General features: G+C 73.1%; 46 protein-coding genes. 21 read left to right on the top strand and 25 right to left on the bottom strand.

Going from position 1 to position 48231, the window contains the following annotated elements:
- The first annotated feature begins 250 nt into the window (after window positions 1-250).
- Window positions 251-1471, top strand: coding sequence for an SLC13 family permease (locus BKI49_RS34135; protein WP_257005066.1), 1221 nt, complete (start codon window positions 251-253; stop codon window positions 1469-1471).
- A gap of 5 nt (window positions 1472-1476) precedes the next feature.
- Window positions 1477-1965, top strand: coding sequence for a universal stress protein (locus BKI49_RS34130; RefSeq protein WP_095938190.1), 489 nt, complete (start codon window positions 1477-1479; stop codon window positions 1963-1965).
- Here BKI49_RS34130 and BKI49_RS34125 read toward each other — a convergent pair.
- Window positions 1934-3091: an AraC family transcriptional regulator gene (locus BKI49_RS34125; RefSeq protein ID WP_095938186.1), complete on the bottom strand. Its 1158-nt coding sequence runs from the start codon at window positions 3089-3091 to the stop codon at window positions 1934-1936. The two genes, BKI49_RS34130 and BKI49_RS34125, sit on opposite strands and share 32 nt — an antisense overlap.
- 64 nt (window positions 3092-3155) lie before the next feature.
- On the opposite strand from BKI49_RS34125, the gene BKI49_RS34120 reads away from it, so the two are divergent.
- Window positions 3156-3998: a phytanoyl-CoA dioxygenase family protein gene (locus BKI49_RS34120; RefSeq protein WP_095938185.1), complete on the top strand. Its 843-nt coding sequence runs from the start codon at window positions 3156-3158 to the stop codon at window positions 3996-3998.
- A gap of 4 nt (window positions 3999-4002) precedes the next feature.
- On the opposite strand, the gene BKI49_RS34115 is transcribed toward BKI49_RS34120, so the two are convergent.
- The 3 genes from BKI49_RS34115 to BKI49_RS34105 are packed head-to-tail and all read right to left on the bottom strand — an operon-like array spanning window position 4003 to window position 8348.
- Window positions 4003-6759: a helix-turn-helix transcriptional regulator gene (locus BKI49_RS34115; RefSeq protein ID WP_257005065.1), complete on the bottom strand. Its 2757-nt coding sequence runs from the start codon at window positions 6757-6759 to the stop codon at window positions 4003-4005.
- A 23-nt stretch (window positions 6760-6782) separates the two neighbouring features.
- Window positions 6783-7697 carry an alpha/beta fold hydrolase gene (locus BKI49_RS34110; RefSeq protein ID WP_095938183.1) on the bottom strand — a complete coding sequence of 305 codons (915 nt, stop codon included), beginning with the start codon at window positions 7695-7697 and terminating at the stop codon, window positions 6783-6785.
- Window positions 7698-7718: 21 nt separating this feature from the next.
- A complete protein-coding gene (locus tag BKI49_RS34105; protein ID WP_095938182.1) occupies window positions 7719-8348 on the bottom strand; it encodes an NADPH-dependent F420 reductase in 630 nt (209 codons plus the stop codon).
- Window positions 8349-8643: 295 nt separating this feature from the next.
- On the opposite strand from BKI49_RS34105, the gene BKI49_RS34100 reads away from it, so the two are divergent.
- Window positions 8644-9495 carry an endo alpha-1,4 polygalactosaminidase gene (locus BKI49_RS34100; RefSeq protein WP_095938181.1) on the top strand — a complete coding sequence of 284 codons (852 nt, stop codon included), beginning with the start codon at window positions 8644-8646 and terminating at the stop codon, window positions 9493-9495.
- Window positions 9496-9715: 220 nt separating this feature from the next.
- Window positions 9716-11536, top strand: a complete 1821-nt coding sequence (locus BKI49_RS34095) for an ArnT family glycosyltransferase (protein WP_095938180.1) — start codon at window positions 9716-9718, stop codon at window positions 11534-11536.
- Here the strand turns inward: BKI49_RS34095 and BKI49_RS34090 are convergent.
- Window positions 11521-12075 carry a flavoprotein gene (locus BKI49_RS34090; protein ID WP_095938179.1) on the bottom strand — a complete coding sequence of 185 codons (555 nt, stop codon included), beginning with the start codon at window positions 12073-12075 and terminating at the stop codon, window positions 11521-11523. The two genes, BKI49_RS34095 and BKI49_RS34090, sit on opposite strands and share 16 nt — an antisense overlap.
- 10 nt (window positions 12076-12085) lie before the next feature.
- Window positions 12086-12544 (bottom strand): nuclear transport factor 2 family protein, encoded by a 459-nt coding sequence (locus tag BKI49_RS34085; protein ID WP_179332674.1) that lies wholly within the window; start codon window positions 12542-12544, stop codon window positions 12086-12088.
- Between the two features lie 103 nt (window positions 12545-12647).
- Between BKI49_RS34085 and BKI49_RS34080 the strand changes: the two genes are divergently transcribed.
- On the top strand, window positions 12648-13265 hold the full coding sequence (locus BKI49_RS34080) for a TetR/AcrR family transcriptional regulator (RefSeq protein ID WP_095938178.1): 618 nt from the start codon (window positions 12648-12650) through the stop codon (window positions 13263-13265).
- A 122-nt stretch (window positions 13266-13387) separates the two neighbouring features.
- On the opposite strand, the gene BKI49_RS36400 is transcribed toward BKI49_RS34080, so the two are convergent.
- Window positions 13388-13573: a hypothetical protein gene (locus tag BKI49_RS36400; protein WP_179332673.1), complete on the bottom strand. Its 186-nt coding sequence runs from the start codon at window positions 13571-13573 to the stop codon at window positions 13388-13390.
- Here BKI49_RS36400 and BKI49_RS34075 point away from each other — a divergent pair.
- Window positions 13565-14068 carry a sigma-70 family RNA polymerase sigma factor family protein gene (locus BKI49_RS34075; RefSeq protein ID WP_179332672.1) on the top strand — a complete coding sequence of 168 codons (504 nt, stop codon included), beginning with the start codon at window positions 13565-13567 and terminating at the stop codon, window positions 14066-14068. The genes BKI49_RS36400 and BKI49_RS34075 overlap by 9 nt on opposite strands.
- 18 nt (window positions 14069-14086) lie before the next feature.
- Here the strand turns inward: BKI49_RS34075 and BKI49_RS34070 are convergent, their stop codons facing one another.
- Complete coding sequence (locus tag BKI49_RS34070) at window positions 14087-14281, bottom strand: ferredoxin (protein ID WP_028798621.1); 195 nt, start codon at window positions 14279-14281, stop codon at window positions 14087-14089.
- A 19-nt stretch (window positions 14282-14300) separates the two neighbouring features.
- Window positions 14301-15503, bottom strand: coding sequence for a cytochrome P450 (locus tag BKI49_RS34065; protein ID WP_095938177.1), 1203 nt, complete (start codon window positions 15501-15503; stop codon window positions 14301-14303).
- Between the two features lie 358 nt (window positions 15504-15861).
- Here BKI49_RS34065 and BKI49_RS34060 point away from each other — a divergent pair, with 358 nt between their 5' ends.
- Together BKI49_RS34060 and BKI49_RS34055 are read left to right on the top strand one after the other, a co-directional pair.
- Window positions 15862-16494: a LysE/ArgO family amino acid transporter gene (locus tag BKI49_RS34060; RefSeq protein ID WP_179332671.1), complete on the top strand. Its 633-nt coding sequence runs from the start codon at window positions 15862-15864 to the stop codon at window positions 16492-16494.
- 127 nt (window positions 16495-16621) lie between these two features.
- On the top strand, window positions 16622-17065 hold the full coding sequence (locus BKI49_RS34055; RefSeq protein ID WP_095938176.1) for a nitroreductase family deazaflavin-dependent oxidoreductase: 444 nt from the start codon (window positions 16622-16624) through the stop codon (window positions 17063-17065).
- A 100-nt stretch (window positions 17066-17165) separates the two neighbouring features.
- Here the strand turns inward: BKI49_RS34055 and BKI49_RS34050 are convergent, their stop codons facing one another.
- Complete coding sequence (locus tag BKI49_RS34050; protein WP_095938175.1) at window positions 17166-18104, bottom strand: cation diffusion facilitator family transporter; 939 nt, start codon at window positions 18102-18104, stop codon at window positions 17166-17168.
- 358 nt (window positions 18105-18462) lie between these two features.
- On the opposite strand from BKI49_RS34050, the gene BKI49_RS34045 reads away from it, so the two are divergent.
- A complete protein-coding gene (locus BKI49_RS34045) occupies window positions 18463-19479 on the top strand; it encodes a glutathione S-transferase family protein (protein ID WP_095938174.1) in 1017 nt (338 codons plus the stop codon).
- A gap of 25 nt (window positions 19480-19504) precedes the next feature.
- Window positions 19505-19810, top strand: a complete 306-nt coding sequence (locus tag BKI49_RS34040; protein ID WP_028798627.1) for a DUF4235 domain-containing protein — start codon at window positions 19505-19507, stop codon at window positions 19808-19810.
- Window positions 19811-19903: 93 nt separating this feature from the next.
- Here BKI49_RS34040 and BKI49_RS34035 read toward each other — a convergent pair whose 3' ends face one another.
- The 3 genes from BKI49_RS34035 to BKI49_RS34025 form a co-directional block, all read right to left on the bottom strand.
- A complete protein-coding gene (locus BKI49_RS34035; RefSeq protein ID WP_095938173.1) occupies window positions 19904-20296 on the bottom strand; it encodes a VOC family protein in 393 nt (130 codons plus the stop codon).
- 75 nt (window positions 20297-20371) lie between these two features.
- Window positions 20372-20833: a pyridoxamine 5'-phosphate oxidase family protein gene (locus BKI49_RS34030; protein WP_028798629.1), complete on the bottom strand. Its 462-nt coding sequence runs from the start codon at window positions 20831-20833 to the stop codon at window positions 20372-20374.
- Between the two features lie 114 nt (window positions 20834-20947).
- Complete coding sequence (locus BKI49_RS34025) at window positions 20948-21667, bottom strand: TetR/AcrR family transcriptional regulator (RefSeq protein ID WP_095938172.1); 720 nt, start codon at window positions 21665-21667, stop codon at window positions 20948-20950.
- Between the two features lie 118 nt (window positions 21668-21785).
- Here BKI49_RS34025 and BKI49_RS34020 point away from each other — a divergent pair, with 118 nt between their 5' ends.
- From BKI49_RS34020 to BKI49_RS34010, 3 genes are all read left to right on the top strand, one after another.
- Window positions 21786-23300, top strand: a complete 1515-nt coding sequence (locus BKI49_RS34020; RefSeq protein WP_095938171.1) for an APC family permease — start codon at window positions 21786-21788, stop codon at window positions 23298-23300.
- A complete protein-coding gene (locus BKI49_RS34015) occupies window positions 23290-24921 on the top strand; it encodes an amidohydrolase (RefSeq protein ID WP_095938170.1) in 1632 nt (543 codons plus the stop codon). The genes BKI49_RS34020 and BKI49_RS34015 overlap by 11 nt, the downstream gene beginning before the upstream one ends.
- A gap of 336 nt (window positions 24922-25257) precedes the next feature.
- The gene (locus BKI49_RS34010) at window positions 25258-26289 is read left to right on the top strand and encodes a 7-epi-alpha-eudesmol synthase (RefSeq protein WP_095938169.1); all 1032 of its coding nucleotides are present in this window, start codon (window positions 25258-25260) and stop codon (window positions 26287-26289) included.
- Between the two features lie 51 nt (window positions 26290-26340).
- Here the strand turns inward: BKI49_RS34010 and BKI49_RS34005 are convergent, their stop codons facing one another.
- From BKI49_RS34005 to BKI49_RS33985, 5 genes are read right to left on the bottom strand one after another with little or no spacing between them, the layout of a single operon-like run.
- Window positions 26341-27609, bottom strand: a complete 1269-nt coding sequence (locus tag BKI49_RS34005) for a cytochrome P450 (RefSeq protein ID WP_095938168.1) — start codon at window positions 27607-27609, stop codon at window positions 26341-26343.
- Complete coding sequence (locus BKI49_RS34000) at window positions 27606-28211, bottom strand: GTP-binding protein (RefSeq protein ID WP_095938167.1); 606 nt, start codon at window positions 28209-28211, stop codon at window positions 27606-27608. Before BKI49_RS34000 ends, BKI49_RS34005 begins: the two co-directional genes overlap by 4 nt.
- Window positions 28192-28563: a DUF742 domain-containing protein gene (locus BKI49_RS33995; RefSeq protein ID WP_028798636.1), complete on the bottom strand. Its 372-nt coding sequence runs from the start codon at window positions 28561-28563 to the stop codon at window positions 28192-28194. The genes BKI49_RS34000 and BKI49_RS33995 overlap by 20 nt, the downstream gene beginning before the upstream one ends.
- On the bottom strand, window positions 28560-28970 hold the full coding sequence (locus BKI49_RS33990; RefSeq protein WP_028798637.1) for a roadblock/LC7 domain-containing protein: 411 nt from the start codon (window positions 28968-28970) through the stop codon (window positions 28560-28562). The genes BKI49_RS33995 and BKI49_RS33990 overlap by 4 nt, the downstream gene beginning before the upstream one ends.
- 4 nt (window positions 28971-28974) lie before the next feature.
- The gene (locus BKI49_RS33985) at window positions 28975-30708 is read right to left on the bottom strand and encodes a sensor histidine kinase (protein ID WP_095938166.1); all 1734 of its coding nucleotides are present in this window, start codon (window positions 30706-30708) and stop codon (window positions 28975-28977) included.
- A gap of 167 nt (window positions 30709-30875) precedes the next feature.
- Here BKI49_RS33985 and BKI49_RS33980 point away from each other — a divergent pair, with 167 nt between their 5' ends.
- Window positions 30876-31199 carry a cytochrome P450 gene (locus BKI49_RS33980; protein ID WP_257005063.1) on the top strand — a complete coding sequence of 108 codons (324 nt, stop codon included), beginning with the start codon at window positions 30876-30878 and terminating at the stop codon, window positions 31197-31199.
- Here BKI49_RS33980 and BKI49_RS33975 read toward each other — a convergent pair.
- Together BKI49_RS33975 and BKI49_RS33970 are read right to left on the bottom strand one after the other, a co-directional pair.
- A complete protein-coding gene (locus BKI49_RS33975) occupies window positions 31188-34046 on the bottom strand; it encodes a type I polyketide synthase (RefSeq protein WP_095938164.1) in 2859 nt (952 codons plus the stop codon). The two genes, BKI49_RS33980 and BKI49_RS33975, sit on opposite strands and share 12 nt — an antisense overlap.
- The gene (locus BKI49_RS33970; protein WP_095938163.1) at window positions 34043-35767 is read right to left on the bottom strand and encodes a fatty acyl-AMP ligase; all 1725 of its coding nucleotides are present in this window, start codon (window positions 35765-35767) and stop codon (window positions 34043-34045) included. Before BKI49_RS33970 ends, BKI49_RS33975 begins: the two co-directional genes overlap by 4 nt.
- Window positions 35768-36027: 260 nt before the next feature.
- Between BKI49_RS33970 and BKI49_RS33965 the strand changes: the two genes are divergently transcribed.
- Complete coding sequence (locus BKI49_RS33965; RefSeq protein WP_095938162.1) at window positions 36028-37227, top strand: PucR family transcriptional regulator; 1200 nt, start codon at window positions 36028-36030, stop codon at window positions 37225-37227.
- A gap of 144 nt (window positions 37228-37371) precedes the next feature.
- On the opposite strand, the gene BKI49_RS33960 is transcribed toward BKI49_RS33965, so the two are convergent.
- Window positions 37372-38784: a hypothetical protein gene (locus BKI49_RS33960; RefSeq protein WP_143658546.1), complete on the bottom strand. Its 1413-nt coding sequence runs from the start codon at window positions 38782-38784 to the stop codon at window positions 37372-37374.
- A gap of 342 nt (window positions 38785-39126) precedes the next feature.
- Here BKI49_RS33960 and BKI49_RS33955 point away from each other — a divergent pair, with 342 nt between their 5' ends.
- Both BKI49_RS33955 and BKI49_RS33950 read left to right on the top strand, forming a co-directional pair.
- Window positions 39127-39489, top strand: a complete 363-nt coding sequence (locus BKI49_RS33955) for a DUF1304 domain-containing protein (protein ID WP_095938160.1) — start codon at window positions 39127-39129, stop codon at window positions 39487-39489.
- A complete protein-coding gene (locus BKI49_RS33950) occupies window positions 39486-40040 on the top strand; it encodes a TetR/AcrR family transcriptional regulator (RefSeq protein ID WP_095938159.1) in 555 nt (184 codons plus the stop codon). Before BKI49_RS33955 ends, BKI49_RS33950 begins: the two co-directional genes overlap by 4 nt.
- 4 nt (window positions 40041-40044) lie before the next feature.
- On the opposite strand, the gene BKI49_RS33945 is transcribed toward BKI49_RS33950, so the two are convergent.
- Entirely contained in the window at window positions 40045-40911 is an 867-nt protein-coding gene (locus tag BKI49_RS33945) for a hypothetical protein (protein ID WP_095938158.1), read from the bottom strand.
- 75 nt (window positions 40912-40986) lie between these two features.
- Window positions 40987-42054, bottom strand: coding sequence for a GlxA family transcriptional regulator (locus BKI49_RS33940; RefSeq protein WP_095938157.1), 1068 nt, complete (start codon window positions 42052-42054; stop codon window positions 40987-40989).
- 71 nt (window positions 42055-42125) lie between these two features.
- Here BKI49_RS33940 and BKI49_RS33935 point away from each other — a divergent pair, with 71 nt between their 5' ends.
- The gene (locus BKI49_RS33935) at window positions 42126-43076 is read left to right on the top strand and encodes an NADP-dependent oxidoreductase (protein WP_179332670.1); all 951 of its coding nucleotides are present in this window, start codon (window positions 42126-42128) and stop codon (window positions 43074-43076) included.
- A gap of 357 nt (window positions 43077-43433) precedes the next feature.
- Window positions 43434-43814, top strand: a complete 381-nt coding sequence (locus tag BKI49_RS33930; RefSeq protein WP_095938155.1) for an anti-sigma factor antagonist — start codon at window positions 43434-43436, stop codon at window positions 43812-43814.
- Here the strand turns inward: BKI49_RS33930 and tuf are convergent.
- On the bottom strand, window positions 43795-44988 hold the full coding sequence (gene tuf / locus BKI49_RS33925) for an elongation factor Tu (RefSeq protein WP_095938154.1): 1194 nt from the start codon (window positions 44986-44988) through the stop codon (window positions 43795-43797). The genes BKI49_RS33930 and tuf overlap by 20 nt on opposite strands.
- Window positions 44989-45102: 114 nt before the next feature.
- The gene (locus BKI49_RS33920; protein WP_095938153.1) at window positions 45103-46056 is read right to left on the bottom strand and encodes a ribose-phosphate diphosphokinase; all 954 of its coding nucleotides are present in this window, start codon (window positions 46054-46056) and stop codon (window positions 45103-45105) included.
- A 252-nt stretch (window positions 46057-46308) separates the two neighbouring features.
- Between BKI49_RS33920 and otr(A) the strand changes: the two genes are divergently transcribed.
- Window positions 46309-48183, top strand: coding sequence for a tetracycline resistance ribosomal protection protein Otr(A) (otr(A), locus tag BKI49_RS33915; protein WP_095938152.1), 1875 nt, complete (start codon window positions 46309-46311; stop codon window positions 48181-48183).
- Window positions 48184-48231: the final 48 nt, after the last annotated feature.

Below are 48231 nucleotides of genomic sequence, written 5' to 3'. Positions count from 1 at the left end.
GGGGCAGTCGGCACACGCCGGAGGGCAAGACCATCTGGGCGGAGCTGACGCTGCTCGGCGAGGAGTGACGGCGCAGCGGGGCGGGTCACCGGGCGTTTGATGTGATGGTGGGGCGCCACGACCATCCTCGGAGGACCGAACTCTGAACAGCCCGCTCGGCCCGGGCGGCCCCGCCGCCGTCGGCACCCCGCTCGCCCAGGCCCTCTCCGCCCCCCTCGGCAGCCCGTTCGCCGAGGCCCTCTCCGTCGCCCTGCTCGTCGTCGTCCTCGTCTGCGCGGTGGTCCGGCCGTTCGGCTGGCCCGAGGCGGTGGTGGCGGTGCCGGCCGCGGCACTGGTGGTCGTCACGGGCGCGATCCCCCTGGACCACGTCCGCGCCGAGGCCGCGCATCTCGGGCCGGTGATCGGCTTCCTGGCGGCGGTCCTCGTGCTGGCCCGGTTCTGCGACGACGAGGGGCTCTTCCGGGCCTGCGGCGCCTGGATGGCGCGCTGGGCGAAGGCCCGTCCGGGGCGGTTGCTGACCGCCGTCTTCGCGCTCGCCTCCGCCATCACGGCCGTGCTCAGTCTCGACGCGACCATCGTGCTGCTCACCCCGGTCGTGTTCGCGACGGCGGCCCGGATGGGAGCCCGCCCCAAGCCGCACGTGTACGCCTGCACCCACCTGTCGAACACGGCCTCGCTGCTCCTGCCGGTCTCCAACCTCACCAATCTGCTCGCGTTCACCACCAGCGGCCTCAGCTTCACCCGGTTCGCCGCGCTGATGGTCCTGCCCTGGCTGGTCGCGATCGGCGCCGAGTACGTGGTCTTCCGGCGCTTCTTCGCCCACGACCTGGGCGCGGCGGCACCCGAGCCGAGTGCCGAGGAGCCGCCGGAGGTCCCCGTGTTCGCCCTGGTCACCGTGGGCTGCACCCTGGCGGGCTTCGTCGCCGCCTCCGCGCTCGGCATCGACCCGGCCTGGTCCGCGGCGGCGGGCGCGCTGGTGCTGGCCGGGCGCGCGCTCGCGCGGCGCCGGGCCACCCCGCTGACCGTCGTGAAGGCCGCGGCGCCGTCGTTCCTCGCCTTCGTCCTCGCCCTGGGCGTCGTCGTCCGGGCCGTCGTCGACAACGGGCTGGCCGACGCGCTGGGGCGGCTCCTGCCGGACGGCAGCGACCTGCCCGCCCTGCTCGGCATCGCCGCGCTCGCCGCCGTGCTGGCCAACCTGATCAACAATCTGCCCGCGGTCCTCGTCCTGCTGCCGCTGACCGCGGCGTCCGGCCCCGGCGCCGTGCTGGCCGTCCTCCTCGGCGTCAACATCGGGCCGAACCTGACCTACGCGGGTTCCCTCGCGACGCTGTTGTGGCGGCGTATCGTGCACCAGCACGAACACGGAGTCGATCTCAAGGAGTTCACCCGGCTGGGGCTGATCGCCGTGCCCGCGGCGCTGGTCCCCGCCGTACTGGCACTGTGGTTGTCTCTCCAGGTCGTCGGAGGCTGATGAGCATGCGGGTGGTCGTCTGGCTGGTCGAGGGGACGTGGCCGGCGTGCGTGGACGCCGTGCGCGGGCATGTGCCCGGCGCCGCCGAGGTGGTCCTGCTGCACGTCTCGGAACCCGACGTGCCCGGTCTGGCGCACGGCGCGTTCGCCGGACTGCTCGGCCGCGCGCGCTCCGAGCCCGACCCGGGCGACCGGATGGAGACGCTGGGCACCACCTCGGCCGCGCGGCTCCTCGACGCGGCGGCGCGGCGGCTGGACCGCCCGGCCACGAGGCTGGAACGCGCCGGGCGCGCCGAACGGGAGGTCGTGGCCGTCGCCGAGGGCGCCGACCTGCTGGTGCTGGCCCGTGACGGCGACCGGGCGCACCTCGGCCCGCGCAGTCTGGGACCGGCCGGACGGTTCGTCGTCGACCACGCGCCCTGCCCGGTGCTGCTGGTGTGGCCCGAATCGCCGCCGGACGTCGCTACGTTGCCGCCGCCTCCCCCGCACCCGTGACCGCCGCGTTCCGGTAGGCGCCCGGCGGCATGCCGTAGCGCTGCCGGAAGACACGGTTGAAGTGGAAGGCGCTGGTGAAGCCGGAGGTCGCGGCCACGCGTCCCACGGGCAGTTCGGTGACTTCGAGGAGCCGGGCCGCGTGCAGCAGCCGCGCGTCGCGCAGCGCCCGCATCGGAGACCGGCCGAGTTGCTCCGTGAACAGGTGCGCGAAGCGGGACGGTGAGAGGGAGACCGCCGCGGCCAGCGACCGTACGGTGTGCGGCACGCTCGGGTCGGCCGCGATCAGGGACTCGGCGTGCCGGATCCGCGCGTCGACGCCGGGGCCGCGGTGCTCGGCCCGCGCCGTGGCGAGCAGCACGATCTCCTCCAGCGAACAGAGCGTCAGCTCCCGTGCGGCGGTGCCGTGCGCCACCGCGACCGCGCCGGCGTCCGGCCACGCGGGACCGGGCGGCGGGCCGGCCCCCGTCCAGCGGGCGTCGGAGAACATCCGCCGGAAAGCAGCCTCGATACGGCTCCGACGCGGACCGGCGCCTGTCGCGTCCGGCCCGCCGGGTCCCGTGCCACCGGTGACCGGGCCACCGGTTTGCGCGCCACCCGCGTCCGGCCCGCCGAATTCCGTGCCGTCGGCGACCGACCCATACGTGTCCGGGCCACCGGGTCCCGTGCCACCGCTTTGCGTGCCGCCCGCGTGCGGCCCACCGGAATCCGTACCGCCTGGTCCCGTGCCGCCTGCGACCGGCCCGCCGGGACGCGTCTCGTCCGTCTCCGGTCCGACCGCGTACAGCCCGTCGGTGAGCGCGTACGGCCGCAGCCGGGCCACCCAGGCGGGGCGGGCCTGGCAGTGCGCCCACCAGAACGCCCAGTGCCCGGCGCCCGGTTCGACGGCGTAGCGGTGCGCGGTGCCGGGTCCGAGAACCACCAGTTCCCCCGCACCGGCCACGGTCCGGGCCGCGCCCTGTTCGAGCAGACCGTGTCCGCCGGTGGTCCAGGTGAACAGCCAGCTGTCCGAGCCGCGCGGGCGGTCGACGCGGTAGCCGGGGCGCTGGTCGAAGAGGCCGATCGTCACCAGGCCGGGCGGCGGCGACGGAGCGGCAGCCCCGGACAACTCGTCAGCACGCACAGGCATCCTCCGGTGGAGCGCACCGACCTAGCGTGGAACACCTGGTACACCGGGCGGAAGGGGCGGTCGCATGACAGTCGGGGACAACAGCGGGGTACGGGGTTCCGCGAAGGCTTCCGGGCCGCGGCGGTGGGGGGCCGAGTTCGCGGAGCGGGGTTTCGTGGTGGAGCGCGGCCTGTTCACCACCACCGAGATCGACGAACTGTGCGCCGAGTTCACCGCGCTGCACGCCGAGGGACCCGTCCCGGGGCATTTCGAACCCCGCGCCGCCGAGAGCGACGGCCCGCCCGACCCGCTGCACACCCATCCCCGCGTCATGCACCCGCACCGCATCAGCGCCCTGGCGCTGCGCCTCCTGCTCGACCCCCGGCTGCGCGAGGTACTGGAGTCCCTGCTGGGCGAGGAGGTCCTGGCCGCGCAGAGCATGTTCTACTTCAAGCCGCCCGGCGCCCGCGGCCAGGCGCTGCATCAGGACAACTTCTATCTGCGGGTCGAACCGGGCACCTGTGTGGCGGCCTGGATCGCCTGTGACGCGATCGACCGCGAGAACGGCGGTCTGGAGGTCGTGCCGGGCACGCACCGCATGGACCTGTTCTGTCCCGAGGAGGCGGACCCCGAGGTCTCCTTCGCGCGCGAGTACGTCGCGCCGCCGCCCGGCCTCGCTCCCGTACCCGTCGACATGGCCCCCGGCGACGTGCTGTTCTTCAACGGCAGCCTCGTGCACGGTTCCGGCCCCAACCGCAGCGCCGACCGGTTCCGCCGCTCCTTCATCGGCCACTACGCGGGCCGCTCCGCGCAACGCATCGGCCGCTTCTACCGGACGCTGACAATGAGCGGGGCCCCCGTCGCCCTGCCGGAGAGCGAGGGCGCGGGGCCCTGCGGCACCGAGTTCGCGCCGCCCGGCCCGCACTGACCGGTCAGGACGGCTCCTCGGGCAGCGCGTCCCGCAGCTGCGCCCGTGCGGTGATGCCGAGCTTCGGGAAGATCCGGTAGAGATGGAAGCCGACCGTGCGAGGCGACAGGAAGATGCGTTCTCCGATCTCGCGGTTGGTCAGGCCCGCGGCCGCGAGGCGGGCGATCTGGATCTGCTGCGAACTCAGTTCGGCGAGCACGTCGTGGGACGTGGCCGACGGGGTGCCGGGGGTGACGCCCGCGGCACGCAGCTCCGCGCGGGCCCGCTCGGCCCACGGGCGGGTGCCGAGCCGTTCGAAGACCTCCAGGGCGGCCGTGTACAGCGGGCGGGCCGCCGACGCGCGGCGCCGCCGGCGCAGCCACTCCGCGTAGTCGAGGCGGACCTGGGCCCGTTCGAAGGGCCACCGGTCGCCCGCCGGATCCGCCAGCGCCGCGACGAAGTGCCGTTCGGCATCGTCCGGTTCGGCGAGCAGGGCGCGGGCCCGGTGCACGATCGCGTCCAGGCGCGGGGACACCTCGCCCTCGGCGAGCCGCGTCAGCGTCGCGTCGAGGACGAGCCGCGCGTCCTCGGTGCGCCCCGTGCGTACGGCGGCGGCCGCGAGGTCGCCGAGGTAGTAGTCGGAGGCGTGGAAGTGCAGGGGCGCGGGCTCCGGGTCCTGGGTGTAGACGGCCCGGAAGCGGTCGTAGGCCGCCGCGTGGTCGCCCTCGGCGAGCGCGGCGGCGCCCAGCGCGTAGTGCGCGCGCACCTGGAGGCTGCGGCAGTGCGGCAGGTCGATGCCGTGCACGGCGCGCTGCACGGTGGCGCGGGCGGCCTCGGTGTCGCCGCTCAGCGCGAGCAGCGTGGCGCGCAGCAGCGGCGCTCCGACGGCCACGTTCTCCAGTCCGGCCTCCGCCGCCGTGCGGTACCCCTCGTCGAGCGCCGCGCGGCACTCCGACCAGGCCCCGCTCTCGTGCAGGGCCAGCGCGAGCGCCTGGGCGACGGTCGCGTTGGTCCCGGAGGTCGGGGAGCGGCGCAGGTGTTCCAGGGCTCCGCCGAGCAGGCGCACCGCCTCGGCGGTCTCGTCGAGCACCCAGGCGGCGCCGCCCGCGACGACCATGCGAGTCAGCGGGACGTCGACCTCGGCGCCCGCCTCGGGTTCGGGCAGGGGTTCGCTCCAGCCGGCGGCGAGCAGCGCGAGGGCCCGCCGCCGGTTGCGTACGGGGTCGCAGCCCGCGAGGACCCAGAGGCGGGCCGTCTCGTCCTGCTGGGCCGGCACCCGTTCCAGGGTGCGCAGGATCCGCTCACGGTGTTCGGGGGCGCCCGAGTTGTACGCGGGCGTGGTGGCGGTGCCGAGGGCGTCGAGGGCGAGGCCGGGATGAGTGTCGGCGGCCGCTTCGGCGACCGGCAGCAGGAAGCCCAGCGCGCCCGCGAACTGGGTGGTCACGGCGAGCGCCCAGCCCGCGCGGAGCGAGGCCTCGGCGAGCAGCTCGGGGTCGTCGGTGAGGGTGGCGACGCGGGCGCTGATCTCCCCCACCCAGCGGGGGTGTCCTGCGTACATCGCCATGGTGGCGGCCCGTACCAGGCGGCGGGCGCGGACGGCGGAGTCGGGGCTGAGCCTGGCCGCGCGCTCCAGGGCAGTGGCGGCGGCCGCGTAACCGCCCCGGCGCTGCGCCCGCGCCGCGCTGGCCTCCAGTTCCCGGGCGGCGTCCTCGTCCACTCCGGACACGGCGGCCGCGTGGTGCCAGGCGCGGCGGTCCGGGTCGCCCGCGAGTGCGTCGGCGAGCCTGCGGTGGGCGGTGTGGCGTTCGGCGTAGGTCGCGGCCTGGTAGACGGCGGAGCGGATCAGCGGGTGCCGGAAGCGTATGCGGCCGTCGTCGATACGGACGAGTCCGGCGCGTTCGGCGGGCAGCCAGTCGTCCGGGGTGGCGGACTCCCCGGCGGCCGCGTGGATGGCGGGGAGTTCGGCGCTCTCCGCGGCGGCGGCGAGGAGCAGCAACTGCCGTGTGCTGTCGGGCAGTCCGGGCAGGTCGGCGGCGAAGATGGCTTCCAGCCGGTCGGTGAGGGGCAGCGCACCGTCCTCGGCCGCCTCGGGGTCGCGCCCGACGGCCCGGGCGAGTTCGACCAGGGCCAGCGGCACGCCCGCCGCCTGTTCCAGGACACGGGAGCGGGCCCGGCCGGACGGTGGATGCGGCTGGCGGTCCAGGAGCCGTCCGGCCGCCGCGCGGTCGAGCGGTTCCACCGTGACGCGGCGTATCTCGCGGGTGAACTGCGCGGGGACGAGGGTGTCGCGGGCGGCGACGAGCAGGGCGACCGGTTCGCCTTCCAGCCGCCTGGCCACGAACGCGAGGACGTCGAGCGTGCCCACGTCCAGCCAGTGCGCGTCGTCGACCACGAGCAGCAGGGGACCGCGTTCGGCGGCGTCGGACAGCAGCGTCAGGGCGCCGAGCGCGGTCAGCATCGGATCGGACGCCGGGCCGGTGGCGTCGTCGAGTCCGAACACGCCGAGCAGTGCGGTCCGTTGGCGTGTCGGCAGTCCCTCGGCCAGGTCGAGCACGGGCCGCAGCAGCTGGTGCAGTCCGGCGAAGGCGAGCTGCGACTCGCTCTCGCTGCCGCGGCAGCGCAGCACCCGTACGCCGGCCCGCCGGGCGAGCCGGGCGGCTGCGTCCAGCAGGACGCTCTTGCCCGCGCCCGGAGCGCCGGCGAGGGCCACGGACGCCGTCCCGCCCGCCGCCAGCTCCTCCACCAGGCGGGTGAGCAGGCCGAGTTCGGGCTCGCGCCCGATGATCTATTCGTCACCGGCCGACGTCATGCGGCACGTCCCGGGAGCGTCTCGGAGGTGAAGCGGAGGACCGCGTCGGCGACCCCCCGGGGGTTCTCGAGGAGCATCGCGTGGGTGCCGTCGATGCCGGCCACGCGCACTCCGGGGCGCTCGGCGGCCAGGAGGTCGAGATCCCTGGCGAGCCCCTGGCCGTAGGCGGTCATGAGCTCGTCGAACCAGTCCACGCCCGGGACCGGCGGTACGGGTCGCAGGGCGCGCCCCAGCAGCAGCGGTACGGGCACCCGCCGGAAGAGGGCGAACAGGTCGAGCGACTCGATCGCGGCGAGCATCTCCAGTGCGCGGTCGCGCACGGGCCGCAACTCCAGCCGTCCGTCCGGCCGTTCGGTGACGGAACGCCGGACGCCCGCCTCCAGCAGGTCGTAGGGGATGCCGAGCTGTCCGGACATCGTGCGCTGCCTGGCGAGTTCCTGCGCGAGTCCGTCGGCCGGCAGCGGACCGCGGGCCGAGGCGGCCTCCGCCATCTGACGCACCTGGGCGAGCCGTTCCTCGACGTACGCCGGGTCGAGGCCCACGTACTGGTCGGGGCGGCCCCACGCGTAGCCGTCGAGGTTGACCGCGCCGGGTACGGCGTCCGGGTGGGCCAGCGCGTGCAGGACGGCGACCATCCCGCCGAGGGAGTGGCCGACCGGCAGCGCGTCCGGGATGTCGTGCTTCTCCAGCACCGCCTGGATGTCGGCGAGCACGCCGGGGAAGTTCCAGGGCCCGGAGGGCGAGAGACCGTGTCCGCGGAGGTCGACGGCGAGCACCCGGTGACGGCGGGTGAGCAGCGGGGCGACGGCCGCCCAGTCCGCGAGGGTGCGGCCCGCGCCGTGCAGCAGGAGCAGGGGCGGCCCGTCGCCCCCGTGGTCGTGTACGGCCAGTGAGATACGGTCTCCGGTCATGTCCTGACAATAAGCCCCGAATCAGGGCTCCATGACGAGGTGAAGGGTGGCCAGCGGGCCGCCGGGGACCTGCTGGAGCCGTCCGCCCTCGGCCAATGGGCCGAGATCCACGGCCGCCCAGCCCACCCGCCCGGCGATCCGCGCCACTCGGCCGTTGGCGCCCGGGTGGTTGCCGGAGAGAAAGATCACACGCCGTCCGGCCGGGGTCCGCGGGTCGGCGCCGAGGACGTCCGGCCGCAGCGTGTTGAACGCCTTCACCAGCCGGGATCCGGGCACCAGGCCGGCGACGACCTCGCTGGAGGTCCGGCCACCGGGGCCGTCGGACCCGGAGCCGGGCGGGCCGGGCAAGTGGCCGGTCGGACGGCCCGGCGGGTTGGTGGTGTCGATGACGATCCGTTCCTGCCAGTCGGACACGTCGGCCGCGGCCACCGCCTCGCGCAGCCGCCGCCACGGTACGGCGAGGACGACGACCTCCTCCTCGGCCGCCTCGGCCACGGTGCCGGCCAGCAGACCCGGCCCCGTCGAGGACACGAGCCCCCGCAACGACCGCGGCCCGCGGCTGTCGCTGATGACGACCTGCTCGCCCGCGGCGACGAACCGCCCGGCGAGTGCCTGTCCGATCGCTCCGGCACCGATGATTCCGATGGTCATGGTGTGCTTGCTCTCCTCGATGTGCCGCGTTCCGGTGAGGGGCGTCCCGGACGCGAGGTGCGGCCAGCATCGGCCCCGGTGGCACGGCCGGGTATCCGTCGGGTGACCGGCGCGTTCCGATCGGCCGCCTTGACGCGGGCGCAATCACACGATTTGATCCTGCACGTGCCGTGGTGTCACCCGGCACACCAGAGGTGCGCCCAGCCGGTAGCGGACTCCGTTCAAGTCCGGCCCCAGTCGCCAGGACCGCGGGAAGCGTCCGAGGCGGGGTCGTACTCGCGAGTGCTGGAGCGACATGCCCGACACACGTGTTTCCCCTGTCAGGGGGGCGGCCGCGGCTGCCCTGACGATGGTCCTGGCACTGGCCGGCTGCGGCTCGGGCGGGGACACCGACGCCTCGCCGAAGGGCTCCGCGACGGCGGGGTCCGGCAAGGACGCGGTCGAACTCCCGCCGCTGCACGCGGGCTTCGACTACCAGATCGGCGGCGCCTATCCCCCGCCCGCCGGGGTCCGTGTCGTCAGCCGGGACCGTGCCGCGTCCCCCGCGCCGGGCCTCTACAACGTCTGCTACGTGAACGCCTTCCAGGCGCAGCCTCAGGAGCGCGGTCAGTGGCCCGCCGACCTGCTGCTGCGGGACGCCCGGGGCGAGGTCGTCGTCGACGAGGACTGGGACGAGGCCCTGCTCGACATCCGTACGCCGGCCAAGCGCGAGCGGGTGGCCGAGCGGGTCGGCCGGTGGATCGACGGCTGCGCCGGCAAGGGCTTCGACGCCGTCGAGCCGGACAACTACGACAGCTACACGCGCTCGCACCACCTGCTGACCGCCGACGACGCGACCGCGTTCATCACGCTGCTGTCGGCCCGCGCGCACGCCCGGAACCTGGCCATCGGCCAGAAGAACACGGTGGAGCTGGCGGGCGTGCGGGAACGCACCGGGCTCGACTTCGCGGTGGCGGAGGAGTGCGGCGAGTACGACGAGTGCGGGGAGTACGCGAAGGCGTTCCACGACCGGGTGCTGGTCGTCGAGTACACGGACAGCGGCCTGCGCAAGGCCCGTTCGGGCTACGGTGACCGGCTGAGCATCGTGCGCCGCGATGTGCTGGTGTCGACTCCGGACAGCGCGGACTACGTGCGCAGGACCCGCTGACGGAGTCCGGGGCGACGGCCCTGCTTCCTCGCCGGTTTCCGGCGCGCGGGACGGCCCGTGCGGAACCACCGCGTGCCGCACGCGCCCGGACGGGCCGCGGTGCATACTCGTCTCCCTGCCGTCCGTCCGGGCGGTCGTGGCAGGCCCGCGGACCGGTGCGCGCCCGAATCCGGGTGCTCCCGGATGAGCAGGCCCGTACGGAGCGGACGTAACCAAGGGCATGTCCACATTCCTGGCCGGCAGGCACGACGAGCAGCTCCCGGTGAGCGGTGCGGAGCTCCCCGCGCGACGGCGGCTGCCGCGGCGGCACCGGCGGCTGCTGTTCGTCCTGGCCGTGGTCGCGCTGCTGGCCGAGATGGCGGTGGCGATGGTCACGACGGCGGTGCAGCAGACCCCGACGATCGACGAGCCGGTCTATGTGGGTACGGCCGTGGTCTACACGCAGCAGCACAGCCTGCGCTACAACCCCGAGCACCCGCCGCTGGGCAAACTGATCGTCGCGAGCGGCCTGGTCTTCGCCCACCCGCACCTGGACGAGGGGTTCGCGGGTGATCAGACGGAGCTCGGGCGACATGTGCTGTACGAGTCGGGCAACGACCCCTGGCGGGTGATGTTCTGGGCGCGGCTGCCGGTGATGGTGCTGACGCTGCTGTTCGGCCTGGTCGTTCTGGCGTTCGCCAGGGAACTCGTCGGCCCCGTGGGCGGGTTGACGGCGCTGGCGCTGTACGCGTTCTCGCCCGATGTGATCACGCATGGCTCGCTGGCCACGCTCGACGTCCCCGCGTCGGGCTTTCTGCTGACCTCGGTGTGGCTGCTGTGGCGGGCCCGGCGGCGCCCGGTGCTCCATCTGCCGCTCGCGGGGGCGGCGCTGGGCGCGGCGCTGGCCACCAAGATGAGCATGCTGCCCGCCGTCCCGGTGCTGCTGCTCCTGGCGGCCCTGTCGGTGAGGCACGCGCGCCGCTCCGGCCCGTCGTCCGCCGGTCCGGCGCAGGACGGCGGGGCGGTCGACGCTCCGGCCGCGGCCGGGCCGTCCGGCAGGCACGGGTGGGTCCGGCTCCTGGGGTTCGGCGCGGCGGGCGCGGCCGGGCCGTCCGGCAGGCACGGGTGGGTCCGGCTCCTGGGGTTCGGCGCGGCGGGCGCGGCCGGCACGGCGCTGGTGGCCGTCGCCGTGGTGTGGGCCGCGTATCTGGCGGTCGACCCGCGGCTGCGCTGGACGGCGCCGGCGGACCTGCCTCCGGTGCACGGCCTGCGCGCACTGCTCGTCGACGTGCTGCCGTTCCCGCGGCCGTACCGGGACGGCATGCGTGTGCAGTTCGGCTTCGAGAACGCGACCTGGCAGGGCTTCCTGTTCGGCCGTCTCTACGCGGGTTCGCTCTGGTACTACCTTCCGGCGGCGCTGCTGGTGAAGACGCCGCTCGGCATGCTCGCCCTGTGGGCGGCCGGGGCGGCCGCGCTGATCGCGGTGCCCCGGCTGCGGCCCGCGGCCCCGTACGTCCTGATCCCCCCGGCGCTGCTGCTGGGCACGGCCATGCTGGGGTCCCGCGACCTCGGGGTGCGCTACGCCCTGTTCGTGCCGGTGTTCCTCGCGGTCGCGGCGGCCTGCGTCGTGGCCTTCGGACGGCGCTGGGCACACGGGGTCACGGCGGCGCTGGTGCTGTTCGTCGCCGTCAGTTCACTGGCGACGTACCCCTTCTATCTGCCGTACTCGAACGAGGCGTTCGGCGGGCCGTCGAAGACCCGGCTGCGCCTGCACGACTCGAACGTCGACTGGGGGCAGGACCTGGGGCGGCTCGCCGACCGGCTGCGCGAGCGGTACCCGCGGGAGAAGGTGTGGCTCGTCTACAAGGGTGCCGGCGTGCCGTCGGCGTACGGCATCCACGCGGCCGATCCCCGCACGGCGGACCCGGACGACGTGCACGGGCTGCTCGTCGTCTCGGACACCTCGGTCGCGAAGGCCGACGACCGGCTGGCGGCGCTGCTGGCCACCAGTCTGCCGATCGACGACGTCGGCCACTCGATCACCGTCTACCGCAGGCCCTGACCCGTCGCGCTCTCGGGGGTGAGCAGGTCCAGCACCCGCTCCCAGCGGAACTCCCGGCGTCCGCCGTCCTGTTGGAGCTCACCGGAGTACGGGTCCCCGAAGCGGACGCCCATCCCCCGCAGCCGCTCGACGCTCGCGCGGTAGGCGGGGTGTGACGCCAGCGCCTCGTTCACGCACGGGAGTACGGCGATCGGGACGCCGAGCCCGTACGCCTCGCACAGGGTGCCCAGGGCGAGGGTGTCCGATATGCCGGCGGCCCACTTGTTCACGGTGTTGAAGGTGGCCGGGGCGACGGCCACCGCGTCGGGGGCCGGGAACGGACGCGGGTCGCCGGGGGCGCGCCAGGCGGAGCGGATCGGGCGGCCGGTCCGCTCCTGCACGGCGGTCGCGTCGATGAAGCCGAGGCCCTGCGGGGTGGCGATGACGCCGACCTCCCAGTCCCGCTCCTGTGCCGTGGTGATGAGGTCGCCGACGTCCTCGGCGATGCCGGCCGCGCAGACGACGACGTAGAGGAAGGGCCTTTCCGCGTGTTCGCTCACGCGGGAAACCCTAGTGAACGGGGAAGGGCGCCCCGCGCTCCGCCTCCGGACGCGGACCGAGGATCCGGCGTTCCTTCTCCTCGATGCGCACGTCGTTGATGCTGGCCTCACGCCGCGTCATGAGGCCGTGCTCGTCGAACTCCCACAGCTCGTTCCCGTAGGAGCGCCACCACTGACCCTCGGCGTCGCACGCCTCGTACTGGAAGCGGACGGCGATGCGGTTGCCGTCGAAGGCCCAGAGGTCCTTGCGCAGGGCGTACTCGCGCTCGCGTGCCCACTTCGCGGTGAGCAGCTCCACGATCTCGGCGCGGCCGGTGACGAAGGTGTCGCGGTTGCGCCAGACCGAGTCCTCCGAGTAGGCGAGCGAGACCTTGTGCGGGTCCCGGGTGTTCCAGGCGTCCTCGGCGGCCTGGACCTTCTGGGCGGCGGTCTGCCGGGTGAAGGGCGGCAGGGGCGGGCGGTCGGTCATGGCGATTCCTCGGTCCGGTGTCGGGATCACGAGCGAGAACGGCCGTTCTCGCTCTGGCTGCTAACCTAGAGAACGACCGTTCTCACGTCAAGGAGACCCCCGCATGGACCGCACGACCGCCCGGGACCAGGCCCTCGCCCTCGCCCGGGAACAGGCGCTCGACGCGGCCGAGGAGCTGTTCTACGGCCGTGGTGTGCAGAGCGTCGGCATGGACGACATCCGCGGCGCGTCAGGGGTCTCGCTCAAGCGGCTGTACCAGCTGTTCCCCGCCAAGGACCGGCTCGTGGAGGCGTACCTGGAGCGGCGCGACCTGCGCTGGCGCGGGCGGCTGGCCGAGCACGTCGACCGCCACGAACAGCCCGAGGAGCGCATCCTGGCCGTCTTCGAGTGGCTGGGACTGTGGTTCGCCGAGCCCGGTTTCCGCGGCTGCGCCTGGATCAACGCGTACGGCGAACTGGGCCCCACCTCCCCCGGCGTCACCGACCGGGTCACGGCGCACAAGGAGGCGTTCAGGGACTACCTGGACGGCCTCGTGTCCGACGCCGGGCTCCCTTCCGTGCTCACCGGCCGGCTCTTCCTGCTGGCCGAGGGCGCCATGGTGACCGCCGGCATCACACGGAGCGCGGAGCCGGCGGGACAGGCGGCGGACGCGGCGCGCGTGCTGCTGGCGGCCGGGCGGCGGGACGCCGCCGGCGGGGCACGGCCCGGCGGCCAGGGATGAGGGTGCCGCTCAGGAGGCGAGTGCCGTGACCTCCGCCCGCGCCGCCGCGAGCGAGGCCGCCGCGAGCCCCTCGAACCGGGCGCGCCCCGCGAGGGACTGGACTTCCAGACGCCCTACCTGGCCTACTGCGCTCCCGTGCCGCGCGCCGGGAGGAGTTCGTCGGGCAGTGCTTTGCGGACCGGATCGGCGAGGCGGACGACGGGGGCGACCCCGCGCTCGAAGCGCAGCTCACCGAGTCCGTCGGGCTCGCGATGCTCGTGGTCCTCGACAGGCTGGGCCCGGCCGAGCGGATCGCGTTCGTGCTGCACGACATGTTCGCCGTGCCGTTCGAGGAGATCGCACCCGTCGTGGGCCGCACCCAGGTGGCGGCCAAGAAGCCGGCGAGCCGCGCGCGCCACAAGGTGCGGGGCACTCCGGTCGTGCCCGGCACCGAGCTCGACCGGCACCGGCGGGTGGCCGAGGCGTTCCTCGCCGCCGCCCGGGGCGGTGATCTCGGGGCACTGCTCGCGGTGCTCGACCCCGACGTCGTACGCCGCGCCGACCCCGTCACCGTGCCTGCCGGCACGGCGACGGTGGTCCGTGGCGCGCGGGCGGTCGCCGAGGAGACGGTGTTCCTGCGGGAGCGGGCGCGTCACGCGGCGACCGCGCTGGTCGACGGAACCGTGGGACTGGTCGTCGCCCCGCGCGGACGGCTGCGCATCGCCCTCACCCTGAGGGTCGAGGACGAACGGATCACGGCGTACGAGGTGATCGCCGACCCCGGACGCCTGCGCCGCCTGGAGCTCGCCGTCCTGGAGCGGTGACGGCCGGCGCGTCCGCCCTCAGGTCCCGGTCACCGTGATGGCGCCGACCGGGCAGGCCCGCGCCGCCTCCCGCACCATGGGGTCGCCGCCGCCGTCCTCGCGACCGGGCAGCAGCTCGCTGAATCCGTCGTCGTCCTGCGTGAAGACGTTCGGGGCGGCCAGCGCGCACTGTCCCGCGCCGATGCACACGTTCTTGTCGATCGAGATCTCGATGTTCATGCCCGAAAGCCTCTTACCAGGTCACGGGGAGTTCCAGCATCCCCTGGATCGTGTCCCCGGGTTTGAACGCGATGGTGTCCGCCGGTGCGTCGAGCCGCAGCCCGGGGAAGCGGTCGAAGAGCGACAGCAGCGCGATCTCCATCTCGGCGCGCGCCAGGTTCTGGCCCAGGCACTGGTGGATGCCGAAGCCGAACGCGAGGTGCTGGCGGGTGGAACGGTGCCAGTCCAGGTCGTCCGGTTCCGGGAAGGTGTGCTCGTCGCGGTTGATGACCGAGGTGGAGAAGACGACGCCGTCGCCGGCACGGATGGTCGTCCCCGCCGTCTCGATGTCCTCGACGGCGACGCGCAGCAGACCGTCCGCGATGGACAAAAAGCGCAGCAGCTCCTCGACGGCGGCGGGCATCAGGGCCGGCTCGGCCCGCAGTTCGGCCAGCTGCTCCGGGTGCCTCAGCAGGGTGAACGTGCCGAGCGAGATCATGTTGGCCGTGGTCTCGTGCCCGGCGACGAGCAGGATCGTGGCCAGCGAGATCAGCTCCTCGCGGTCCAGCGCCCCCTCGCTCAGCCGGTCCCGGACGAGCTCGTCGAGGAGCCCGTCGCCCTGTCCGCCGTGCTTGCGGTCGATCAAGGCGCCGAAGTACGCGTCCAGGGCTTCGCGCGCCTTCTCCGTGTCGGCCGCGGTGGGCCCGCGCAGCAGCCTGCGGGACTGCTCCTCGAAGAAGTCGTGGTCTTCGTAGGGCACGCCGAGCAGGGCGCAGATGACCATGGACGGCACGGGCAGCGCGAAGGCGTCCACCAGCTCCGCGGGCGGGCCCTGTCGCTCCATCCGGTCCAGGAGGCGGTCGACGGTCTCCTGGATGCGCGGCCGCAGACCGGCGATCCGTTTGAGGGTGAAGCTCGGGACCAGCATCCGCCGCTGGGTGCGGTGCTCGGGGTCGTCGAGACCGAGCAGCGCGACACGGCGGTTGCGGACCTCGGCGAACCGTCGTGTCGGCGCCGGGAAGGCGGGCCGGGTGCGGTCCGACGAGAGCCGTGGGTCGGCCAGCAGGTCGCGGGCGGCGCCGTGACCTGTGACGACCCACACGGTCCTGCCGTCGAACAGGGAGACCCGTGAGAGCGGGCGCGCCTCACGCAGCGGGTCGTAGGCGGTGGGCGGGTGGTAGGGACACGTGCGGTCCTGGGGGAAGGCAACCGGATCTGTCGTGAGGGGTTCTGTCATGGATGACCTCGCAAGCGCTGGTTCCCTCTTGCCGATCTTCATTAGATGCCCGGGGCATCTAGACGGCCACGCGAAGTTCGGCCAGATGCCCCGGACCGGCGATCTGTCCGAAGCCCGTGCGGCGGACCTCCTGTTTCCTCGGACTTCCGGCCCGTGCGACGGGCCCGGCGGTCTCCGCGTGGCCTGATCTCCCTCGGCGCGGCCCTCGCGTAATTGGCTTGCGTGGGCGGATCCGGTGGCCCGAGGATCTGCCCATGCCCACGATCGAAGCCTTTCTGCCGCCGACTTCCGCCGCCGCTCGTCCGGTGCGGGTCCAGCAGCAGCCCGGCCGACCGCGGAGGCCCTCGCTCCCTCGGTCGTGACCGCCGCGCTCGTCGCGGGGCTCGTCGCGGGCTATGGCATCGCCATGCCCGTCGGGGCCGTCGCGACATATCTAGTGTCCCTCACCGCACGTACGTCCCTTCGGACAGGCGCCTGCGCGGCGCTCGGCGTCGCGACCGCGGACGGGCTGTACGCCCTGGTCGCAGCGCTGGGCGGTGCGGCGCTCGCGGCCACGTTGCGGCCGGTCATGGTCCCGCTGCGGTGGGCCTCGGTGCTCGTCCTGGCCGTGCTCGCGGTCCGGGGTGCGATCGCCGCGGTCCGTCAGTACCGCGGGCGGCGATCGGCCGCCCGGACGGGACAGGACCCGCCCCGGCCGGCCCGCGCCTACCTGGCGCTGCTCGGCATCACACTGCTCAACCCGACCACCGTCGTGTACTTCGCGGCGCTGGTGCTCGGCAGCAGCTCCGCCGACGCGGCGGCTCCCCTGGAACAGGGGGTGTTCGTGCTCGCCGCGTTCGCCGCGTCCGCGAGCTGGCAGCTCGTGCTGGCCTGCGGCGGAGCACTGCTCGGCCGCGCCCTGACCGGACACCGGGGACGGCTGGTGACGGCGCTCGCGTCCAGCGCGGTGATCACGGCGCTCGCCGTCCGCATGCTCCTGGCCGCGCCGTGAACGGTCCGGGGCCGCCCCGCGCGGCAGGAGGACGCGCGGGGCGGCGTTGTGGAGGATCGGCGTCCGCACTGGTGTTGAATCGTGCCGACAGCACGACCGGCTACGACACGACGATGGGACGGAAGCCATGCCGCTCGAGGGCGAGTACGAGCCCAGCCCGGCTCAGTGGGTGCGGGACCAGGTGGAGCTGTACGAGAGTTCCGGCGGGACCAAGGGGACGACGCTGCTCGACACGGGCCTGCCCGTCATCATCCTCACGACCCGCGGCGCCAAGAGCGGGAAGATCCGCAAGACGCCGCTGATGCGCGTCGAGCACGACGGGAGGTACGCCGTCGTCGCCTCGCAGGGCGGCGCCCCCAAGCACCCCGTCTGGTACCACAACGTCCTGTCCGACCCGCACGTGGAGCTCCAGGACGGCCCCGTGCGCCAGGACATGACGGCCCGTGAGCTCAGCGGCGACGAGAAGGCCCAGTGGTGGGAGCGGGCCGTCGCGGCGTACCCCCCGTACGCCGAGTACCAGCAGAAGACCGACCGGGTCATCCCCGTCTTCCTGCTGGAGCCGTCGGGCTGATCCCCACGCCTGCGGGACGGGCCGTCACCGGCGTCCGTACCACCGCCGGAAAATCTTGGAATCGGTGCGCATGATCCGCCAGGTGCCGGGCACCCGAGCGTCAGGCCCCGTCGCGCTCCCCCGTCGCGGCGGGGCTTTCCGCTGCCCGCGCGCCGCGTGCGGCCGCCCGTGCCGTCCGCGCGTCGGTGACGTCGAGGAAGATCTGGTCGGCATCCGGGAACGTGTGGGCGACGGAGCGCTTGATGCGCACCGCGACGTCCTCCACCTCCTCGCTGTCGAGCCCGGGGACGAGGTCGATCCGCGCGGCGACCAGTGTCGAGTCCAGACCCAGCTCCATGGTGAGCAGCGCCTCCACGCTGTCGATCTCGGGCTGCGCCTCCAACAGGGCGCGGATCCTGCCGCGCTGCTCCTCGTCGGCGGCCCGGCCGATCAACTGGTCGCGTGCCTCGCGGCCCAGCCGGTAGGCGACGTACATGAGGAGCGCCCCGATGGCGAGGGAGGCGGCGGCCTCCCAGACGACCTGGCCGGTGACCATGTGCAGCGCCATGCCGGCCATGGCGAGGACCACACCGAGCACCGCCGTGCCGTCCTCGGCGACGACCGTGCGCAGCGCGGGGTCCCGCATGCCGTCCGTGCCGCCCTGCCGGTGCGCCTGATGGAGCGCCCTCCACAGGGAGGCGCCCTCGGCGAGGAAGGCCACCCCGAGGACCACGAGCCCGGCGCGGTAGCCGCCGAGGGACTCCTCGGCGCCGTTCCTGAGTGCCTCGATCCCCTGGAAGAAGGAGAAGCAGCCACCCATGACGAAGATGCCGACCGCGGCCAGCAGGGACCAGAAGAACCGCTCCTTGCCGTAGCCGAAGGGGTGCCGGCTGTCGGCGGGGCGGCGGCTGCGCCGCAGGGCCGCGAGGAGGAACACCTCGTTCAGGCTGTCGGCCACGGAGTGCGCCGCCTCGGAGAGGAGGGCCGGTGAACCCGCGAGCAGGCCTCCTACCGCCTTGGCCGCGGCGATCAGTAGATTGGCACCCAGTGCCACCAGCACGGTGACCCGGGTCTTCCGGTCCGATCCGCCCGAGGAGGACGAACCGTCCGATGGAGCCGAGTGATCAGGGGGAGCCGGGTGATCCGGGGGCGCCGGCCGGTCGGCGGAATCGGGGCGGCTCGGAGGATCGGGGCGGTCCCGGTCTCGCGGAAGGGACGGCTGATCCGGGCGGTCCCGGCCACGCGGAGGGGACAGCCGATCCGGGCGGTCCAGGGGCGAGCCGTTCGGCCTGTTCCTCGGGTCGTTGCGCACACCGTCCGGCTTCCCGGGTCCGCGTACCTCACACCGTGGTGGCGGCCTGAATCGAGCCCGTTCACCTGGGCACCCGTATCAGGGCACAGCAGGGAGGCGACACCGCATGGGCGAGAGCGCGGGCAACGCGAGTCTCGGCAAGAAGGCGTTCAAAAGGTCCCGGAGCCACTTCGCGGACCGCATCACGGCGGACGGCCGCGACGGCTGGCCGGTGGAGGCGGGGCGCTACCGGCTGGTCGTCAGCCGTGCCTGCCCCTGGGCGAGCCGCGCGCTGATCTCGCGGCGGCTGCTCGGTCTGGAGGGCGCCCTGTCACTGGCGGTGACCGATCCCGTCCAGGACGACCGGAGCTGGCGCTTCACCCTGGACCCGGACGGCCGGGACCCGGTGCTCGGCATCCGCTTCCTCGGCGAGGCCTACGACGCACGGGAGAAGGACTACCCCGGCGGTGTCAGCGTGCCGGCCGTGGTGGACGTGCCCAGCGGCAGGCTGGTCACCAACGACTACCAGCAGATCACGCTGGACCTCGCCACCGAGTGGACGGCCCTGCACCGGGAAGGGGCACCGGACCTCTACCCGCAACGGCTGCGGGGTGAGATCGACGAGGTCGTGGCGGGCGTCTACGAGGACGTCAACAACGGTGTGTACCGGGCGGGTTTCGCGACGGGGCAGGAGGAGTACGAGGAAGCCTGCGCGGGGGTCTTCCGTCGTCTGGAGCAGCTGGCCGGGCGGCTGGCGGACCGCCGTTACCTGGTCGGCGACGCGATCACCGAGGCGGACATCCGGCTGTTCACCACGCTCGTCCGCTTCGACGCCGTCTACCACGGCCACTTCAAGTGCAACCGCTGGAAGCTGACGGAGAACCAGATCCTGTGGGCGTACGCCCGTGACCTCTACCAGACGCCGGGATTCGGTGACACCGTCGACTTCGACCACATCAAACGGCACTACTACCAAGTCCACACCGGTATCAACCCGACCGGGATCGTCCCCCTCGGACCGGACCTGGCGGGCTGGCTGACGCCCCATCACCGCGAACGGCTCGGCGGGCGGCCCTTCGGAGAGGGAACCGCACCGGGCCCGGTGCCCGAGGACGAACGCGTCCCGGCGCACGGACGTCCCTGACCGCACACGCAACGGAGAGACCCAGGTGTCCAGGAAGAAGCAGCAGAAGAAGCTCAAACTCGTCTACAAGCCGGTCGGCATGGCGCTGAGCTGGGCGGGCGGTGCGCTCGCCGGGCTCGCCTTCCAGCAGGCGTGGAAGGCGATACGGCACGAGGACGACGCTCCCGACGCCCTGGACAAGGACCGCGGCTGGGGCGAGATCCTGCTGGCCGCAGCGGTCCAGGGCGCGATCTTCGCCGTCGTGCGCAGCGCGGTGGACCGCACGGGAGCGAAGGCCATCGAGCGCTCCACCGGTGTGTGGCCGTCCGCGGACACAGGCGGCCGCGACTGACACGCACCGGCCCGCCGGGGCGTGATCCGTGACGGAAGTCCGTACGGACCACGCCCCGCCGGGCCGGCCCTGTGCGCCGCGGCGTCGCTCGCCTCAGCCCTGTTTGGGCGCCGTCGGCCGCGAGCAGCGCAGCGTGAACGAGTGCCCGGCCGGGTCGGCATAGCCCCGCTCCTCGAACGGACCGGCCGCGTCCTTCGTCTCGATCGGCCGGCCGCCGAGACCGATGACCCTGCGTTCGGCCTCGTCCAGGTCCTCCACGAGGAAGTCGAGGTGCACCTGGAGGGAGTTCTCGGGGCGCGGCCAGCTCGGCGGTGCCGCCGTCACGTCGCGGCGGAACGCCAGCCGGACGCCGTCGGCGCCCCGGATCTCCACGCGGTTCGCCGACGCGTCCGTCTCCTCGGCGTCGAGCAGTTGCTTGTAGAAGGCGGCGAGCTTCTCGGGCTCGACGCAGTCCAGCACCACGACGCCTGCCGTGACCAGTGCCATGTGTCCTCCGTAGGGTTCCGGGACGGCGCGGCGGCATCCGGCCGCCGCTGCGCCGTCTTCCCGGGTACCCCCGGATCAGTCGGTCACGAGCCACTCGCCGTCGCGCATGAGGTCGCGGCCGGTGAGCTCCTCGACCTCGCGCCAGGCCTGGACGCGCTGCGGGGTGATGCTGAAGTACAGGTAGCGGGTGGTGAGTTCACGCGGGTCGAAGCCGGTCTTGCGGGCGAAGGCGTCCCCGACCCCGTCCGGCAGCTCGGCGGCCTCCCGGGCCGTCACGGTGCCCTCGACGAGGACGACGTCGCGGGTCGCCCCGATGCCCAGGCGTGTCCTGCCGGTCGCCCGCAGGTTGCGGCCGGTGGGGCTCTCGGCCGGGGTGGCCACCAGCAGGGTCCTGCCGTCCCAGAGGTAGGACAGCGGGACCAGATACGGGGTTCCCCCCTCGCCGTCGGCCGTGGACACCCAGGCGTCGACGTCGTTCTCCAGCCGGTCGAGGGTGTCCTGCTTGCGCTGTTTCGCGGTGCGGGCGGGCGGGTTCATCGTCGGGTGGCCTCCTGGTGACGACGTGCGGAACGGTTCCGCGACCATCATGATCGAGCGGGGCGACGCGCACAGCCGTTCGCCGTTCTCTCCCGGTGCGCACGCCGGGTGCGCCTACGTCGTCCGCTGCCCCTCGATCTCCGCGAGCCGCGCCGCCGCGGCGGTCAGCAGCAGGTCCAGGGCGGCGGGGTAGGCGCTGCGTCGCATGTCCGCCACCAAGTGACGGGCGGTCGCCGCGATGTGCGGGTGGCTGTCGGCGGGCAGCCGGGCGTACGTCGCCCGCCACACGTCCGCCTCCGCCTCACGGGCCGGCCGCGGCAGGGCGACGCTCGCCGCGTCGAGGGCGGCGAAGGCCAGGGCCTGGTCGACGAACGCGTGGTAGATCCGTACGGCCTCGGGGTCGGGGAAGCCGGCCCCGCGCAGGACGCCGAGGATCGTCTCCACCGCCTCGATCTCGTGGACGCGGCCCGTGACGCGGTAGGAGCTGAGCACCGCGGCCTGCGGGTGCGCGAGGGAGTCCGCGTGCATGCGCAGGCCCAGGTCGCGCAGGTCGGCGCGCCAGTCGCCGGTGGGCCGCCAGGTGCGCAGCGTACGGCCGATGAGTTCGTCGGCGATGGCGAGCAACAGGTCGTCGGTGTCGCGGAAGTAGCGGTACAGGGCGGTGGGGTCGGCGCCGAGCGCGAGGCCGAGGCGGCGGACGGTGAGCGCGTCGGCCCCGTGCTCCTTGAGCAGCCGCAGCGCCGTCTCGACGATCAGCTCCTCGGAGAGCACGACCCCCGTCTTGGTGGGGCGTCGGCGCCGACGGGCGGTGGGCGGGACGACTCGGTCGTTCATGGGCTCTCCTTCCGGTGCCGGAACCTTATGTCAACAGCGTTGACCTGTTAAGTCCCCGAGCAGTTTCATTTCCGGTCATCGGGCCGGTCCCAGGCCCCGGGTGCGATCGGAGCAGGACATGTCGCAGCAGCCGTACGGCGGGGATCCCCCGTCCCTGCGCAGAACCCTCGGCGTCGTCGACGGCGTCGCCATCGCCGCCTCCAGCACGGCGGCGACCACCAGCATCGGCATCGGTCTCGGAGTGACCGCGGGAGTGGTCGGACTGCATCTGCCGGCCATCATGCTGCTGGCCTTCCTGCCCGTCCTCGGCATCGCCGGCGCGTACTCACGGCTCAACCGGGTGGAGCCGAACGCGGGCAACGGCTACACCTGGGTGGGCCGTTCGCTCACTCCCTGGCTGGGCTTCCTCGTCGGCTGGGTGAACATCGTGGCCACGGTGGCCTTCCTCGCGTACACCACGGCGGTGACGGGGTCGGCGATGCTCCAGCTCGCCGGTGACGCGGGGCTGCACGACCTGGGCGGCCTGCGGCTCGACCCGGGCTCCACCGCGCAGACCACCGCGCTCGGCATCGTGGTCCTGGCCGCCGTCACGCTCACCGCGGTCACCGGCGTGCGCACCGCGGCCCGGCTGCAGAGCGGGCTGCTGGTCTTCGAGTACGTGGTGCTGCTGGGCTTCTGCGGCTACGGCATCGTGACGGGACCGCATCCCTTCAGCCTGAGCTGGTTCGACCCGTTCGCCATCCCCTCCACGACCGCGCTCGCCCAGGGTCTGCTGCTGTCCGTCTTCTGCTACTGGGGCTTCGACGCGGCGTTCACGGTGAACGAGGAGGTGCGCGATCCGCGGGACGCCTCGCGGGCCGGGACGATCACGCTGGTGACCATGCTGGGGCTGTTCCTGCTGGGTTCCGTGGCCTTCCAGCGCGTCCTGAGCGAGCAGGAGCTGGCCGGGCACGGCGCGGAGGGGCTGGCGTTCTTCGGCGAACGGCTGGCCGCCCAGCCGCTGGCCGCGCTGCCGCTGGTGGCCCTGCTCTTCTCGGCCGTGGCGTCGCTGCAGTCCGGGGTGATCCCGACCGCACGCGGGATGTTCGCGATGAGCCGGGACCGTACGCTCGGCCCCGTGTGGTCCAGGGTCAGCGCGCGGTACGGGACTCCGGCGGTCGGCACGCTGCTGATCGGCGCGCTGGCGACGGCCGTGGCCGGGCTCGCCCTGGTGATCCCCCGGCTCGCCGACATGATCATGGCGACGGTCAACGCGGTCGGCATCGTCGTCGCGCTGTCGTACGCGCTCATCGCCCTCGCCGCCGCCGCGCGCTTTCGCGGGCTGCTGCGCGAGGACCTGCGGCAGGGCATACGGGCGGTGGTCCTGCCCACGGTGAGCGCCGTGGCGCTGCTGGGGCTCGGCGGCTACCTCGCGTACTCCTTCTACACCTCGGCCGACCATCTCGAAGTCAGCGCGGACAACGGCTGGTTCCTGCTGCTGACCCCCACTGTCATGATCGCCTCCGGCTTCGTGGCCGCCGCGTGGGCGAAGTGGGTGCGCAGGTCCCCCTACTTCGTCACGGGGCTCGGCACCGACGCCGACGCGCCCGGGCCACTGATCCCGTCCGACCAAGGAACCGAACATGCACGCTGATCTCCTCTTCACCGGCGGCCCGGTCCTCACCCCCGAGGGCCGCACCGCCACGGCCGTCGCCGTGACCGGCGACCGGATCACCGCCGTCGGGAACGCGGAGGTCCACGACCTCGCGGGACCGGGGACCGAGGTCGTCGACCTCGCCGGACGCCTGCTCCTGCCGGGGTTCCAGGACGCACACGTCCACCCGGTCCCGGCGGGCCTGGAACTGACCCAGTGCGACCTCACGGAGGCGAAGACGGCCGAGGAGACGCTCGCCGCCGTCCGCGCGTACGCCGCCGCGCACCCCGACCGGGAGTGGATCACGGGCGGCGGCTGGTCCATGGAGGCCTTCGAGGGCGGGACGCCGACCAGGCAACTGCTGGACGCGGTCGTGCCGGACCGGCCGGTGTACCTGCCCAACCGGGACCATCATGGCGCCTGGGTCAACAGCCGCGCGCTGGAGCTCGCGGGGGTCACCCGGGACACGCCGGATCCGGCCGACGGCCGGTTCGAGCGCGACGCCGAGGGCGAGCCCACCGGCATGCTCCAGGAGGGGGCGATGCAGTCCGTCGGCCGGCTCACCCCGCCGGCCACCGCGGCGGACCGGCTCGCCGCGCTGCTGCATGCCCAGCGGCATCTGCACTCGCTCGGCATCACCGCGTGGCAGGACGCGCTCCTCGGATCCTTCCTCGGCATGGACGATCCGTCCGAGGCGTATCTGACGGCGGCTCGGGACGGGTCGCTCACCGCTCGTGTGGTCGGCGCGCTGTGGTGGGACCGTGCGCGGGGGGCCGAGCAGATCCTCGAACTCGTGGAGCGGCGGGCCGCGTCGGCGCACGGCCGGTTCAACGCCGGCAGCGTCAAGCTCATGCTGGACGGGGTCGCCGAGAACGGCACGGCCTCACTGCTCAGTCCCTATCTGGACAAGTGCGGTTGCGCGACGGCCAATCGCGGCACCAGCTTCATCGACCCGGACCGACTGCACGCGTACGTCACGGAGTTGGACGCGCTCGGCTTCCAGTGCCACTTCCACGCGCTGGGCGACCGGGCCGTGCGCGACGCCCTGGACGCCGTCGAGGCGGCCCGGAAGGCGAACGGCCCCAGCGACACACGTCCGCACCTGGCCCACCTCCAGGTCGTGCACCCGGACGACGTGCCCCGGTTCGCGCACCTGGGTGCCACGGCGAACATCCAGCCGCTGTGGGCAGCGCACGAGCCGCAGATGGACGAGCTGACGATCCCGTTCCTCGGCCCCGAACGCGCCTCCTGGCAGTACCCGTTCGGCGCGCTGCTGCGTTCCGGGGCGCGGCTGGCGGCGGGCAGCGACTGGCCGGTCAGCAGCGCCGACCCGCTGCAGGGCATTCATGTCGCCGTCAACCGGGTGAGCCCCGACGAGCCAGGACCGGTGTTCCTGCCCGGCGAGCGCATCGGCCTGACGGACGCGCTGACGGCGTACACCGCGGGCTCGGCGTACGCCAACCACCTCGACGACACGGGCCGTGTGCGGGTGGGGGCGCTGGCGGATCTCGTGGTGCTGGACCGCGATCCGTACCAGGGCCCGCCGGAGGCGATCGGCGGGACCGGGGTGGCGCTCACCTACGTCGGCGGTGAGCGCGTGTACACGGCACCGGACGCCTGATTCCGTACGGCCCGGCCCCTGCCACACGGTGGGACGGGACGGGACGGGCGAGGGGCGCGTCACCTCTGCGGAGGGGCGCGTCCTTCGTCGTGAGAGACGCGTCCTTCGTCGTGAGATGCGCGTCTCTCGCGTCATGAGGGGCGCGTCTGCGGTTTCACACCCGCATCACGCGTTACGGATGTCACACCATAGATCGTTTAGGCTCTGGGCAGTCTCGAAGCGCGCTTGAGTCGTCAACTACCGGCTCAAAAAGCACAGTTCGAGTCAGCGGGCGTCGAGAGCGATCGCCCGTGCACAGGGGCGGGGGCCTGTGAATCGCCTCACGAAAGGACGCGAATGCCGCAGGACGTCAGGTTCGACCTCCCGTTCAAGACCCCCGTCAGCGAGCACCTGGAGTACGCCCGAGAGCGCCACCTGCGCTGGGTGTGGGACATGGGGCTGGTGCGCAGCCAGGCCGGATTCGAGGAGTACCAGTCCTGGGACCTTCCCCAGGCTGCGGCACGGACCTATCCTCACGCCTCGGCCGACGACATGGTCGTCCTGATGAACTGGTTCTCGCTGGCCTTCCTGTTCGACGACCAGTTCGACACGGGACAACCGGACCGCGCGGACCGCATAGCCGAGGTCGCCAGGGAGTTGATAGCCACCCCGCTGCGCCCCGCGGGGACCGCTCCCCGGGTCAGCTGCCCGATCACCGTCGCCTGGGCGGAGGTCTGGGGACATCTCTCGGATGGCATGTCCCTGACGTGGCGGACCCGGTTCGCCGCCTCCTGGGGGCGCTTCCTGGTGGCCCACACCGAAGAGGTCGACCTCGCCGCGCGGGACCTGGCCGGCACCCTGAGCCTCGCCGAGTACGCCGAGTTCCGGCGCCGGACGGTGGGCATCCACCACAGCATCGACGCCGGTGAGCGCAGCCGTGGCTTCGAGGTGCCCGCGCAGGTCCAGGCGCATCCGCTGATGGTCCGGATGCGCGATCTCGCCGCCGACACCATCGGGTTCATGAACGACATCCACTCCTTCGAGCGCGAGAAGCGGCGGGGCGACGGGCACAACCTGATCGCCGTGCTGCACCGCGAGCGCGGCTGCGGCTGGGAGGAGGCCGCCGCCGAGGCCTACCGGATGACCACCGACTGCCTCGACGAGTACCTCGCGCTGGAGGCACGCGTGCCGGAGATGTGCGAGGAGCTCCGGCTGACCGCCGAGCAGGAGACCCAGGTCCGGATGGGCGTGGAGGCCATCCAGCACTGGATCAACGGCAATTACGAGTGGGGCCTGACCTCGGGCCGCTACGCCGCGGCCAAGGAGGGCCCGGCGGCGACCGCCGAACTGGCCGGCAGGGGATCGCTGGACGACCTGCTCGCGGTCTGACGTGCCGCTGCCCGGCCGGAGCGGTCCGGCCGGGCAGCGTCGAGCGGGCGGTCAGACCGCCGTGGCCTGTGCCGCGAACTCGACCGGCAGCCGGTCGAGTCGGGCCTCCCAGGTGGAGGCGGTCGAGGTGAGCTCGTCGGCCGGCACGGCCAGGCGCAGGCCCGGCAGCCGGTGCAGGAGGACGTCGACGGCGGTCTCGATGATGGCCTGGCCGATGTTCTGGCCGGGGCACTCATGGGCGCCACCGCTGAAGGCCAGGTGCGACTGGTTGCCCTGGACGGACACACCCGCGTCGGGCCGGATCTCCGGGTCGAGGTTGCCGGCCGTGAGGCCGAGCACCAGGAGGTCGCCCTCCTTGATGTGGTGACCGCCCAGTTCGAGGTCGACGGTGGCGAAGCGGCCCGGGAGCACGGCCAGCGGCGGTGTGTTCCACATGACCTCCTCCACGACCGCGGAGACGTTCAGCTGTCCGCTGACGAGTCCGGCGAGCCGGGAGGTGTCGGTGAGCACCAGTTGGAGCACCCGGGCCAGCAGGTTGCTGGTCGTGGTGTGCGCGGTGATCAGCACCAGCCGCAGATGGCTGAGGACCTCGTCGTCGTCGAGGTCCGCCTGGTGGCCGAGCAGTCCGGTGGTGAAGTCGGCTCCCGGCTCCTCCTTCTTGCGCTCGGCGAGTTCGCCGAGGATCTCCATGATGCGGTCGTTGTGCACCACGGCGTCCTCGCCGCCCTTGATGACCTGGGCGCAGGAGACGGCCAGATTGCGGCCCTCGCCGGCCGGCAGCCCGAAGAGCCGGGTGAGGACGAGCATCGGCAGGTACTCGGCGTAGTCGGCCACCAGATCGGCGGTGCCCTCGTCCGCGAACGCGTCGATCTGCTTGTTCGCGAAATGCGTGATGTGACGCCGGATGCCGCGGCCCGCGACCGTCTGGAGGTTGTCGGTGACGGCCCCTCGCAGCCTGCGGTGCGGCTCGCCGTCCTGGGACACGCAGTCGGGGCGCCAGCCGAGCATCTGGATCAGCGGGGAGGTGGCCTCGATGCGGCCGTCCTTCCAGTCCCGCCAGATGCGCGCGTCACGGCTGAACTGCCGTGCGTTGTCGAGCACACGGCGGTTCTCCCGGTAGCCGAGGACCAGCCAGGCGGGGATGTCGCCCTCCAGGAGTATGGGTGCGACGGCCCCGTACTCCTTGCGCAGCCGCGCGTAGATCCCCTGCGGGTCGAGCGCGGCCTCCGGCCCGTACAGACGGGTGGTGTCGCTCGCGCCGCCGTGGGCGACGGGGCAGCCGCGAGGAGCGTCGGGACCGTTTGAGGGCTGGTCGTTCATCGGGGCTCCATTGCGGCGGCAGAGCGTTCCTGCAGGTGGCGTATCAGGGCGATCAGCACGTCACGGCTGGAGGCACGGTCGCGGGCGTCGCAGGCCACGATCGGGGTGTGCGGCGAAACGTCCAGGGCGTCGCGGATCTCCTCGATCGGGTGGTCCGTGGAGTCCGGGAAGACGTTCAGGGCGATGACGAACGGCACGTTCTGCCGTTCCATCTCCTCGATCGCCCGGAAGCTGGAGGCCAGCCGCCGGGTGTCGACCAGGACCACCGCGCCGAGGGCACCCTTGAACAGGCCGTTCCACAGGAACCAGAAACGCTCCTGGCCCGGCGTCCCGAACAGGTAGAGCACCAGCTGGTCGTTGATGCCGATCTTGCCGAAGTCGAGGCTGACGGTGGTCTCCTGCTTGTCCGCCACCCCGATCAGGTTGTCGACGTCCACGCTGGCCTGGGTCAGTGTCTCCTCGGTGGTCAGCGGCTTGATGTCGCTGACGGACCGCACCATGGTGGTCTTGCCGGTGCCGAAGCCGCCGGCGATCATCACCTTCACCGAGCGGGGGCCCCCGGCCGTCTGCCGGTCGGGGTGGTCAAAGCCTTTGAAGTCCACTGAGTACCTCCTCAAGGAGCGCGAGGTCGGGCCCGCTGCCGGCGCCTGACGCCGGGATGGGATGACGGGCTTCGACGCGGCCTGCGTCCAGCAGATCGGCCAGGAGCACCGCGAGAATGTTGAAGGGCAATCCGAGGTGGGCGCCGAGCTCGGCCACCGACAGCGGATCGCGGCAGCGCCGGATGATCTCCTCGTGCTCGTGCTGCATGCCGGGGACGGCAGCGGCGCGGGAGACGATCAGGGTCGCCACGTCGAGGCTCGACGCCGAACCGCCCGGTCCGCTGCGGCCCCCGGTGAGGACGTAGTAGCGCTCGAGACCGGACGGGTCCGTGGGCGGGCGGGGAGCACTCATCCAGAGTGCTCCTCCAGGCGCGGAGTGGTGCCCAGAAGCTCACCCATCCTGCGGGCCAGGTCCCTCATCTGATGGCCGAGAAGGCCCTGGTCGAGACCTTCCTTCGCGAGCACTCCGAGGTACGTCTCCACGCCGGCCCGCACCACGAACAGGTGGCCGCCGTCGACCTCGATCATGGCAAGCCGCAGCTGCCCCGCGTACTGGGGGAACTGCTCGGCCACGGGCTGGGCCAGCGCCTGGAGGCCGGCGACCACTGCGGCGAAACGGTCCACGTCGTCGGGGTCGTCGGCGCCGTAGGAGGTGATGGCCTTGCCGTCGCTCGATGCGACGAGGGCGAAGCGGATCTCCTGGATGCTCTCCGTCAGATCGCGGAGCGCCCAGCTCACGTCGGTTCCCTGTTGCGTCATGGGACTAGTCGCTCTCTTCAGTGCGGTGCTCGTTGAACTCGGGCCCGGCGGTCTGCTCGCCGCCGGCTGCCGGGTCTCGGTCCGCGGTCGTCTCGCGCGCCGGTTCGCTCTCGCGTCCGGCGGTGGCGAAGGCGGCGAGGCCGGCGAAGGACGCGTCCGGCGGTACGGCGACCACGTTCTCCTCCGTACGTCCGGCAGGCCTCGGCCGGTCCACCGTCGTCACGTCACTGCGCCTGCTCCTGCGCCGGGGCAGACCGCCGGGAGTGGTGTCCATGTCCTCGGTGGTCGGCGCGGGCGTCGTGGGCTCGGTGCTCGGCGCGGTCTCGGCGGCGGCGGCCGGAGCCGGCTCGGTTACGGCGGCGGGCAGCGGGCTGAAGTACTTGTGCGGGACCACGACGACCACCGAGGTGCCGAGCCACGGCGAGTCCGCGAAGGTGACACGGATGCCGTAGCGGCGCGCCAGGGTGCCGACGACCCGCAGGCCGAGGTTGGCGTCCTCCGAGATGCCGCCGAGGCCGGGGCCCGAGGCGGTGCCCGTGAGGGACTGCTCGGCCTCGCGCTTCTTCTCCTCGCTCAGGCCCTTGCCCGAGTCCTGGATCTCGATGCCGACGCCGTTGGGGACCTCCTTGCCGGAGACGACCACGGGCTCGGTGGGCGGCGAGTAGCGCGCCGCGTTGTCGAGGAGGTGGGCGAAGATCAGCGTCAGATGGTCCACCAGACCGCCGTCGACGCCGAGTTCGGGCAGGTGACGGACCTGGATCCGGTCGAAGTCCTTGATGCGGCCGATGCCTCCGCGGACCACGCTGAGCAGCCGCTGCGGTTCCTGCCACTGACGTCCGGGCCGGTCCGAGCCGCCGAGCACGCCGATGCTGGCGGCGAGACAGTCGGCCGGGCCGATCTCCTGGTCGAGCTCCATGAGGCCGCTGGCGACCGCGGGCAGCCGCCCGTGCTCGCCCTGCATCTCGTGCAGGCGTCCGCGCAGTTTGCTGGTCAGCACGTGGATGCGGCTGCCGATGCTGATGACCGCCTGTTCGGCCGAGGTGGAGCGGTCGAACTCCTCCTCCATGCCGATCAGCGCGGTGCGCAGGACCTTGCGCAGCTCGCCGTGCAGCTCGGGGCTCGCCTCGGATTCCGCGGCGAGCTCCGCCAGGATGTCGTCGATGGCTTCACCCGAGCGCAGCCGCTTGAGCGCCTCGGGCAGCTGGACGTCGGCGAGTCGCGCCACGGAGGCCTGCTGGAGGGCGAGTTGCTCCTGCCAGACCTCGGCCTCGGTGGTGAGGCGTGCCTCGTAGCCCTGGCCCTCGGAGACGAGCCGGGTCTCGTACGCCTTCGCCTCTTCGGCCAGCCGGCTCTCGTAGGCCTGGGTCTCCTCGGTGAGCCGGGCCTCGAAGGCCTGCGCCTGCTCGGCCAGTCGGTGTTCGAGGCCGGATCGCTCGGCGGTGAACTTCCTTTCCAGACCGGACACATGCTGCTGCCACTGCTGCGAGTGCTCGGCCTGTGAGGCGCGGAACTCACCGTTGGTGCGGCGCAGCTGGGACTGCGTGCGGACGAGGAGGCGCACACAGGCGGCGCCGGCCGCGGTGGCCGCGGCGCCGGCGAACGTGGCGGGTATCTGGACCTGGTCGGGGCCCGCGACCGCGGTGGCGACCGTGCCTGCACCTAAGGCGAGGGGCATGAGCCACCAGCTGTACCAGGCGACGGGTGCCCGCGCCGCCGGGGGCGGAGTGGCAAGTTCCATCTGCATCCTTCGAAAGCAACACGCTCGAACGGGGGGGAGTGTGCAGGCGCCGTACGCGTCAGGGAACGCCGGGCGAGACGACCGAGTGTGTTCGCGTCAACTCGCAGCGCCGCAGGGGAGCTTATCGGGTTGGACACCTAATGGATCAACTCCCCCACTTGGCACCCGTGAGTGTTCGGTCACGCTCCGACAGATGCGTCCACGTCGACAAATCTCCACGCCGACAACGCACTAGCAAACGGTGGGGGGCGTCGAGGGGGCCGGAGCGGGCGAAGCAGATCGACCGTTCCTCCTTCCTCGCCTTCGTCGACGGCCGCCGCGAGTGCATCGGCGAGGAGTTCGCGTGGACGGAGCTCCTCGTCGTCCTCGCCACCGTCCTCCAGCGCCGGCGTCTGACGCTCGTCTCGGCGCCGCCGCACCCCCAGGCCGCCGTCACGGTCGAGACGGACAGGCCGGAGATGACTCCGCTGCCGCGCGGCCTAGGCCGATGACCTGTGCTCGCCGTCCGCCGCGGCGAGCACAGTCTCCCGCCCGGAGGCCGCGGGGGTCTGCTCGCCGAACCAGTGGCGGCGATGGCGCCAGCGGGGCGGCGGCACGTCCTCGATACGGCCTGCGAGGCGTTCGCGCAGGTCCGGTACGCGGACGCCGTTGACGACGAGGGTGGCGAGCGCGGTGCCGAAGGCGAGGGCGTCGTCGGTGTTCTCGCGCAGGGTGGGGACGACGAGCGTGCCGGCCGGCGGCTGCGGGCCCGCTGTGTTCGGGGTGACCTCCACGAAGACGCGGTGCCCGTCCTCGGCCGCCGCGCGGAGGGCCTCGGGCAAGCGGGCGGGCCCGGTCAGGTTCGCCTCCCAGTGCGCGGTGTCGTACCGGGCGCCCCGGGGGTCGGCGAGCGAGGCCGAGTAACGGGCGCAGCCCGGGGCGGCCGCCGGGAGATCGCCCAGCTGCCGAGCGAACTCCCCTTTCATGTGGGCGAGTTCCCGCTGAGACACGCCGTCAGCGCTTCCCGTCGGTCGGCCGGCCGACGGGGTCGGTCCGTCGGCCCTCGGCCGGGCGCGGAGCCGGGAGCGCGCGGCGACGATCCGCGCGCCGGTGACGGGGTCGATGGCCCCCGACACGACCGCCGCGGCGATCTCTCCCGCCGCGTGACCCATCACGGCGGCGGGTTCGAGCCCGAAGGAACGCCACAGTGCGGCGAGGCCGAGCTGGAGACCGTAGAGGACGGGCATCGCGACGGCGGGTGAGGAGAGGTCGGTGTGCGCTCCCAGGCCCTCGGCCAGGGAGATGCCCGCGTGCCAGCGCAACAGTGGTTCCAGGCGCTCGACGGCGTCCGCGAACGCCGGTTCCGTCTCCAGGAGTTCATGGCCGGCGCCCGGCCACGGGCAGCCGTCGCCCGGGAAGATCCACACGGTCCCGGCGCCGTCGCGGCAATCCGCCGCGCCGGTCACCACGTGCGGGGACCTCTCGCCCGCGGCCAGACGGCTCAGCGCCTCCACCGTCGCGGCACGGCCTCGGGTCACCACGGCCGCACGGTGATGACCGCGCCCTGTGCGGCCGGCCAGGGTGCGGGCCAGGTCGGCGTCGCGCACCCCGGGTCCGGCACGGAGCCAGTCGGCGAGCTCACCGGCGTACGCACGCACGCGTTCCGCGCTGGGCGCGTCGAGCAGCAGCAGCGCGGGCCCGGTCCGGGGGTCCTGCGGCCGGGGGCGTGCGCGATGCTCGGTGAGGACGACGTGTGCGTTCGTGCCGCTGTATCCGAAGGCCGACACACCTGCGGTGGCCGTACCCGAGTGGCGCGGCCACGGCTCGGCCGAGGTGACCACGCGCAGGCCCAGTGCCTCCAGGCCCCCGCCGGTGCCGGTCGGGACGACGTGCGGATGCGGCGGTATCTCACCGTGCTGGAGGGCCAGGACGGTCTTGATCAGCCCGGCGATGCCGGCCGCTGCCCGGAGGTGTCCCAGGTTCGCCCTGACCGAGCCGATGAGCAACGGCCGGTCCGGCGTGCGCGCGGTGGCCAGAGCCGCGGCGAGGGCACACGCCTCGGCGGGGTCGCCCTGCGGGGTGCCGACGCCGTGCGTCTCCACGTAGTCCACGTCAGCGGGGTCGGTGTGCGCCTCGGTGAGGAGGGCACGCCGGGCGTCCGCGCTGGGCGCCGCCGGACCGCCGGAGCGCCCGTCGGAGTTGACGGCGGTCGACCGGACGACCGCCAGCACCCGGTCCCCGTCGCGTTCGGCGTCCGTGAGGCGCTTCAGCACGACGACACCGCAGCCCTCGCCGCGTACGGTCCCGTCGGGCCCGGCGTCGAACGCCCCGCGGAGACCGTCCGGCGAGAGCGCGCCCGCACGGTGCGGGACGCGGGGCGTGAGCAGCAGGCTCACACCGGCGGCGAGCGCGGTGTCGCTCTCCCCCGTCGCCAGACTCCGTACGGCATGGTGCACGGCGACGAGCGCGGAGGAGCAGGCCGTGTCGACGGCCAGGCTCGGGCCGCGCAGGTCCAGGGCGTGGGAGAGGCGGGCCGCCGCGACGCCGGGCGCGGTGCCCGCCGTCGTCCAGGCGTCCGGCGCGCCGGCCGTGACCTGGGCGTACTCGCTGCCGCTGATGCCGACGAAGACCCCGGTGCGGCTGCCCGCGAGGCGTGTCACCGGCAGCGCCGCGTGGTCGAGGGCCTCGCGGGCCACTTCGAGGAGCACGCGGTGCTGCGGGTCCATGGCGGCGGCCTCGTCCGCGCCGATGCGGAAGAAGTCCGCGTCGAAACCCGCCATGTCGTCGAGGAAGCCGCCGTGCGGCGTGCCCTCGTACGGCGTGCCCTCGTACGGCGTGCCCTCGTACGGCGTGCCCTCGTACGGCGTGCCCCCGTGCGGCGTGCGCTCGTGCGGCGTGCCGTCGGAGCGCGGTGCGGCGGCGGGCTGCGGGCCGGCCTCCCTGCGGTCGTCCGGGGGTGCGCCGACCGCGTCGCGACCTTCGCTGAGCAGGCGCCAGTACGCGTCGGGAGTGTCGGCACCGCCGGGAAAACGGCAGCCCACACCGACGACGGCCACGGCGGCCCGGTCCGCGTCCCGGTCCGCTCCCGGGCCGTGCCACGGCGCCCCGTGTCCGTCGGGCCGTTCCCGCGTCAGTCGCTCCACGAGCGCGTCGATCGTCCGCGCGTCCCCCAGCAGGGTCTCCGGCAGCCGCCGTCCGACGACCTCGCCGAGCAGGGCGGTCAGGGTCACCGCGTCACGCGAGGTGAGACCCAGTTCGGCCAGCGGGCGGTCGTCGGCGATCTCCCCGGGTTCGAGGGCGTACCAGGAGCGCAGTCGCCCGGCGACCACGGCCCGGATCTCGGTGCGCGAGGGACTCATCGGGGGTCGAACCCCCCTTCCAGGAACCGTGCCCGGCCGGCCGCGCGCGCCACCTTGCCGCTGCTGGTGCGCGGCACCGAGCCCGGAGGGACCAGGAGCAGCGATCCCAGGCGCAGCCCGTGGCGCGCCGATACGGCGGCACGCACGGTGTGTTCGGCGTCGCGCAGCTCCTCCGGCGTGGGTTCGGTGTCCCGGTCGTACTCCGCGACGACGACGAGTTCCTCCCCGGTGCCGTCCGCGCGGGGTGCCCCGAACGCGGCCAGCCGGTCCCGGCGTACGAGATCCAGGGCGGTGCGCACGGTCTCCTCGATGTCCTGGGGGTAGTGGTTGCGTCCATCGACGACGATCACGTCCTTGAGGCGTCCGGTGACCAGGAGCCGCCCGTCGTGCAGGGCGCCCAGATCGCCGGTGCGCAGGCGGCCCCGCGGGTCGAAGGGGGTGGGATCGGCCCGTTTCCAGTAGCCCCGGGCGATGTTGGGGCCCGTCAGGCGGATCTCACCGACCTGGTCCTCCGGCAGCTCTTCGCCCTCGGGCCCGACGATCAGCAGTTCCTGTCCGGCCGGCGGGCCGCACGCGACGAGTTCGGCTACTCCGCCCTCCGCCGTCGTCGTCCGTTCCGACGCCGCTTCGATGCGCCCCGCCGCGAGAGCTTCGGCGTCGCACCGCACCGTCGTCGGGGCTGCCGCGCGGGCGTCGGCCGTCACCAGCACGGTGGCCTCCGCGAGTCCGTACGCGGGCCGGTGGGTCGCCGGGTCGAGCCCCGCGGGCGCGAACGCCGCGTGGAAGCGGTCGATGGTCCCCGGCCGTACCGGCTCCCCGCCGTTGATCAGCACGTTCACCCGGTCCAGCCTCAGTGTTTCGGCAGCGCCGGGACCGGAGCGGGCCACGCAGTAGTCGTACGCGAAGTTCGGCGCCGCGCTCACGGTGCCGTCGTACGAGCCGAGCAGGCGGAGCCAGCGTGCCGGGTCCTCCAGGAACGCGACGGGGTCCATCAGGACGGACTGGAATCCGCCCACGACGGGGGCGACGACGCTGAGGACGAGACCCATGTCGTGGAAGAGGGGCAGCCAGCCGACGGCCGTGGTGGCCCCGGGGTCCTCGACGAACGTGTGAAGGGCCTGGCGGGCGTTGGCCGCCAGGTTGGCGTGGCTGATCATCACGCCGGCCGGGTCGCGGGTGGAACCGGAGGTGTACTGGAGGTAGGCGGTCTCGTCGGGATCCGGCACGGACTCGTACTCGTCGAACCCGAAGCGCTGGATGGGCAGGTGGTCCACGGGCACGACCGGCACCGCGGGCAGGTCGTGGTCCAGCGCGAACGCCTCGACGGAGGTGAGGTCGGCGGAGTCGCAGAGCAGGACGGCGGGTTCGCAGTCGGCGAGCACGCCGGCCAGTCGGGCGTCGTGGCCCGCGCGTTGTGGCCTGGACAGCGGGACCGCGATCACCCGGGCGTAGAGACAGCCGAGGAAGGCCGCCGCGTAGTCGAGGCCCTGCGGCATGACCAGGGCGGCCCGGTCGCCGGGCGCCGCGAGGGTCACCAGACGGGCGGCGACGGCGCGGGCGCGGGCGTCCATGGCACGCCAGCCCAGGGTCCGGTGCCGTCCCTCGGAGGCGGAGCCGGCGAACTCGACGTGCCGGAAGGCGCACTGCTGGGGGCGCCGGCGGGCCCAGTACCGCAGATGGTCCGTGAGCAAGGCGTCGGCCCCGGGCCGGGCTGCGGTCATGGTGGCTCCAACTCGTGGGGAGGGCAGTGCTGTTGTGCCCTGGAGGCGAGCGGTGGGTGGTCTCCCCCAGCCTCCGCCGACGGACGCCGGTCGAGTTAGACGGTCCGCTGACAGTTCGTCATGCCGCTTCTGTCAGCTCGCTGACAAAGGCGATGTGACGAACCGCACCCTTATGTCCGTCCGCGGCGGATGAGCCGGGACGGGTCGCCTGTCGTATCGTCTCGGAGCCCCTGATCCCGTGCGCAGGAGGAGCCCGAGCCGTGGACGACGAGCCCAACGGTCCGTTCAAGGTGTTCCCTTCGGACCTGCACGACCACCTCAGGCCCTTCTTCGCCGACATCGCCGAAGAGGTCGTACGGGCCATCAGGACCGAGATCCCCGAGTACGCCCGGCCGACCGACGACACGTACATGCATGTCGTGCACCAGGGCGTGGAGCACGCGTTGCAGGGGTTCCTGGAGCGGATGGCGAAGCCGGACACCGACTGGGAGCCGGTGAAGGCGACGTACCTGAGGATCGGGCGGGGCGAGGCGGAGGAGGGGCGCAGTCTCGACTCGTTCCAGTCCGCGCTGCGCCTCGGCGCGCGGGTGACCTGGCGGCGGGTGAACGCCCTGGTCGACGCGGAGTTGCTGCCCCGTGAGGTGCTGGCCGCCCTCGGCGAGGCGCTGTTCCTGCACCTGGACGAGATGGCCGCCGCGACGACGGCGGGCTACACGGAGGCGCGGCTGCATGCGGCCGGGGAGCTGCAGCAGCGGCGCAGCCGGCTGATCGACCTGCTCACCGCGGATCCGCCCGCGTCGGCCGAGGCGATCAGCGATCTCGCGCACTCGGCGCGCTGGCCGGTGCCCCGGGCCCTCGCGGTCGTCGCGGTCGACCAGGGGTCACGGCCGGGGGCGGTACGGCCGATCGTGCCCGCGGAGTTCCTGGCACGGTTCGACGTCCAGCCCGCCGTACTCGTCGTGCCCGACCCGGACGGGCCGGGCAGGGCACGGGCGGTCGCCGGGGCACTGCACGGACTGCGTGCGGCGATGGGTCCGACCGTGGCGCTCCAGGAGGGCGCGCGGTCGTGGCGCTGGGCGACCGAGGCGCTGGATCTGGCGCGGCGCGGCATCCTGCCGGGCGCGGAGCCGGTGCGCTGCCAGGACCATCTGGCGACGCTCCTGCTCTTCCGCGACGAGGCCCTGGTCGACGCGATGGCCGAGCGGCGGCTCGGGCCGCTGGTGGAGATGCGTTCGCCGCAGCGGGAGCGGCTGGCGGAGACGCTGCTCAGCTGGCTCCAGTGCGGGCACAACGCGAGCGAGGTGGCGGCGCGGCTCGCCGTGCATCCGCAGACGGTGCGCTATCGGATGCGCCAGCTGGACGAGTTGTTCGGGGACCAACTGCACGATCCGGCGGCCCAGTTCGAGATGCAGCTCGCCCTTCGGGCCCTGACCTTGCGCACGGCGGCCGAGTCGCGCTGAGACTCGTGGTCATGGCGGCCGAGTCCCGCTGAGCCCGGCCGTCGCGGCAGGGGTCGCGGGCCACCGCCGCCCGGTGATCGTGCGACGGTCCCCGCCGGGCGACCGGCACCCGCGGCAGCCACGCGGGGCGCCCCGCGTGGGGCGTCACGCCCTGCGCAAGGTCCGGTTGGCGGCCGCCGCGGCCGTCGTCGCGAGCAGCCAGCCCAGGCACACGAGGACCACCGCCGCCCACTGGAGTCCGCCGCGCGGACTGAACGCCTGTTCCTGGCCGAAGTCGACGAGCGGCAGCACGAGGTCGAAGGTGTAGATCGCGGCCTGGAAGTGGGGCGGCTTGCCCGGGTCGACCGCCTGTGGGGGCCATCGGGTGAACAGCAGGCTGCCGCTGAGCATGATCGCGCACAGCCACCACACCGCCCGCATCGGCCGGTAGCCGTAGCCGAGGGTGATGTCCTGGAGGCCGCCCCACACCCGGCCCGGCCACGGCAGCGTGGTGTGCTGGCGCCGCTGTTTGGCGAGGAGCACGGTGCGGGCGTCGCCGTCGTGACCGTGCAGCCGGTAGGAGGCGGCCAGTTGCTCGTAGGGCTGCGGGGTGAACCCCTCGGGATCGCGCGTGAGCAGCGGAAGCCGCTGTGCGGCGGGGAGTTGGGGCAGCAGGCTGTCGTAGACCACCCCCTCCATGCGCAGCGCCACGGGCCAGCGCTGCGGGGTGCCCTTCAGCACGGTGACCCGGGTGTGGCTGAGGTCGACGGTGCCCTTCACCGGCTCGCGGAACCGCAGGTCGAGCTCGGAGGCGGTGGAGCGGCGGCTGATCAGGGCGGCCTGACCGGCGGGCGCCTCGATGAGGGCGTCCTTGAAGGACAGACGGCTGCGTACGGTGATGCTGCTCATGGAGACCCTGCCGCGCGCCGTGAACCCGTCGCACAGGTTGAACTCGGCGCCGACGTCTATGCCGTGAGCCCGCAGCGCGGGTCCGTGCTGGGCGTCGAGCACGGCCTCCTGGAAGAGTGCGCCGCCGCCCACGCGGGCGTCGCACAGATCGACGGTGCCCTCGGCCACGAGGCCGCCCCGGCAGTTGAAGTCCCCTCCTATGTGCAGCCTGTTGGCCCTCAGCGCCGCGCCGGTCGGGTTGCGCAGCTCGGCACGCTTGAGTACGACGCTGCCGCGGACGGAGGTGTCCCTGAGGTCGGTGCAGCCGTCGACGCGCAGCCCCGTGCCCGCCTGGACGTCGCCTCCCACGGTGGCGCACAGCAGTTGCAGGGCACCCTCGCCCCGCCGCTCCCCGTGCCCCGTCAGTCGGCTGCCCTCCAGCCGCAGGGTGCCGCCGATCGAGGCGCCGTAGAGGTCGATGGGCCCGCGCACCTCGCATCCGGCGATCTCGCACTTCCAGCCGATCGTGACACCCACGGCCGACAGTCCGGGCAGCTCGCAGTCGCGCATCTCCAGCGCCCCGAGGGTGGCGCCGTCGAGGCAGGGAGCCTGCTCGAAACGGCAGCCGTGCAGTCGCAGGGTCCCCGCGAGGACGGCCTCGGCCAGATCGAGCCGGCCGTTGATCGACACATTCCTGAGCCTGAGCCGCGGCACATGTCCCGCCTCGGCCTGCGGTGGCGCCAGCAGGAGCCTTCGCACGACGCGGGCCCGCACCTCGCCCCGGTGCGTGAACCACTCCCCTCGCCGGAAGGCGGCCCACATCCTCCGCTCACTCCCGCTCCAGCCGGCCGGCGCGAGGCTGCCCGACACGTCAACTCCCCCTCAGGTAACGGAAATCCCGTGCATCGCTACCCCGAGGGCGGACGCCACAACCGGAGGTGTCGTGTGACCTGCCCGGCATACTTCCTGGACGGTTGTCCAGCTATAGTGGACAGCTGTCCAAGAAATACGAGACGACGGAGCCTGCTGACGATGGAGACGGTCGCGAACGTGCTGGTGGGGCTGGTGGCCGCGCTGCACGCGTACATCCTGGTCCTGGAGATGTTCCTGTGGGAGCGCGCGCCGGGACGGGGCCTGCACGGGTTCGACCCCGAGATGGCCCGGGCCACCGCACCGCTGGCCGCCAACCAGGGGCTCTACAACGGATTCCTGGCGGCGGGGCTGGTGTGGGGGCTCGTCGCGGACTATCCGACCGGCTTCCGCGTCCAGGTCTTCTTCCTGGTGTGCGTCGTGGTCGCGGGCGTGTACGGAGCGGTCACCGCGAACCGCCGGATCCTCTTCGCCCAGGCCCTGCCGGGGGCACTCGCCCTGGCCGCCGTCCTGATCGCCCGGTGACGTCCGGCGACCCGCGGGCCGCCCGGACCCGCGCCAGACTGCGCCGGGCGCTGCTGGAGGAGTGCGCCGAGCGGCCGCTGACGGAGGTCGGCGTCGCGGCGCTGGTGCGCCGGGCCGGGGTCGGCCGGGCGACGTTCTACGTGCACTACGCGGACCTGGAGGCGCTCGCCGTCGACGCCTGCGCCGATGTCGTACGGGACGCCGTGGAGGCTTTGCACGCCTGGCGCGGGCGGCCCGATCCGGTGTCGGCGCCGCCTGCCCTGCTCGCGTTCTTCGCCGACCTCGCCCCGCACGCCGCCCTGTACCGTGCGCTGCTGAGTCCGGGCGGCGGCGGCCCGCTCGGCAGCGTGCTGCACCGCGACCTGCGGGCCCGCAGCCTTGCCGAACGCACCCTCGTGGGTGCCCCGGACGCCCCGCTCGTCGCGTCCGCCGTGGCGGCCACCTTCGCGGGGGTGCTGGCGGACTGGCTGCACGGGCTGCTGGAGGGCACCGGCGAGGAGATCGCCCACCAGGTCTGGCAGTTGCTGGTCGCCCTGCACCGCAGTCGCTGACGGCTCACTTGCAGCCGACGCCCTGCTTCACCGCGGGCCACACCTCGACCCCGTCGGGTGTGCGGACGTACGCCTTCGACCGGCCGGCGGTCAGCCACAACTGCCAGTCGTGGTACCGATAGCCGGTGTCGCGTGCGGCGGCCGGCATGGTGCCGTCCGGGTCGTACGCGGAGGTGAGCATGCCGTCGAGGACCCCTTCGGGATCGCGCGCGTAGAGCCTGCCGTCCTCGCCCCGGCCGATCGCCAGGAAGCGCGCGCTCTCCCAGTCGCAGTGCGCGGCACCGACGGAGCTGTGCACCTTCGTGACCGGGACGCGTCGGCCGGCGCGGTCGGTCCAGATCTCGTACCAGGTCGAGTCGGTGAAGCTCGCGGGGAGTTCGGCCGGGTCGCAGGACGCGCTGGTCTCCGGACCCCAGCCGGGGCGGTGCGGGCGATCCAGCGCGACGACGACGGCGACCTTGGTGCGGCCGTCGACGTCGTACGAGAACAGCGCCCGCCCCTTCTCCTTGCGCTCCATCCGGTAGCCGGACCCGGGCAGTTCGGGCTGCTCCATGTCGAAGAACGCCCGCAGGCCCTCCTCGGGCGTCGAGCCGCCGTCGCCTCTGCTCCACGGGTCGCTGCCGCCACCCGAGTAGATCTCCGCGTCGCACTCCAGGGCACGCCCGGCCGCACCCGACCGCGCCCGGACCGCACGAGGGTTGTCGTCGCCGTCGTCCTCGCCGGCCGTCTCCTTCACGGGCACGGTCAGCGGACCGGTGTACGGCGTGGCGGGCGGCGTCCCGGTGACCACGAGGCCGCCGCCGTTCCCGTCCCCGCAACCCACCGCGGCCGCACCGAGCAGAACCATCGTCGTCGCGAGTCCCTTGCGCATGCCCACCCCTTGCCCTCCCGCTGCCGTCTCCCTCCTTCGACGCCGCAAAGGCGCGGTTCGTTCGAGAGGGTGGAGCTATCGGGTCGCCTGGAAGGTGCGCCGGTACGCCTGGGGCGAGACGCCGATGGCCACGTGCAGGTGCTGACGCAGCGAGGCGGCCGTCGCGAAGCCGACCTCGCCGGCGATCCGGTCCACCGAGAGGTCGCTCGACTCCAGCAGCCGGCGGGCGCGGGCCACGCGCTGCTGGATGAGCCAGCGGCCCGGGCTCATGCCCACCTCGTCGTCGAAGCGGCGGGCGAAGGTGCGCCGGCTCATCCGGGCGTGCTCGGCGAGTTCGGTGAGGGTCAGCGCGTCGCCGAGGCGGGTCAGGGCCCACGCACGGGTGGCGGCGGTGCTCGTCGCGGCCGGGTCCGGCACGGGCTGCTCGATGTACTGGGCCTGGCCGCCCTCCCGCAGGGGAGGCACCACGCAGCACCGGGCGACCTTGTTGGCCAGCTCGCTGCCGTGGTCCTCGCGCAGGACGTGCAGGCAGGCGTCGATGCCGGAGGCGGCGCCCGCCGAGGTGAGGACGGTGCCGTCGTCGACGAAGAGCACGTCCGGGTCCAGCGGGACGTGCGGGAACATCTCGCGGAACCGGTCGACCAGCTGCCAGTGGGTGGTCGCCCGCCGCCCTTCGAGCAGTCCGGCCGCGGCCAGCACGAAGGCGCCCGTGCAGATCGACACGATGCGGGTGTCCGGCCCGATGAGGGCGAGCGCGGCGGCCACCTCGTCGGAGAGCGACGCGGTGACGAACGCCGGGCTGATGGCGGGGATCACCACCGTGTCGGCCGTGCGCAGCACCTCGGGTCCGTGGTCGACGGTGACCGAGAAATCGGCGTTGGTGCGGACCGGCTGTCCGTCGACGGTGCAGGTCAGCACCTCGTACCGGCCGTCCGCGGCGCCGAAGATCCGGCTGGGGATGCCCAGCTCGAAGGGGTAGACGCCGTCGAGGGCGAGGACGACCACCCGCTCCGTACGGCCCTCGGCCCGTCCTCGCCGGCTTCCGGCCCGTCGTCGCCGGTGTCCCGTGCCCTCAGCGCGTCCGGCACGGTCGTCCTGCTGTACGGCGAGGTCCGGCTCGCCACGGTGTCGCTCCACTGCCATGGCACGATTCTATCGATGATTGGCAATCGTGCCATTTTCCTGCCGCGCCGACCCCGGCACGCTGGGACACCATGAGCACTGTGAAGACGATGCGAGCCATCAGCCAGGACGTCCTCGGCGGCCCCGATGTCCTGAAGGAAGTACGGGTGGAGCGCCCCGAGCCCCGCGCCAACGAGGTACTGGTCCGGGTGCACGCCGCCGGCGTCAACCCGACCGACTGGAAGCACCGCGCCACGGGCGGCTTCCTCGGCGAGCCGCCGTTCGTCCTCGGCTGGGACGTCTCCGGCGTCGTCGAGGCGACCGGCATCGGCGTCGCCCTCTTCAAGCCGGGGGACGAGGTCTTCGGCATGCTGTCCTACCCGTGGGGCCACGGCTCGCACGCCGAGTACGTGACCGCGCCGGCCCACACCTTCGCGCACAAGCCGGCCGGCGTCGACCACGTCCAGGCGGGCGCGCTCCCGCTGGTGTCCCTGACCGCGTGGCAGGCACTGGTGGAGACGGCGGACGTGCGGCCCGGACAGCGGGTGCTGATCCACGCCGCCGCCGGTGGCGTGGGACACGTGGCCGTGCAGGTCGCCAAGGCGCGCGGCGCGTACGTGATCGGCACCGCGAGCGCGGGCAAGCACGACTTCGTGCGGGGCCTGGGCGCGGACGAGCTGATCGACTACCGGGACACCGACTTCGCCGAGGCGGTCCGGGACGTCGACGTCGTACTGGACACCGTCGGCGGCGACTACGTGCAGCGTTCGCTGCGCACGCTGCGCAAGGGCGGAATCCTGGTGACGATCCTGCCGCGGGGCTCGAAGGAGCTCCCGGCCCAGGCCGAGAAGGCCGGGGTGCGCGCGACCGAGATGCTCGTCGACGCCGACCACGCCGGGATGAAGGCGATCGCGGAGCTGGTGGAGGCGGGCACGCTGCGCGCCTCGGTCGCCGAGACCTTCCCGCTGGCCGACGCCGCCAAGGCGCACGCTCTCGGCGACACCGGACGGACGGCGGGGAAGCTGGTGCTCGTCGTCGCCTGACCCAGGCCGGGCGAGCTGGTCACGGAAACGCGTCGCGCCCGTGACCAGCCTCTCCGGCGTCAACATCCGTGCGTTCAGGGCGACTTGGGGACCGTGGTGCGAGGGACGGACGGAGTCGCGCCGGCCTCCCACACCACGCGTCCGCGGCGCAACTCGCCGATTAAATCGAAGACATATGTCAATCGAACATGCTGGAATTCACTCCATCGGGGGTAACTTGCAGAGCAAGGAAGAGCTCTGCAACCACCGGCGGCCCGGCAGCGTGTCCTCACGCGCCGGACGTCGTCGCCCGGCTCCCGGTCTCACTGGCCCCTGCCTTCGGCAGCGGGCCGGCTGCCGGTTGGAGGTGATGTCTTCGTGCCGCACGACCCCGCACCCCCGACCCGGCATCTGCGTATCCACCAGGACCGCGGGCATGTCGTCCTGGAGTTCCACGGGGAGATCGACATCCTCGCGGCGCTGGAGATCACCCCGGCCCTGGACGCCGTCACCGGCGGCCCGGCACCGCAGGTCGTCATCGACCTGCGGCCCGCCGACTTCTTCGACTGCTCGGGCCTGCGCCTGCTGTACCGCGCCAGGCGGCGCGTCCTCGACCGCGGCGGGCGGCTGCACCTCGTCTGCACCCAGCCGCTGACGCTACGCGTCCTGCGGGCGACCGGTCTCGCACGCCTGCTGCCGCCCTCCGCGTCCCTCGACGAGGCGTTCAGCCGCCCGGAGGCTACTTCCGGATCCGTGTGACCTGCCCCGCGCCGACCGTACGGCCGCCCTCACGGATGGCGAACTTCAGCCCCTCCTCCATGGCGATCGGCTGGATCAACTGCACCTGCATGGTGGTGTTGTCGCCCGGCATGACCATCTCGGTGCCCTTGGGCAGCGTCACCACCCCGGTGACGTCCGTGGTGCGGAAGTAGAACTGCGGGCGGTAGGTGTCGAAGAAGGGCGTGTGCCGGCCGCCCTCGTCCTTCGACAGGATGTAGGCCCGTGCCTCGAACTCCGTGTGCGGCGTGACCGATCCGGGCTTGATGACGACCTGCCCGCGCTCCACGTCCTCCCGCTTCACACCGCGCAGCAGCAGTCCGACGTTCTCCCCCGCACGCCCCTCGTCGAGGAGCTTGCGGAACATCTCGACGCCGGTCACCGTGGTCTTCGTCTTCTGCTCGTGGATACCGATGATCTCGACCTCGCTGTGCACCTTCAGCACGCCGCGCTCGATGCGGCCGGTGACGACCGTGCCGCGGCCCGTGATGGTGAAGACGTCCTCGATCGGCATCAGGAACGGCCGGTCCACATCGCGCACCGGCTCGGGCACGAACTCGTCTATGGCGGCGAGGAGTTCGAGGATGGAGGCGCGCCACTTCGGGTCGCCCTCGAGGGCCTTGAGCGCGGAGACCTGGACCACGGGCACGTCGTCGCCCGGGAATTCGTACTCGGTGAGGAGCTCGCGCACCTCCAGCTCCACGAGTTCCAGGATCTCCTCGTCGTCCACCATGTCCGTCTTGTTGAGCGCGACGACGATGTACGGGACGCCGACCTGCCGGGCCAGCAGCACATGCTCCTTGGTCTGCGGCATCGGCCCGTCGGTCGCCGCGACGACCAGGACCGCGCCGTCCATCTGCGCGGCGCCCGTGATCATGTTCTTGATGTAGTCCGCGTGGCCCGGACAGTCGACGTGCGCGTAGTGCCGGTGTTCCGTCTGGTACTCGACATGGGCGATGGAGATCGTGATGCCGCGCTGGCGTTCCTCGGGGGCCTTGTCGATCTGGTCGAACGGCGTGAACGGGTTCAGGTCGGGGAACCGGTCGTGCAGCACCTTGGTCATGGCCGCGGTGAGCGTCGTCTTGCCGTGGTCGATGTGACCGATGGTGCCTATGTTGACGTGCGGCTTGGTCCGCTCGAATTTCGCCTTCGCCACTGCGAGCCCTCCTGATCACCTGGGTGACGCCGAGCGTTGCTCGCGGCTTCCCGGCCGGGCACCAGGCCGCTTCCCCGGCCCTGCGGACGGGCGGGAAGTTCCGCTCCTTCCTGTCTATTCGCTCTGGGGCGCGTCGAACAGGGCGCTGACGGACTCACCGTTGTGAATGCGCCGTACCGCCTCGGCGAGCGCCGGCGCGATCGACAGGACGCGGAGCTTCTCGGTGTGCTCCTCGACCGGGACCGGAACGGTGTTCGTGCACACGATCTCCAGGACGTCGCTCTGCTCGCTGAGCCGCTTGAGCGCGCCGGCCGCGAACAGCCCGTGGGTGCAGGCGACCCGGATCGACCGGGGGCCCAGTTCCCGCAGCCTGTCCAGGAGTTCGAGGACGGTGCTGCCCTTGGCGATCTCGTCGTCCAGCACGATCACATCGCGTCCGGCGATCTCTCCGATGACGGAACTGATGCGCACGCGGTCGTCGGCGAACCGCTGCTTGGCACCGGCGGCCACCTGCGCCCCGAGCAGCCGCGCGAACGCCGCGGCCTCCTTGGCGTTGCCCAGGTCCGGCGACACCACGGTCGTACGCGACATGTCGAGGCCGCGGAAGTGCGCCGCCAGCTCGCGCAGGGCGTGCAGATGGTCCACCGGGACCGAGAAGAAGCCGTGCACCTGCGGGGAGTGCAGCGTCATCGCGAGGACCCGGCTCGCCCCCGCCGCCACCAGCAGGTCCGCCACGAGCCGCCCGCCCATGGAGATCCGGGGCATGTCCTTCTTGTCCGAGCGGGCGTACGAGTAGTGCGGCATGACCACGGTGATCCGGCCCGCCGACGCGCCCCGCGCCGCGTCGCACATCATCAGCAGCTCGACGAGGTGCTCCTGCACCGGCGAGACCAGCGGCTGCACGAGGAAGACGTCACGCTCACGGCAGTTCGCCTGGAGCTGGACCTCCAGGCAGTCGTTGGCGAACCGGCTGACGCGGGTCGGGCTGAGGGGGACACCGAGATGGGCGCAGACCTCCGCGGCCAGCTCGGGATGGGCACTACCGCTGAACACGGCGATGTCACGCACGACCGCTCCTCGCATGATCGAACCGGGCCGTGGCGCCGTGCGGCAAGATCGGCCCGGGGTGCGTGTTTCATGCTACTGGGGACCTCCCGGTCACTCGACCGGGGCCAAATTCGGTTGCGGACGACCGCCCGGACCGCGCCATGATGACGGCGTCAGAGCCACCCGCCCCCAGGAGAGAGAACGACATGCGCCGATTCCTCGGAACACCTCAGCGCCCCCACCGGACGACTGTTCCCGAGGACTCGACCACGCATGCACACCCTGAACATCGGAATTCTGGCCCACGTCGACGCGGGTAAGACCAGCCTCACGGAGCGGCTGCTGTTCGACGGCGGCTCCATCGACCGGCTCGGCAGCGTCGACGCCGGTGACACCCGTACGGACGACGGGGCGATCGAGCGGCAGCGCGGGATCACGATCCGCTCGGCCGTCGCCGCCTTCCGCACCGGGGACGTCCAGGTCAACCTGATCGACACCCCCGGACATTCCGACTTCATCGCCGAGGTCGAGCGCGCCCTGGAGGTCCTGGACGGGGCGGTGCTGCTGCTCTCCGCCGTCGAGGGCGTGCAGGCGCAGACGCGCGTCCTGATGAGGACGCTGCGGCGGCTCGGCCTGCCCACCCTGGTCTTCGTCAACAAGATCGACCGGGCGGGGGCGCGCGAAGGCACGCTGCTCGACGACGTACGGCGGCTCCTCACGCCGTACGTGGTCCCGCTCAGCCGCGTCAGCGCGCTCGGCACACCGGACGCCCGGGTCCTGCCACGGCCGCTCGACGACGTCGCGGCCGGCGCGCTCGCCGAAGTGGATCCCGGCGTGCTGGCGGCGCTGGTCGACGGTCCGCCGCCGACCCCGGACGAGCTGGAGGCGGCCCTCGCCGCGCGGACCGCCGACGGCTCGGTCCATCCGGTCCTCTTCGGTTCGGCGATCGGCGGGCAGGGCGTCGCGGACCTGGTCGCGCGTCTGATCCGGCTGGTCCCCGGCCCGACCGTGGTGCCGTCCTCCTCCGGTGAGCCGCGCGGCACGGTGTTCGCCGTACGGCCCGGGCCGGGAGGCGACCGCACGGCCTGGCTGCGCCTGTACGAGGGAGAGGTGAGGCAGCGTCAGCGGCTCGTGTTCCGGCGGCGGGAGTCGGACGGCCGGACCGCGCAAGTGCCCGGCCGGGCGCTGGGCATGCAGGTGGTCGGACGGCCGGAGGCCGACCGGCTCACCCCGGGGAACATCGCGGTGCTCCGTGGTGCGGGCGCGCTCCGCGTCGGCGACCGGCTCGGCCCGTCCGGTGACCGGGCGCAACAGTTCGCCGCCCCGACCCTGGAGACGCTGGTCAGGGCCAGGTGTCCGGAGCAGGCCGCCGCACTGCGCGCCGCGCTGCTGGCCCTCGCCGACCAGGACCCGCTGCTGCACGCCGGGCCCGCCGCGTCCGGCAGCACCGCGCTGCTGCTGTACGGGGAGGTCCAGAAGGAGGTTCTCGCGGCCACGCTCGCACAGGACTTCGGCATCGAGGCCGACTTCGAGCCGAGCCGGGTGCGGCTGCTGGAGCGCCCGGTGGGCACCGGTGAGGCGTGCGAGGAGATCCAGCGGCACGGGCACGTCGGGTACTGGGCGACGATCGGACTGCGGGTCGAACCGGGACCGCGTGGCTCCGGCGGAGTCTTCACGTACGAGACCGAACTCGGCGCGCTGCCCCGGGCGTTCCACCAGGCGATCGAGGACACGGTGCACGCCACGCTGCTGAGCGGCCCGCGCGGCCGGCCGGTGACGGACTACCGGGTCACGCTCGTCCGCTCCGGGTTCGCGGCGCCGATCAGCACGGCGGCCGACTTCCGCGGGCTGACCTCTGTCGTGCTGCACCGGGCCCTGGAACGTGCGGGGACCCGTGTGTACGAGCCGTACCACGCCTTCGAGGTGGAGATCCCGCTCGACGCCCTGGCCGCGGTGACGGCCCATCTGGCGGCGTGCGGGGCGGAGTTCGGGGCCACGACCGGCGGCCGCACCTCGTGGCTGGTCACGGGTGAGCTGCCCGCCGGCAAGGTGCGGGACGTCGAAGTGCGGCTCCCGGGGCTGACGCACGGCGAAGGGGTCTGGTGGTCGCGTGTGTCCGGCGACCGTCCCGTCCGGGTGGCGCGCTGACCGATGCGTCGTGCGGAGCGGCGGCTCCGGCCGGTGCCGTAGGTGGGG

This window comes from Streptomyces sp. Tue6028 (genome assembly GCF_002300165.1).
GTDB lineage: Bacteria > Actinomycetota > Actinomycetes > Streptomycetales > Streptomycetaceae > Streptomyces > Streptomyces siamensis.
The sequence above is the reverse complement of the archived record's forward strand: the minus strand, read 5'-3'. Positions and strand labels throughout refer to the sequence as shown.

What these genes read in the sequence shown, in the direction of transcription:
- BKI49_RS34130 (WP_095938190.1), top strand. Translation starts at nt 1,477, where the DNA reads ATGCGGGTGGTCGTCTGGCTGGTCGAGGGGACGTGGCCGGCGTGCGTG.
- BKI49_RS33975 (WP_095938164.1), bottom strand. Translation starts at nt 34,046, where the DNA reads ATGAGTCCCTCGCGCACCGAGATCCGGGCCGTGGTCGCCGGGCGACTG.
- BKI49_RS34080 (WP_095938178.1), top strand. Translation starts at nt 12,648, where the DNA reads ATGGACCGCACGACCGCCCGGGACCAGGCCCTCGCCCTCGCCCGGGAA.
- BKI49_RS34055 (WP_095938176.1), top strand. Translation starts at nt 16,622, where the DNA reads ATGCCGCTCGAGGGCGAGTACGAGCCCAGCCCGGCTCAGTGGGTGCGG.
- BKI49_RS34105 (WP_095938182.1), bottom strand. Translation starts at nt 8,348, where the DNA reads ATGACCATCGGAATCATCGGTGCCGGAGCGATCGGACAGGCACTCGCC.
- BKI49_RS33940 (WP_095938157.1), bottom strand. Translation starts at nt 42,054, where the DNA reads ATGGCAGTGGAGCGACACCGTGGCGAGCCGGACCTCGCCGTACAGCAG.
- BKI49_RS34100 (WP_095938181.1), top strand. Translation starts at nt 8,644, where the DNA reads ATGCCCGACACACGTGTTTCCCCTGTCAGGGGGGCGGCCGCGGCTGCC.
- BKI49_RS33955 (WP_095938160.1), top strand. Translation starts at nt 39,127, where the DNA reads ATGGAGACGGTCGCGAACGTGCTGGTGGGGCTGGTGGCCGCGCTGCAC.
- BKI49_RS34015 (WP_095938170.1), top strand. Translation starts at nt 23,290, where the DNA reads ATGCACGCTGATCTCCTCTTCACCGGCGGCCCGGTCCTCACCCCCGAG.
- BKI49_RS34010 (WP_095938169.1), top strand. Translation starts at nt 25,258, where the DNA reads ATGCCGCAGGACGTCAGGTTCGACCTCCCGTTCAAGACCCCCGTCAGC.
- BKI49_RS33985 (WP_095938166.1), bottom strand. Translation starts at nt 30,708, where the DNA reads ATGGAACTTGCCACTCCGCCCCCGGCGGCGCGGGCACCCGTCGCCTGG.
- BKI49_RS33995 (WP_028798636.1), bottom strand. Translation starts at nt 28,563, where the DNA reads ATGAGTGCTCCCCGCCCGCCCACGGACCCGTCCGGTCTCGAGCGCTAC.
- BKI49_RS33945 (WP_095938158.1), bottom strand. Translation starts at nt 40,911, where the DNA reads ATGCGCAAGGGACTCGCGACGACGATGGTTCTGCTCGGTGCGGCCGCG.
- BKI49_RS34110 (WP_095938183.1), bottom strand. Translation starts at nt 7,697, where the DNA reads ATGACCGGAGACCGTATCTCACTGGCCGTACACGACCACGGGGGCGAC.
- BKI49_RS34025 (WP_095938172.1), bottom strand. Translation starts at nt 21,667, where the DNA reads ATGAACGACCGAGTCGTCCCGCCCACCGCCCGTCGGCGCCGACGCCCC.
- BKI49_RS34035 (WP_095938173.1), bottom strand. Translation starts at nt 20,296, where the DNA reads ATGGCACTGGTCACGGCAGGCGTCGTGGTGCTGGACTGCGTCGAGCCC.
- BKI49_RS33970 (WP_095938163.1), bottom strand. Translation starts at nt 35,767, where the DNA reads ATGACCGCAGCCCGGCCCGGGGCCGACGCCTTGCTCACGGACCATCTG.
- BKI49_RS34065 (WP_095938177.1), bottom strand. Translation starts at nt 15,503, where the DNA reads ATGACAGAACCCCTCACGACAGATCCGGTTGCCTTCCCCCAGGACCGC.
- BKI49_RS34030 (WP_028798629.1), bottom strand. Translation starts at nt 20,833, where the DNA reads ATGAACCCGCCCGCCCGCACCGCGAAACAGCGCAAGCAGGACACCCTC.
- BKI49_RS33935 (WP_179332670.1), top strand. Translation starts at nt 42,126, where the DNA reads ATGAGCACTGTGAAGACGATGCGAGCCATCAGCCAGGACGTCCTCGGC.
- BKI49_RS34085 (WP_179332674.1), bottom strand. Translation starts at nt 12,544, where the DNA reads ATGACCGACCGCCCGCCCCTGCCGCCCTTCACCCGGCAGACCGCCGCC.
- BKI49_RS34045 (WP_095938174.1), top strand. Translation starts at nt 18,463, where the DNA reads ATGGGCGAGAGCGCGGGCAACGCGAGTCTCGGCAAGAAGGCGTTCAAA.
- BKI49_RS34020 (WP_095938171.1), top strand. Translation starts at nt 21,786, where the DNA reads ATGTCGCAGCAGCCGTACGGCGGGGATCCCCCGTCCCTGCGCAGAACC.
- BKI49_RS34125 (WP_095938186.1), bottom strand. Translation starts at nt 3,091, where the DNA reads ATGCCTGTGCGTGCTGACGAGTTGTCCGGGGCTGCCGCTCCGTCGCCG.
- BKI49_RS34005 (WP_095938168.1), bottom strand. Translation starts at nt 27,609, where the DNA reads ATGAACGACCAGCCCTCAAACGGTCCCGACGCTCCTCGCGGCTGCCCC.
- BKI49_RS33990 (WP_028798637.1), bottom strand. Translation starts at nt 28,970, where the DNA reads ATGACGCAACAGGGAACCGACGTGAGCTGGGCGCTCCGCGATCTGACG.
- BKI49_RS34120 (WP_095938185.1), top strand. Translation starts at nt 3,156, where the DNA reads ATGACAGTCGGGGACAACAGCGGGGTACGGGGTTCCGCGAAGGCTTCC.
- BKI49_RS34095 (WP_095938180.1), top strand. Translation starts at nt 9,716, where the DNA reads ATGTCCACATTCCTGGCCGGCAGGCACGACGAGCAGCTCCCGGTGAGC.